Source organism: Mesorhizobium sp. B1-1-7, from assembly GCF_006442705.1.
Taxonomy (GTDB): Bacteria; Pseudomonadota; Alphaproteobacteria; order Rhizobiales; family Rhizobiaceae; genus Mesorhizobium; species Mesorhizobium opportunistum.
In genome coordinates this window covers 224,584-280,489 of sequence record NZ_VFWQ01000009.1, presented here as the reverse complement: position 1 = coordinate 280,489, position 55,906 = coordinate 224,584, and the positions used below count along the sequence as shown (strand labels likewise).

The following is a 55,906-nucleotide window of genomic DNA, read 5'->3' as shown; positions in this document are numbered from 1 at the left end:
GCCATCGCTCTTCGGCAACAGACGGGCTCAGGCCCGACGGCGCTCCGCCTCCGGGTTCTTGCGCGCCGCCAGGAATTCCTTCACCCGCCGGCCGGGTGCGGGACCGCGCACCGGCTTGAAACCGTCATCGAGTTCGCCGGAAAGATCGAGCGTCGCCCGTTTGCCGACGGCGTCGTAATTCTCCTCAAGCCAGTCGCTGGCGGCGGTGCGTCCGAGATCGCGCAGATAGGTCAGGAATGCCCATTCGGCATTAACCTTCGATGACGCCGACAGATCCTTGAACGCCTCGTCGGCATCGATGCGATGCATGCGGATGTCGCGGTATTCGCCATGCGGCAGCCGGCCTGCGGCGATCAGTTCCTTGACGAAGGCGATCGAGCGGAATTCGCGCAGCAGCCCGGCGTTGAAGGTGATCTCGTCGATGCGGTTCTGGATCTCGTTGGCGCTCCTGGGCGTTCCCTCCCGCACCACTGGATTGATCTGAACCAGAAGCACATCCTCGGTCGCCGCCGTCTTGAAGAACGGATAGAGCGCCGGGTTGCCGCCATAGCCGCCATCCCAGTAGGGCACGCCCTTGATCTCGACGGCGCGGAACAGTTGCGGCAGGCAGGCCGAGGCCATCACCGTGTCGAGGTCGATCTCGCCATCGGAGAACACCCGCAGCTGCCCGGTCTCGACATTGGTGGCGGAGATGAACAGTTCCATCGACTTGCAGGCATGGACATTCTTGAAATCGATCTCCTGCTGAACCACGTCGCGCAGCGGATTGAGGCCAAGCGGGTTGGCGACATAGGGCGAGAACACCCGCGACATGGTGTCGAAGAAGACATAGCCCGGCGTGTTCTCGATCGACCAGTTGCCCCAGGCGACATCCCATGGCATGCGCTGCACCGGACTGAACCGGCCCTTCGCCGCTACCGCGTGCCAGAAATCATCGAGCTTTTGTCGCGCGCCGTCGACCCCGCCGCGCACAAATCCGTCGGCCAGTGCCACCGCGTTCATGGCCCCGGCGCTGGTGCCGGACACGGCCGAAATCTCCAGCCGTCCGTCCTCCAGCAGCCGGTCGAGCACGCCCCAGGAAAAGGCGCCATGCGAGCCGCCTCCCTGAAGGGCGATGTTGATCTTCTTCTTTTCCTCCGCCTTGCCGTTCTTCGTCATGGCGTTCCTGTTACCTCGGTGCCGACCCATCTGCCCGGGAATCGGAGCGATAGGGTCGCGACTATGTTGCAGTGCAGCATATAAGGGCAGACCAAGGCAAGAACACGAACACGGTCGCGTGATCACATGAAATTTCGGTCATGCGCAAAGCCTCTCCGCCTCGAGGCGGAGAAGCTTTGTTCCGTCGAGGCCGGCTTGCAGTCTCAGGCGACGAGGTTCGGCACCGGGCCGACATAGCGCGACTGCGGACGGATCAGCCGGCCGGTCGTTTGCTGCTCACGCGCATGCGCGATCCAGCCGGAAACGCGCCCGGCCGCGAAGACATTGCTGAAGGCTTGGGCGGGGAAACCCGCAGCTTCCAGCACGAGCGCGGTGTAGAACTCGACATTGGTCTGCAGCGAGCGCTGCGGCTTGGCGATCCGAAGCACATCGAGCGCCGTTTGCTCGACTTTTTCGGCGAAGGCCAGCCGGCGGCCGGTCTCGCCTTCGCCGCCAATCCGCCGCACGACAGCCTTCAGCACGTCGGCGCGCGGATCGCGCACGCGGTAGATGCGATGGCCGAACCCCATGATCCGCCTATCATGCGCGATCTCGTCGCGCAGCCAGCCAGCCGCGTCGCCATGCGCCTGGATGGCATCGAGCATCTCGATCACCGGGCCGGGCGCGCCGCCATGCAGCGGTCCCTTGAGCGCGCCGAGGCCGGCGAGCACCGATGAGGTCAGCCCAGCCAGTGTCGAGGCGACGACGCGGGTGGCGAAGGTGGAGGCATTGAGGCCGTGGTCGCAGACCGTCACCAGATAGGTATCCAGTGCCTTTGCCAATGCCGGCGGCGGGGCGGAACCTCTGAGCATCCTCAACATGTCGGCGGCATGGTCGGCCTTGCCGTCCGGCGCAACCGGCTGCTCGCCGCGCTGCAGGCGCAGCAAGACCGGCGTCAGCACCGCAGGCGCCGCGATCAGCCGCAGGGCATCCGCCAGCGTTTCGCCGTCCGGTAATAAGGCCATCCCGGCGCGCATGGCACTGTAGACGTCGAGCGGCGCCAGCAGCACCAGCGAAGGCTGGAGCCGATCGAACACCTCGACGCGTGCCTCGCCCAGGCTCGCCGCCAGTTCGGCATCGCCGGGCAGGTCGTCGAAGAAACCGTCCAGCAGCAGGCGGACGACCTGCGGATAGGTCCATCGTCCCGCCAATTCCGGCAAGGAATGGCCGCGGATCGTCAGGCGGCCGCCCAGGCCATCCACGTCCGACAGGATTGTTTCGGCCGCCACCACGTCATCGAGCCCATTCGCCATAGCTGTCTCCTTGAAGCTTTTGCGCATGGGAGATAAGGGTGGGCGACACAGGCATCAATCTTGATCAATAGAATCAATATCAAGGCTCGACATGTCCGAATGGTTGTCACGTGAAGAGGCGCTGGAACGGCTCAAGGTGCGGCCGCAGACGCTCTACGCCTATGTCAGCCGCGGGCGCATCGGCATGCGGCCCGACCGTGCCGATCCGCGCCGCAGCCAGTACCGCGCCGACGATGTGGCGGCGCTGGCGACGCGAAGGGCGCGCGGACGCAGCCCCTCGGCCATCGCCGAAAGCGCCATCGCCTGGGGCGAGCCGTCGATCGCAACGGCGATCTCGACCGTTTGGCATGGCAGGCTCGTCTATCGGGGTCGGGACGCCGTTGCGCTCTGCGAACATGCCACGCTGGAGGAAACCGCCGCCCTGCTTTGGGCCCGGCCAGAACCGGTGAGTTTCGAAGCGCAGGCGTCGGATGCCTCCGGCCAGCTTGGCCGGGCTCCAGCCTTCGCGCAACTTGCCACGCTTGCCGGCCAGGGGCGGCCCTCGCTTGGACGCAGTGCCGCCTCGCTCTGCGCCGATGCCGCGCGCGCTATCGGCGTGCTGGCCAGCGCCATCGGTGCCTCGCCGGGATCCGACCCGGTGCATCGGCGATTGGCCCGGGGCTGGTCGGTGGATGATGGCGGTGCGGAAGCAATCCGGCGCGCCCTTGTGCTGCTCGCCGACCACGAACTCAACGCATCGACCTTCGCCGCCCGCGTCGCGGCCTCGACCGGAGCCTCGCCTGCTGCTTGCCTGCTGGCGGGCCTGGCGACGCTTTCCGGCCCCCGGCACGGTGGCGCCAGCGAAGCGGTGATGCAACTCGCCGACGATGCGGCACGGCACGGCGCCGATGCCACGATCCGGCGCTGGCTCGGCCACGACCGGCCGCTGCCGGGCTTCGGCCATCAGCTTTATCCCGAGGGCGATCCTCGCGCCACAGCGCTCTTGGCGGCCATCGACGACACCGACGAGACATTGCGATCGCTGGAAACCGCCGCCATGGCCGCGACGGGCGCTCCAGCGAATATCGATTTTGCCCTGGCCGTGCTGACGCGCAGCCTTGGCTTGCCCCGCGACGCACCGTTCCATTTGTTCGCGCTCGGACGCAGCGTCGGCTGGGCCGCGCATGTGGTCGAACAGATCGTGAGCGGCAGCATCATCAGGCCGCGCGGCCGCTATGAGGGATTGCTGCCGTAGATTGCGTGAATGATAGCGCTCACGACATCGTGTCGAGCTTGCGCTGCATGGCCGCGATCTGGTCCTTCAGCTGCTGAAGATCGTCGGGCTTCTCCGGCGCTTCCTTCCTGGCCGGCTCGGCGGGAGCCGCGGCAGGCGCCGAGCCCGCGGGCGGGAACGGCGTGAACAGCCGCATCGCGTTCTGGAACATTTCCATGTTGCGGCGCGTCTGTTCTTCAAGCGCCTTGATCGGCGTCGCCATCTTCATCACGTCGAGCGGCGATTTGCCGATGGCGCCTTTCATCTGCTCGCGGAAGCGCTCCTGCTCCTTGGAAAAGGCGATCATCGACTGTTCGAGAAAGCTCGGCACGATCATCTGCATCTGGTCGCCATAGAAGGCGATGAGCTGGCGCAGGAACGGGATCGGCAGCATGTTCTGCCCGTCCTTGTTCTCCAGTTCGAAGATGATCTGGGTCAGCACCGGATGCGTGATGTCGTCGCCGGTCTTGGCGTCCTGGACGGTGAACTCCTCGCCCTTCTTGACCATCTCGGCCAGATCCTCGAGCGTCACATAGGTGCTCGTCCCCGTATTGTAGAGGCGGCGATTGGCGTATTTCTTGATAATAATCGGATCGTCTTTTGCGGCCATCTGCATCCTCCCCGGACACCGGCGCGCCTGAGTAAGCGGCCGGTAACGATTGCGCCTTTTTAAAGGATATGCGCAAAAGCCTTACAATTCCAAGCAGTTTGTGCAGTGCGGGATCATATAATGCTGCATAGCAGGCAAAATATGTTGCGCAGCAGCGCCCGCCCTGCCGGCACAGCGATGCGCGGCCTGCTTGCGGCGCATGGGCGCCATACCCATTTCCGGTTTGACTTGGGGTTGGGAAAGGGCAAGAAAAGTCCTCAACGGCAGAACAACACCCATGAAGTCTGGAGAAGAAAATGTCCGCTTCCATCGTCATTGCCAGCGCCGCGCGGACCGCGGTCGGCTCCTTCAACGGCGCCTTTGCCGCCACCCCGGCGCATGAGCTCGGCGCCGTCGTCGTCAAGGAATTGCTGGCCCGCGCCGGTGTCGAAGCGGCCGAGGTCGACGAGGTCATCCTCGGTCAGGTGCTGACCGCGGCTCAAGGCCAGAATCCCGCCCGCCAGGCCTCGATCATGGCCGGCCTGCCCAAGGAGACCACCGCCTGGGGCCTCAACCAGGTTTGCGGCTCGGGCCTGCGCGCCATCGCGCTCGGCATGCAGCAGATCGCCACCGGCGACGCCAAGGTGATCGTCGCCGGCGGCCAGGAATCGATGTCGATGTCGCCGCACGCCCAGCACCTGCGCGCCGGCGTCAAGATGGGCGACTACAAGATGATCGACACCATGATCAAGGACGGGCTGTGGGATGCCTTCAACGGCTATCACATGGGCAACACCGCCGAAAACGTCGCCCGCCAGTTCCAGATCACGCGTGAAGACCAGGACCATTTCGCGCTCGCCTCGCAGAACAAGGCCGAAGCCGCGCAGAAGGCCGGCAAGTTCAAGGACGAGATCGTCGCCTTCACCATCAAGGGCAAGAAGGGCGACACCATTGTCGACCAGGATGAGTATATCCGCCACGGCGCGACGCTCGATGCCATGACCAAGCTGAGGCCGGCCTTCGACAAGGACGGCACGGTGACCGCCGCCAACGCGTCCGGCATCAATGACGGAGCCGCCGGAGCGCTGCTGATGAGCGAGGCGGAAGCCGTCAGGCGCGGCATCACCCCGCTGGCGCGCATCGCGTCCTGGGCAACGGCCGGCGTCGATCCGGCGATCATGGGCACCGGCCCCATTCCCGCCTCGCGCAAGGCCTTGGAAAAGGCCGGCTGGTCGGTCGGCGATCTCGACCTCGTCGAGGCCAACGAGGCATTTGCCGCGCAGGCCTGCGCCGTCAACAAGGACATGGGCTGGGATCCCTCGATCGTCAACGTCAATGGCGGCGCCATAGCCATCGGCCACCCGATCGGTGCGTCCGGCGCCCGCGTCTTCAACACGCTGGTCTTCGAGATGCGCCGCCGTGGCGCCAAGAAGGGCCTGGCCACCCTGTGCATCGGCGGCGGCATGGGCGTCGCCATGTGCGTGGAAGCGCTCTAAGAAAGAGAAGTGAATAGCGAATAGGGAGCAGCCAATAGGGAAGAATGGCGTCGGCGCGACGGGACATTTGATCCCTACTCTCGCTATTCGCTACTCCCTATTCGCTCTCCCGACCAAAGGGAGGGAGCGCATGACCAAGGTTGCAATCGTCACGGGCGGATCGCGCGGCATCGGCGCCGCGATTTCGATCGCTCTGAAGGCCGCAGGCTATTCCGTTGCCGCGAACTACGCCGGCAACGACGAAGCGGCGGCGAAGTTCAAGGTCGAGACCGGCATTCCGGTCTACAAATGGTCGGTCGCCGACTATGATGCCTGTGCCGTCGGCATCAGGCAGGTCGAGGCCGATCTCGGCCCGGTCTCGGTGCTGGTCAACAATGCCGGCATCACTCGCGACGCCATGTTCCACAAACTGACGCGCGAGCAGTGGAAAGAGGTCATCGACACCAATCTGTCCGGTGTTTTCAACATGACGCACCCGCTGTGGAGCGGCATGCGCGACCGCAAATTCGGCCGCGTCATCACCATCTCCTCGATCAATGGCCAGAAGGGCCAGGCCGGTCAGGTCAATTATTCGGCAGCCAAGGCCGGCGACATCGGTTTCAGCAAGGCCCTCGCTCAGGAGGGGGCTCGCGCGGGCATCACCGTCAACGTTATCTGCCCCGGCTACATCGCCACCGAGATGGTCAAAGCGATCGACGAGAAGGTGCTCAACGAGCGCATCATCCCGCAGATCCCCGTCGGCCGCCTCGGCGAACCGGAAGAGATCGCGCGCTGCGTCGTCTTCCTCGCTTCGCAGGATGCCGGCTTCATCACCGGCTCGACGCTCACTGCGAACGGCGGTCAGTATTTCGCCTGAGGCGGTGGTTTCGGCGGGACAAGCTGCGACAGCGAGAAATCGGGCGGGCCGGGAAACCGGTCCGTTTTTCATTGATATGCTGTCGCAGCAAAATGCCTCGTTCCAATGCGATGCTCCAATCCGGCACGCAAAGGTTAATGGCGGCAGCGGCATCTGTGCAAAACCCGTCGCCAAGCCTGTGGATTCTCGGTGGATAAGCTGTTCACAACACAAGATATTGGGAGAACAAAAGGGGAAAGTATCGTCGGCGCCGTTTTGTCGCCGATTCGTTCCGGCTTTGAGCGGAAGTTAACATTAACGGACCGAAATCATCGGCGATGCTTTAACGATCAATTCAGAAAGATTAACAATCTCATAACCTTGAGTAGGGCGGATCGAGCCACCCTTCTCATTTGCCGGCAAAGATTAACGACGGAGGCCACTTAGCATAAAACGGGCCAGTTCAATGATTCAGCATGTGGTGAGAGTCATGGGCACAAAATCCATATGTAGCCGTGAACAAAAGCTGAATCTAACCGAGTCAGCGATTCGTCGCCGATTCGTTCCAGACTCGTTCCAACTCTTAATCCGCAACCGATCGGGAGCTTGACAAAGACGCCTTCGAGCCGACAGCGGAACATTCCGCTTTCGCTTCGCGCCCGAAATCCCTATGTGTCGCCTGTCATACGCGCCGTCCAGGGCACGCTCCCGACAATGAGAGGCCAGAAAGCCCTATTTCCGAGCCGATGAACATCCAGCCGAAACACACCGAGCCGCTGATCCTGTCGGGCCGCGACGTGACCGCCGTGCTTGGCCCGACCAACACCGGCAAGACCCATCTCGCCATCGAGCGCATGGTGGCGCATGAGACCGGCATCATCGGCCTGCCGCTTCGGCTGCTGGCGCGTGAGGTGTACACCCGCGTCTGCGAAAAGGTCGGAGCTCACAAGGTGGCGCTGATCACCGGCGAGGAGAAGATCCAGCCGAAAGGCGCTAAATATTCGGTCTGCACCGTCGAGGCCATGCCGCGCGAGACCGATGCCGCCTTCGTCGCCATAGACGAGGTGCAACTGGCCGGCGATCTCGAGCGTGGCCACATCTTCACCGATCGTATCCTGCATCTGCGCGGCCGCCAGGAGACGTTGCTGCTTGGCGCGGCCACCATGCATGGCATCCTGCAGCGGCTGCTGAAGGGCGTCTCGGTGGTGACGCGGCCGCGGCTATCGCATCTCGCCTATGCCGGCTCCAAGAAGCTGACCCGGCTGCCGCGTCGCACCGCGATCGTCGCCTTCTCCGCCGATGAGGTCTATGCCATCGCCGAGTTGATCCGCCGCCAGCAAGGTGGCGCCGCCGTCGTGCTCGGCGCGCTTTCGCCGCGCACCCGCAACGCACAGGTGGCGCTGTTCCAGTCCGGCGATGTCGACTATCTCGTCGCCACCGATGCCATCGGCATGGGTCTCAATCTCGATCTCGACCATGTCGCCTTTGCCCAGAACCGAAAGTTCGACGGCTACCAGTACCGCAATTTGACGGCGGCCGAGCTTGGCCAGATCGCCGGCCGCGCCGGCCGGCATCTGCGCGACGGCACCTTTGGCGTCACCGGCCAGGTCGATCCGCTCGACGAAGAGCTGGTCAAGAAGATCGAGGGCCACGACTTCGATCCGGTGAAGGTGCTGCAGTGGCGCACCGCGCGTTTCGACTTCGCCAGCCTCGACGCGCTGAAGCGCTCGATCGAGACCAACGCTCCGGTCGAGGGTTTGACGCGCGCGCTGCCGGCGGTCGACGCACAGGCGCTCGAATATCTGTCGCGCGACGGGGACATCCGCGCGCTGGCCACCGATGCCAGGCGCGTGGCGCTGCTGTGGGAAGCCTGCGCACTCCCCGACTACCGCAAGATCGCCCCGGCCCAGCATGCCGACCTCATCGCCTCGATCTACATGGACCTTGCCCGGCACGGCCATGTCGACGAGAATTACATGGCCGAGCAGGTGCGCCGCGCCGACACCACCGAGGGCGACATCGACACGCTGTCGCACCGCATTGCCCAGATCCGCACCTGGACATTCGTGTCGAACCGGCCCGGCTGGCTGGCCGATCAGGCACACTGGCAGGAAAAGACGCGCGAAATCGAAGACAGATTGTCGGATGCGCTGCATGAGCGGTTGACGAAACGCTTCGTAGACCGCAGGACTTCCGTCCTCATGCGGCGCCTTAGAGAAAATACCATGCCTGAAGCCGAAATCAGTCCTACCGGAACCGTCCTTGTCGAAGGCCATCATGTCGGCGAGCTGCAAGGGTTCCGCTTCACAGCCGACCAGACGGCCGGCGGCGAAGACGCCAAGGCCGTGCGCACGGCCGCGCAAAAGGCGCTGGCCGCCGAATTCGAGGCACGCGCCGAACGCTTCGGCGCCTGCGCCAATGGCGACCTTGCGCTTGGTTCGGACGGCACGCTACGCTGGATCGGCGCACCGATCGGCACGCTGGTTTCAGGCGAGGACGCACTGAAGCCGCGCCTGGTGCTGCTGGCCGACGAACAGTTGACCGGCCAGGCGCGCGACAAGGTCGCCGCGCGTGCCGAACGGTTCGTCAATTTCCAGATCGAAACGCTGCTGAAGCCACTGGTCGACCTGAAGAATGCCGACCAGATTTCCGGCATCGGCCGTGGCATCGCCTTCCAACTCGTCGAGAATTTCGGCCTCATCAACCGCCGCGACATCGCCGAGGAGATGAAGTCGCTAGACCAGGAAGGCCGTGCGGCGCTGCGCCGGCTTGGCGTGCGCTTCGGCGCCTACCATGTCTTCGTGCCGGCGCTGATCAAGCCGGCACCGGCTGGACTGGTGACCTTGCTGTGGGCGCTGAAGAACGACGGCAAGGACAAGCCCGGCTTTGGCGACGTGGTCCACGCGCTGGCATCGGGCCGCACCTCGGTGGTCATCGATCCGGCCTTCGACAAGGCCTTCTACAAGCTTGCCGGCTACCGCAATCTTGGCCGCCGTGCCGTGCGCATCGATATTCTAGAGCGGCTGGCCGACCTGATCCGCCCGGCGACCAACTGGAAGCCCGGCCTTGGCCAGCGGCCGGACGGCGCCTATGACGGCCAGTCCTTCATGGTGACGCCGCCGATGATGTCGATCCTCGGCGCCACCGCCGACGACATGGAAGAGATCCTGAAGGGCCTCGGCTACCGCGCCGAGCCGAAGCCGGCGGCCGAGGTCAAGGCACGGCTGGAGGCGCAGGACAATGCCGCGCGCGAAGCGGCAGCCGCCAAGCTCGCGGCGGAAGAGGCCGCACGCGCCGAACAGGCCAAGGCAGCCGAAGCCGCGGTCGAAGATTCTGAGCCGGCGGCGGTCGAAGCTCCGGCCGAAGCCATTGCGGAAACAGCCGCAGAACCTGTCGCGGAAACGGCTGTTGAAACTACAATCGAAACCTCAGCCATTGCGGAAACAGCGTCAGAGCTTGTCACGGAAGAGCAAGTCGCAACTCCCGCAGAAATCGTGGAAGAAGCTCCGGCTGTTGCAGAAGTTGTCGCCAACGTCACTGCCACAGAAGGTGCCGACGCCCCCACCTCCCCCTCGATGGGGGAGGTCGCGGCGCGAAGCGACGCGGGTGATGGCGCCGACGATGCACGTCGTGCTGATGAAGCCAGTGAGGCAGGCGGTGCTGACGGTGCGGGCGCCCCACCCACCCCGGCGCTGCGCGCCGACCCTCCCCACGAGGGGGAGGGTGAGGCCAGCGAGCCCGCCGCCGAAGCCGAGGCGCCCAAGCCGATCCTGCTGTGGCGCCAGGGCCGTTTCGACCAGCGCCCCCGTCACCAGGAGGGCCGCAACAATCGCCAGCGCAACGGCCAGGCGCGCGGCCGAGGCAATGCACCGACCGATGCCGTCGGCGTCCAGGCAACGGGCACGCCAGGCGAGCGCCCGGCCCATGAAGGCCGCCGCGACGGCGCCGGCAAGCCGCGCTTCGACCGTTCGAAATTCAAGCCCAAGCCGCAGGGCGAAGGCGAACAGCGCCGCGACGGCCGCCCGCAAGGCGAGCGTTCCGAACGCCGCGAAGGCCGGCCCGACTGGAAGGGCGGCAGGCCGGAAGGCAAGGGCGGTCGCCCCGATCAAGGGGGCGCAAAGCCCGTTTTCCAGCCGAAGCCGCGCGAGGAACGCCCGGTCCGCTTCGATCCGGACTCGCCCTTCGCCAAGCTCGCCGCCTTGCGCGACCAGCTGAAGAAGTAGGCCCCTAGACCAAGAGATAGCGCTTCGATGGTTGCTGAAGGCCGCCAGCGCATTGACAAATGGCTGTTCTTCTCGCGCGCCGTGAAATCGCGCTCGCTGGCGGCGAAGCTGGTGGTCGCCGGCCGCGTGCGCATCAATCGCGACAAAGCAGCGCAGGCCTCGGATCTGGTCAAGCCGGGCGACGTGCTGACCATCACGCTCGACCGGCGCATTTTCGTCTGGAAGGTGCTCGGCGCCGGTGTGCGGCGCGGCCCGGCCGAGGAGGCTCGCACCCTCTACGAGGACATGTCGCCGCTGCCTACGCCGAAGGCCGACAGCGTGCCCGATGCCATCCCGGCGCTGCGCGAGGCTGGCAGCGGCCGCCCGACCAAACGGGAGCGCCGCCAGACCGACCGCTTGCTCGGCGAAGATTGAGGCTTGTCGCCCAAGAGGATCGGCCAAGAGGTTTGTGGCCAAAGACGCGGTGGCGATTTGGGACAGCGACAGACGCCAGACGGAAACCGACCCCAGCAAACAGGACACCAAATGCCCCTGTCGCACCCGCGTGCTGGAATTTCATTCCGGAAACGCCGATGCCGCTGGGCATGGCTGCCCTTGCAAGCGACGGACAAAGGCGTTACCTCACGGAAAAAGCCCAACAAAACTGGCCCAATAGAGCTGGGACGTCCCGGAGCCGACCGATGACCTATGTCGTGACCGACAACTGTATCAAATGCAAATATATGGATTGCATCGAGGTCTGTCCGGTCGACTGTTTCTACGAAGGCGAGAACATGCTCGTCATTCATCCCGACGAGTGCATCGACTGCGGCGTCTGCGAGCCGGAATGCCCCGCCGACGCGATCAAGCCCGACACCGAGTCGGGCCTCGACAAATGGCTGCAGATCAATACCGAATACGCCGAGAAATGGCCTAACATCACCGCCAAGAAGGAACCACCGGCCGACGCCAAAACCTTCGACGGCGAGGCTGGCAAATTCGAGAAATACTTCTCCGCCGAGCCTGGCGAAGGCGATTGACAAGCCGGCCGCGAAGGCCGGTATTACGCTAGGTAAGAGCCATGCTGCATTGACCGCCTTGACAGGCGGCACGGACCTGTGGCCTTCGCTGACGCAGCAAAACCTTGATTCTTTCGACTTTTTGTGTTACATCAGCGAAACATGCCGGTGACACAACGTCGATTTATGGCGCAGACGCCCCAAATCACTGAAAGGTGAAAATCCCATTCCGGACCAGAGCGATCTGGGCCAGGCGGTCGCAATCTGTGCGGTTTGCCGGTCCGGCTTTTCCGATGGGTTCATCTGTTGTGCGGCTAACGATCGGTTCCCCCGATCGCACGAGTTCGGACCGGCAGGACGCCGGTACCACAACAAGGAGTTCAGGGCGTAATGGCTACGATCACCCCGCAGAAGAAGTCCACCGGTGCGCGTCATGGTTTCAAGACCGGTGAGTACATCGTCTATCCGGCGCACGGCGTCGGCCAGATCGTGTCGATCGACGAGCAGGAAGTGGCCGGTCACAAGCTTGAGCTGTTCGTCATCGATTTCCAGAAGGACAAGATGCGCCTGAAGGTGCCGGTCGCCAAGGCGACCTCCATCGGCATGCGCAAGCTTTCGGAAGAGGATTATGTCGAGCGCGCGCTGAAGGTCGTCCAGGGCCGCGCCCGCGTCAAGCGCACCATGTGGTCGCGCCGCGCCCAGGAATATGATGCCAAGATCAATTCAGGCGACCTGATCTCGATCTCCGAGGTCGTGCGCGACCTCTACCGTGCCGACAACCAGCCGGAGCAGTCCTATTCCGAACGCCAGCTCTATGAGGCGGCGCTCGACCGCATGGCCCGCGAGATCGCGGCCGTCAACCGCATGTCGGAAACCGAAGCCGTCCGTCTGATCGAGGTCAACCTCAACAAGGGCCCTAAGCGTGGCGCCAAGGCCGACAACGAGGAAGCCGAGCAGGAAGAAGCTGCCTGAGCCTTTGAACCTTCGAGTTCTGAAAAACCCGGCCTCGCGCCGGGTTTTTTGTTTACCCTCCCCCTTGTGGGGAGGGTCGCTGCAAAGCAGCGGGGTGGGGGGCAGCGCCTACCCTCCGGACCTTCGGTCCGACCTCCCACAAGGGGGGAAGTAGAAGACTCACCCCTTGCCCTCCTTCTCCGCCTCCTGCTTCAGCGTCGCGATGAACCGCTTGGTCCGTTCGCGCTCCGGATTGCCGAACAGCACGGCGGATGGCCCCTTTTCGACGACGACGCCGGCATCGAGGAAGACCACTTCCTGGGCGATCTTGGAGGCGAGGCGCAGGTCGTGCGTCGCCATCACCATGGTCGTGCCTTCGCTGGCGAGCTTGCCGAGCACGTCGACCACCTCCTGTGCCAATTCCGGATCGAGCGCCGAGGTCGGCTCGTCGCAGAGCAGCACTTTCGGCGACGGCGCCAATGCCCGGGCAATGGCGACGCGCTGCTGCTGGCCGCCCGACAGCGTCGCCGGCCATGCATCGGCCTTGTGCACCATGCCGACCTTCTCCAGCAGCGCCAGCGCCCGCTCGCGCGCCCTCTGCGGCGACCATTTGAGCACCGTCACCAGGCCTTCCATGACATTCTCGATCGCGGTGCGGTGCGGGAACAGCTGGAAATTCTGGAACACCATGCCGGTCTGGAGGCGCAGGCGCCTGATGTCGGCGGTCGCCACCTTGACGCCCGGGCGGAATTCCAGCGTTTCGTCGCCGATGCGCACCGTGCCCGATGTCGGGATCTCCAGAAGGTTGATACAGCGCAGCAGCGTGCTTTTTCCCCCGCCCGAAGGGCCGACAAGCGCGGTGACGCTGCCTTCGTCGATGGCGACGGTCACACCCTTCAGCACCAGATTGTCGCCGAAGCGCTTTTCGATGTCGGTAAGGCCGATCATGAGCGTGCCTCCAGGAAGCCGCCATAGCGGTTGAGCCGTTCCTCCAGCCGCGTCTGCAGGGCCGATAGCACCGAGCTCATCGCCAGATAGAGGATCGCCGCCTCGACATAGAGGATCAGCGGCTCATAGGTGGTGGCGACGATGCGCTGCGCCGCCTGGAACATCTCCGGCACGGTGATGGCGGCTGCCAGCGAGGTGTCCTTGACCAGCGAGATGAACGTGTTGGACAGCGGCGGCACCGCGACCCGGCCGGCCTGTGGCAGGATGGTGCGCCGCATCGCCTGGCTCCAGGTCATGCCGATCGAATAGGCGGCCTCCCACTGGCCTTTCGGCACCGAGCCGATGGCGGCGCGGATGATCTCCGACGTGTAGGCGCCGATGTTGAGCGTGAAGCCGATCAGCGCCGCGGTGAAGGCGTCGAGCAATATGCCGACCGACGGCAGGCCATAGAAGATCAGGAACAACTGCACCAAGAGCGGCGTGCCGCGAAATATCCAGACATAGAAGCGCACGAGCGCGACCAGCGGCTTGGGTCCGAACAGCCGGCCGAGCGCCGCGCCCAGGCCGACCGTCAGGCCCAGCACGAAGGACAGCAGCGTCAACGGCACGGTGAAGATCAGCGCGGCCCAGAGCAGCGAAGGCAGCGACTCCAGCATCAGTTGCAGCCAGTGCGGCACGAAAGACCCTCCAGAGTGCTAGACGTCAGCCATATCACGACAAAAGCGGCAAACCGTCAAAGACGGCTCGCCGCTGGATGCATCGCACGGGCCGGCAACCGGCCCATCCCACAAAAACTTACTTCGAAACGTCCTGGCCGAAATAGGTGTCGGCGATCTTCTGATAGGTGCCATCCGCCTTGATGTCGGCCAGCGCCTTGTTGATCGCGGCGACCAGCTCGGGATCGCCCTTGCGCACGATCACGCCTGAATAGTCGGCGTTTTCCTCTTGCGCGGCGATCTTCACATTGGCGTCGGGCTTGTGCTTCTTGAAGTCGAGGAACGACAGGCTGTCGTTGATGGTGGCGTCGGCACGGCCGGTCAAAAGCAGCTGGATCGACTGGTCGAAACCATCGGTGCCGACCAGTTCGGCGCCGTTCGTCTCGGCCAGCTTGCCGAAATTCGAGGTCAGCGACTGCGCCGACTTCTTGCCCTTGAGATCGGCGAAGGTCTTGATGTCGGTGTTGTCGCCGCGCACGATCAGCACCGCCTTGGAGGCGATGTAGGGATCGGAGAAATCATACTTGGCCTTGCGGGCGTCGGTGATGCCGACTTCGTTGATGACGGCGTCGTAGCGGTTGACGTCGAGGCCGGCGATCAGCCCGTCCCACTTGCCCTCGAGGAACTCGACCTTCACCCCGAGCTTGTCGCCGATCGCCTTGGCGATTTCGACGTCGAAGCCGACCAGCGCGCCGGAAGCGTCATGATAGGTGAAGGGTGCGTAGGTGCCTTCCGTGCCGACCTTGATGACCCCGGCCTGCTTGATCTGGTCGAGATTGGCGCCGGCATGGCCCGATGCGACAGCCAGGGCTTGCAGCGTTCCGGCAATGATGAGCGACTTGAGCCATTTCATTTTTCTGTGATCCCGTCCTTGGCCGGCAACCCGGCATGTTGTGAGGGTTGGAAAATGACAGATGCAGGTCGAAAAAATAAGGAACGAGATTTCAAAAACAATGGATTTCTGAAACCGCATTCTCCGCAGGGGCCTTATTCGCAGCATCCTGATGGTCCAGGCAACCGCTGCGAAATCGCCCGGATGATACCGCTCGCCTGCCCGCGCGGGCGGAACTTTTCTCGCGCATGGCAGTTTTGGCTGTTCTAGGGCACGACGCGGCGATTTCAACCCGACGCCCTGCCAGTTCGTTATTCGCATCGCCTGAGCCAGGGAGTGCCTCATGATGGAAGACACGGCAGGACGGACCATGGTCCGCGCGGCCATGAAGGCCCCCTACCTGGAGCGTGACGAGGAGCATCGGCTGGCCCTGCTCTGGAAAGAAGACAACGACCAGAACGCTTTGCACAGCATCACCGTCGCTCATATGCGGCTGGTCATCTCCATGGCTTCCAAATTCCGCCATTACGGCCTGCCGCTTGGCGATCTGATCCAGGAAGGCCATGTCGGCCTGCTCGAGGCCGCCGCGCGCTTCGAGCCCGAACGCGACGTGCGGTTCTCGACCTATGCGACATGGTGGATCCGAGCCTCGATGCAGGACTACATCCTGCGCAATTGGTCGATCGTGCGCGGCGGCACGAGTTCCGCGCAAAAGGCGCTGTTCTTCAATCTCAGGCGCTTGCGTGCCCGCCTGGCAAATGGCGCCGAGCCGCTCTCCAACGAAACCCTGTATCGCGAAGTGTCGGTTGCGCTTGGTGTTTCCGAAGCTGATGTGGCGATGATGGATTCGCGGCTGTCGGCTCCGGATTCCTCGCTCAACGTGCCGCTGGCCGACGATGCGGGCGCCACCGAGCGGATGGATTTCCTGGTCTCGGACGATCCCCTGCCCGATGAGGTCGTCAGCGACCGCATCGATGTCGCGCGCCGCTCCGTCTGGCTGAAAGCGGCTCTCGCCGCCCTCAACGCCCGTGAACTGCGCATCATCGAGGAACGCCGGCTCAGCGACGAGGGTGCGACGCTTGAGGCACTCGGCGAAACGCTCGGCATTTCCAAGGAGCGCGTACGCCAGATCGAGGCCCGCGCCATGGAAAAGCTCAAGGTCGCGCTGGTGAAGCAGAATCCGGAGTTCCTGGCGACAGCCGCCTGACCGCGAAGCCGGCTCTTACTTGTCGGTGACGATCTTGACCTTGTCGCCGGCCGAAACAGCAGCACCCGGCGACAGCGCATTGAGCACGCGGAACAGGTCGAGCTTGCGGTCGACGCCCACCATCTGCGCGGCGAGCGAGCCCATGGTCTGTCCCGGCTGCACGGTGAGCACGCGGATGTGCAGCGGCTTCAGGGCCGCTTTTTCAGCAGGGCTCAGGATACGGAACGACCCGCTGACCGAGCGTGCCACCGTGTCGAGCGAGGTGCTGGCCGAGGGTGCAGCGGTCAGCAGCCGGTAGACCTGGCCGCCGGCGCGGATCACCGCGATGTCGAACTGCCAGCCTTCGGCGCCGGCATGCGCGGTCGCCGCCTCGTTGCCGTTGATCGTTTCCTGCTTGACGGTGCTGTCGTCGAGACCGGCGACCCAGCCGCTCCGGATGTAGTCGGTCAAGGCGCGGTTCTTGTCGATCGAAACCCCGTCGAAGCGGATGGCTATGTCGCCCGGCCCGGTCGCCGTCACCGCTGCCGCGGAATTGTCGATGATGAAGCCGTCCGGCACCGTGAATGACACACCGAGGCCCGGATGCAGGAAGGTCTCACCGCGCACATAGCCTTCCTCCGGCGTATCTCCGTAGAGCAGGCCGTCTATGCCGGCGAGGAAGGAATCGCGGTCGCGCGTGCCGACGCCGGGGGCGCCGAACTGGCGGGCATGGCGCTGCGCCAGATCGATGCGCTGCGGCGTGTTGGGATGCGTCGCCAGGAAGTCGAGGCTGGCGTCGGTGGCACCGCTGATCGAGCGGAAATCGGTATAGGCCGACATCGACTGCAGGAACCGGCCGGCGGCGTATGGATCATAGCCGGCTTCGCCGATCGACTTGATGCCGATGGCGTCCGCCTCCAGCTCCTGGTTGCGCGAGAACTGCGCCAGCCTGAGCTTGCCGCGGATCAGTGCGGCCTTGGCGGTCGGGCTGTCGCCGAGCACGTCCGAGACCACCTTGGTCGCCAGGCCTTCCTCGGCCTCCAGCTGCTGGCGTTGCAGGCCGTGGTTGGCGGTGACGTGGCCCATCTCGTGCGCGATGACCGCGGCGAGTTCGGACGAATCGTTTGCCAGCGCCAGCAGGCCGCGCGTGATGTAGAGATAGCCGCCCGGCAACGCGAAGGCGTTGACGTTGGGCGAATTCAAAATGGTGATGCGGTAGGTCTGGGTCGGATTGGCGGACACCACGGTCAGGCTGCCGACCACCTTGGCGACCATGCGCTCGAGCTTGGGATCGGAATATTCCCCGCCATAAGTCGCCAGGATGCGCGGGTGCTGCGCCTTGGCCAGTTCGGCGAGTTTGTTGTTGGCGCCGACATTGTCGACCGTGATCGGCTTGTCGGACGGCTGGAACCCGGATTCCTGGACTGCCGGAGGTGTGAACATCTGGCAGCTTGCGAGCGCCACGGCAAAACCGGCCAGCGCAAGAAAGCGCGCCAGCGGGTTCCATCTTGGTCTGTCAACGCCGATCGCCAGAACGGCTTCCTTTCGGGTCCCGGCGCATGACCACGAAAATCGGGGGCGATCTTCGGAATTGTCATGCGCAAACAAACTACTACAGCATCCCTCACACGTCCCTCGGGGCGTGCGGCGGATGCTGTAGGCAAATCACGGCCTGTGCCGGACCAATAGGGCGGACCTAGCCACACTACGTCTGCCATGGCAAGCAAGCGCCACATCGCCCAAAGCCGGTTTGACCGTAAATTATGTCCGCTTCCGGGCAATATCTCGTGATACGGCATCCCCAGCACCGGCACCGATATAGCGCCGGAACGCCTCGGGACCAGCCCCGGCAAAGAAATCGTCGGCGGAGCCGGTGGCCGCGACGGCGCCATTGTCCAGAAACACTACATTCTGGCCGATGCGGCGCGCATCCTGCGGCTGGTGCGTGACGAACAGCACCGTCATGCCATGGTCGGCATGGACGCCGGCAACCAGGTCGAGCATGTCGTCGCGCAAAGCGGGCCCGAGCGAGGCGAAGGGTTCGTCGAGCAGCAGCACCGGGCGATCGCGCACCAGCACGCGGGCAAGGGCGACGCGCTGGCGCTCACCGCCCGAGAGTTCGCGCGGCAAGCGTTTTTCCTTGCCGGCAAGGCCGGTGCGCGCAAGCGCGTCGGCAATCGCCGCGCGGTCGGCCTCGGTCAGCCGCAACGACGGCGAGCGGCCGAGCCCGACATTCTGCTCGACGCTGAGATGGGCAAAAAGGTTGTTTTCCTGGAACACCATCGATACCGGCCGCGCCGCCGGAGGCGCACCGCTGACATCGGCCCCGCCGATCAGCACACGGCCGGACCGTGGCGTCTCGAACCCGGCGACCAGGTTGAGCAGCGTCGACTTGCCCGAGCCGCTCGGCCCCATGATGGCGGTGATTTCCGCCGCGGCGAACGCGACATCGAAGGTGAGCGGCGCCTCGCCATAGCTGAACGAAACCTTGTCCAGCCGCACCGGAACACCTTTCCTGCCAATCGCCCCATCAGACATCGCGGGCCATTCCTTTTCCCAGCCGGTCCGCTGCCAGGACCAGCGCCAGGCAAACCAGGCCGAGCAACAGTGCCAGGCCGGCGGCGTCCGCGGTGCGGTAGCTGCCCATGCGCGCCAGCAGAAGGTAGGGCAATGTCTGCACGGAATCACTGCCGAACAGCGCGATGACACCGAGATCGCCAAGCGACAGCGCCATGGCGAAGGCGAAGGCGGTGGCGAGCGGCCGCCGCAGCGACGGCCAGTCGACCAGCCGTAGCCTGGCCCAGCCCGCTATGCCGAGCTGCGCGCAGAGCCGTTCGTGACGCTCGCTGCCCGCATCATAGGCGGGACGGACGGCGCGCAACGCGAAAGGCATCGCCATCACCGCATTGACGGTGACGACCATGACCGGGGCGATGGCGAAGACATCGCCGGCATGACGCAGCAGCAGGAACCAGCCGGCGCCGATGACGATGGGCGGCACGACCAGGACGAACCCCGCGCCGGTATCGGTGGCGTGTTCGAGCAGCGTCCTTGGCCCGGAGCGGCGGTTCAGCGCCAGCGCCCTGCGCGCCATGGTCAAGGCCAGCGACAGCATCACCGAAAGCAGCGCCGACAGGAAGGCCAGCACCGCACTCGTCAACGTCGCCTGCCGGACTGCGGCCTCGCCGGCGAGCCGGCCGAGATCGGCGCCAAACCCGGCGATCACCGTGGCCGCCATCGGTCCGGCAACGAACAGCAGCGCCAGCACGATGAGCGCCGCGTTCAGCCAGGTCTCGGTCCGGTTTACGGAGAGATAACGGCGCGGTGCGACCGGCAGGTTGGTGTCGCCGACGACATTGGCGCCAAGCCGCGTCAGCGCCAGCACCACGATGAAGGTCAAGGCGATCTGCAGCAGCGTCAGCGCGACCGCCCGCGCCGGATCGAAATCGAAGCGCAGCGCCTGATAGATGCCGACTTCCAGCGTCGTCGCGCCTGGTCCGCCGCCGAGCGTCAGCACGATGGTGAAGGAGGTGATGCAGAGCATGAAGACGAGCCCGGCGACGCCGGGCAAGGCGGCGCGCAGCGTCGGCCATTCGATCAGCCGGAACGCCGGCCGCGCGCCCATGCCAAGCTGGCTCGCCAGCCGCCACTGGTCGGCAGGAATGGTCTGCAGCGTCTCGAGGAACAGCCGCGTGCTGAGCGGCAGGTTGAAGAAGACATGGGCGACGAGGATGCCGGACAGGCCGTAAATGCCTGGCCAGCCCTGGCCGCCGACCGCGCCGAACAGGCCGGCGAAATAACCGGCGCGGCCGTAGAGCGCCAGGATCCCGAGCGCCGCGACGATGGCCGGCAGCGCCAGCGGCACGGCAAAGAGCTGCAGCATGAAGGCGCGGCCCGGGAAGCGCGGGTGCCGCGACAGCGCACGCGCCACGAACAGCGCCGGGGTGACGGACAACAGGGTCGAGAGCGCGGCCTGCCAGAGCGTGAAGCGCACGACGCGCAGCAGATAGGGATCGAAAGCCGCCCAAGCGCCCGTGAGATCGTGGGCGCCCTCGACAAGCAGCCCGGCAAACGCGCCACCGATCAGCAGCGCGATCGCGGAAAGCGCGATGATGCCGGCGCTGACGCGGGGGTCAGACGCGCGTTGCACGCTGGACCGCCTGTCTGCGCGTCGCGGCACTTACAAAGGATTGTGCTCTACGGCGCCCCCCTCTGTCCTGCCGGACATCTCCCCCACGAGGGGGGAGATTGGCAGTTTCCGCGCTTAGCTTATATCTGCAGCGTCGGCGATTTGCGAAATCACTGATGACGTTCGATCTCCCCCCTTGTGGGGGAGATGTCCGGCAGGACAGAGGGGGGCGCCGTAGAGCAATCATCTTCGGTCGGTTTGCCTCAAAACTACTTGCTCATCACAGAAAGCCATTCATCGACCCAAGCCTTGCGGTTGGAGGCGACCTCCTGCGGGCTGAACAGCAAGGTCTTGGTCGGCTTGACCAGTTTGCCGAAGGCCGGGTTGAGCGGCTTGTCGGTCTTGCCGGCAGGGAACATCCAGTTGGTCTCGGGGATGGCGTCCTGGAATTTCGGGCTGGTCATGAAGGCCATGAACTTTGCAGCCAGCGGGTTCTTGGCGCCCGTGGTGGTGATGCCGGCGACCTCGATCTGCAGGTATTCGCCCTCCTCGAAGGAAGCCGCCTGGTAGCGCTCGGTGTTCTCGGCGATCATGTGATAGGCCGGCGACGTGGTGTAGGACAGCACCATCGGCGCCTCGCCCTTGGTGAACAGGCCGTAGGCCTCGCTCCAGCCCGGCGTCACCGTCAGCACCTTCGCCTTGAGCTTGGCCCAGGCCTCCGGCGCCTTGTCGCCATAGACCGATTTGACCCACAAAAGCAGGCCGAGACCCGGCGTGGAAGTGCGCGGATCCTGGATGACGATCTTGTCGTCGGCACTGCCCTCGACCAGTTCCTTCAGGCTCTTGGGCGGTGTCTTGAGCTTCTGCGTGTCATAGACGATGGCGAAATAGCCATAGTCGAAGGGGACGAAAGTATCGTCGCTCCAGCCGCCCGGCACATCGACGTCGGACACCGCGCCATGCGGCGCGAACAGGCCTGTCGCCTTGGCATCGGCGGTGAGATTGGTGTCGAGGCCGAGCACGATATCGGCTTTGGTCGAGGTCCCTTCGAGCTTGACGCGGTTGAGCAGCGCCACGCCGTCGGCGACCGAGACGAACTCGACATCGCAGCCGCATTCGGCCTCGAATTCCTTCTTCACCACGGGGCCTGGACCCCAGTCGGCGGTGAAGCTTTCATAGGTGTAGACGGTGAGCTTGTCCTTGGCCAAGGCCGGCCCGGACAGCGCCAGAACCGCTGTCGAGACAAGAGAGTATAAAAGCGTGCGCATCGGCGCCTCCTTCGTTCGAGTTGAAAGGAATTGAGGCGTCGGACTGTCCGAAACGTCTAATCCCTCCGCCGGTACAAACCGGATCAGGTTCAGCGGGTTGGCGAGACTGCCTCTCAGCCGGTCCGCGAAGATCGCGTCCGGCACCCCGTTAGAGCGTTTCGACACATAGGCCGGGCCAATGAACCGCGCAAGTGGGAGTTTGCCGCCTTCCGTTTCGCGTGTCGGGCTGGTAAGGGCCACACGATATGAGCACATTCACCATCCTGCTTGGCGGCGATCTCATCCGCACGCCGCGGCTCGACCGCCAGATCGAAGGCTGCCGCGTGATCGCCGCCGACGCCGGCATCGGCCATGCGCGGCTGCTCGGCCTTGTCCCGGAACTCTGGGTGGGTGATTTCGATTCGGTGCCGGCCAATCTGCCTGACGATCTGGCCGCCGTGCCCCGCCAGACCTTTCCCCCGGAGAAGGACAAGACCGATGGCGAACTGGCGATCGCCGCCGCACTCGAACGAGGCGCGACCCGCCTGGTGCTGGCAGGCGCTTTCGGCGGCAAACGGGCCGACCACGCTTTCCTGCATCTGTCGCTCGCCCTGCGGCTGGCCGAGACCGGCACCGGAGTGGTACTGACCAGCGGCGCCCAGGAAGGTGTGCCCTTGCTGTTGGGAAAGACGGGTTTCGACTATACCGACGGCACGCTGTTTTCGATCCTCGGCTTTTCAGACCTTGCCGGCCTGACCGTCACCGGCGCCAAATGGCCGCTGAACCATGTCGAGGTGGCCTTCGGTTCGTCGCTGACCATCTCCAACGAGGTCCGGGGGGGCCTCGAAATCGCGCTCGGCCATGGCCGCGCGCTGCTGCTCGCTCATCCCTATCCCTTGCCCGAAAGCTGACATGGCCCCGCCTCTTCTCAATCTCGACGGGATAAAACTGACCTTCGGCGGCACGCCGCTGCTCGATGGCGCCGCCTTGACCGCTTCGGCCGGCGATAAGATCGCGCTGGTCGGCCGCAACGGCTCGGGCAAGTCGACGCTGCTCAAGATCGCCGCCGGCCTCATCGAACCCCAGGACGGCGAGGTGTTCCGCCAGCCTTCGGCGACCGTGCGCTATCTGCCGCAGATGCCCGACATGGAAGGCTTCGCGACGGTCCGCGCCTATGTCGAGGCAGGCCTCGGCCCCGCCGATGATCCCTACCGCGCCAGCTATCTGATGGAGCATCTCGGCCTGTCGGGCGAGGAGCGGCCGAACGATCTGTCCGGCGGCGAGGCCAGGCGCGCTGCCCTTGCCCGCGTCATGGCGCCGGAACCCGACATCCTGCTGCTTGATGAGCCGACCAACCATCTCGATCTGTCTGTGATCGAGTGGCTGGAAGAAGAGCTTGTCCGCACCTCGTCGGCACTTATCGTCATCTCGCACGACCGCCGTTTCCTCGAACGCGTCTCGCGCGCCACCATCTGGCTCGACCGCGGCCAGACCCGCAGGCTCGACAAGGGTTTTGGCCATTTCGAGGAGTGGCGCGATCAGGTGCTGGAAGAGGAAGAGCGCGAGCAGCACAAGCTCGGCCGCCAGATCGTGCGCGAGGAGCACTGGCTGCGCTATGGCGTGACGGCGCGGCGCAAGCGCAACATGCGCCGCCTCGGCGAGCTGCAGACCATGCGCAAGAATTTTCGCGGCCATCGCGGCGCCGAGGGTTCGGCGACCATGGTGGCCAGCGACGCCGCCGAATCCGGCAAGCTGGTGATCGAAGCCAAGAACATCGAGAAGAGTTTTGGCGATCTCACCGTGGTCAAGGGATTCTCGACCCGCATCCAGCGCGGCGACCGCGTCGGCCTCGTCGGACCGAACGGCGCCGGCAAGACGACGCTTTTGAAGATGCTGACCGGTGAATTGGCGCCGGATGCAGGCTCGGTGCGGCTCGGCACCAATCTGGAGATCGCCACGCTCGACCAGAAGCGCGAGGCGGTCGACCCGCAGGAGACCCTGGCGCAATACCTCACCGACGGGCGCGGCGAAAACCTCGTCATCAATGGCGAGCAGCGCCATGTCGTCTCCTACATGAAGGATTTCCTGTTCAAGCCGGAACAGGCGCGCACGCCGGTGCGCGAACTGTCCGGCGGCGAACGGGCGCGGCTGATCCTGGCGCGCGTGCTGGCGCGGCCGGCGAACCTCCTGGTGCTCGACGAGCCGACCAACGATCTCGACATGGAGACCCTGGAACTCCTGCAGGAACTGGTCGCCGGTTTTGCCGGCACCGTCATCCTGGTCAGCCACGACCGCGATTTCCTCGACCGCACCGTCACCAGCATCATCGCGCCGGATGGCGGGGGCCGCTGGGTCGAATATGCCGGCGGCTATTCCGACATGCTGGCCCAACGCGGCGGCACCAGGCTCGACGACCGCAAGGCGCGCGCCAAGGCGGAGGCCGCCGACGCGCCGGCGCCGGGCAAGAGCGAGCCGGCTGCCCCAAAAGGACCGGCGAAGAAACTGTCGTTCAAGCAGAAATTCGCGCTGGAATCGCTCCCCAAGAAGATCGAGGCGGTGACCGCGTCGATCTCGCGGTTGGAAAACAACATCGCCGACCCGGCCTATTACGAGCGCGATCCAGCCTCGTTCCAAAAGACCATCGCCGCCCTCGACAAGGAACGCGCTACGCTGGCGGCGCTTGAGGAAGAGTGGCTGGAACTGGAGATGTTGCGGGAAGAGATGGAAGGGTGAACGATTGCATGCGGTCTTTTATGCGCGTATATTATGCGCATGGAAGAAGGGCATCCCCATGCTTCAATCGACGCCAAAACCTCAGAGGACGTCCGTCAACACGTCCATTGACTCTCAGTTGATCAAAGACGCCAAGGCGTTGGGCATCAACATCTCCCGCGCTGCCGAGGCAGGTATCGCGAAAGCGATAGCGGCGGAGAAAACGCGTCGATGGCAGGAAGAAAACAACGAAGCCATCGAAAGCTCCAACGAGTATGTTAGGCGCAACGGACTGCCATTGGCCAAACATCGGCCGTTCTGATGGCACGTTACGATTTTTATCGGAATGCCGACGGTAACGGTTATCTTCTCGATGTGCAGTCCGACCTTCTTGAAGGGCTGAACACGAGGGTCGTCATTCCCCTGATGCCGCCCCAAATAGCTCCGGTTCCTGGCCGCCGACTAAACCCGACCTTCGCTATAGACGGCAAAGATCATGTGATGGTCACGCAGTTTATATCAGCCTTCACCGCATCTGAACTATCGGACGCGGAGGGAAACCTCTCAAAGCATCACGACGACATCGTCGCAGCGCTCGACATGCTGTTCCAGGGTTTCTGAACGAAGGCGACGTTAGGCCGCCCTCTCAGCCCGCCGTCTTCGCCTGCCAGGCCTTGATCGCCTCGTCGAACACCTTCTCGCCGGGGATGCCTTTTTCCATGGTCAGCAGCGCCCGCCTTCCGGTCTTGTAGACGACCGGCACGTCGATCCAGTCCTGGCCGCGCAGCAAGGTCATGTTGGCGTCCTCGTCGGCCTTGGTGTCGTTGAGCGCGACGAGAAAAAAGCCGTCGGCGATCTTGGCCGGAATGCCGATCAGCGGGCTGCCGGCGTCCTGCTCCGAACTCTTCATGGCGACGCGCAGGATGTTGTCGACACCGCCGCCTTCGAAGCCGTCGGGCGTCAGGAAGATCATCTCGATAATGTGGCTCGCCGGCAGCGTCTGATCGGTGTTGCGGCGGATGGTCATGCGCAGTTGGATGTCCTTGCCGGGGATGGTCGCCTCGGCGCGGATCGCCGGCTCGGGCGGCAGGTCGCCGCCGGGCGATTCCTGGACCAGCGACCAGACGATGCTGCCGGGCTCGGCCGAACCCTGCGCTGTGCTGGTGCGCTCCTCATAGAAGATCGCCTTCTGGCCAACCGGCACCGCGGCTTGCGTCGCCGGAGCGGCGGCGGCGGGCGGTGTGGCGGCCGCGGGAGCCGGCGGCGTAGCGGCGGCATCGGCCGGTGCCGCGGGTGCGGTGCCGTTGGCGGGCGGCGTTGCCGGCGCAGCACCAGCCGCAGGCGGGGTCGCGGCGGGGGCAGGCGTGGCGGCGGGCGTAGGCGCATTGGCCGGCGCGTTCGTTGCCGTTGGCGGCGTCGTCAACGCGGCGACGGATTCGCCCTCGCCTATGCCGCTTTGCCCACCGGCCGGGCCGGGATCGGTTTCGCCGCCTTCAGGTGTCAGCCGCTGCGTGAATTTCGTCGCTTCGGCGCCTGCCGCCGGCGGCGTCGCCGCGTCGGTCGCCGGCTTGGCCGGCGCCGGTTTCACCGGTTCGGTCTTGGCAACCTTGCTGCCGTCCAGACCCAGCATCTTGCCGAAGGCATCCTTGTTCAGCCAGATTCCATAGCCGCCGCCGGCAACGACCAACAGGGCGACGACGGCGGCAATCAGCCCGCCATAGCTGCGCTTGCGCTCGGCGGGACGCAGACGCTGGAAGGTGTCGGCCGTGGCCGGCTCGTCATCATTGGGAAAGACATCCGGCTGGTCGTCTTCCTGGTCCGCGTCCATGCCCGGCAGGTTCTTGTCAGCCAGATTGAAGGATGCCGGCTGCACCGACGCGGGCTTCGGCCAGCTTGGCTCGGCCTTGGCGGCGGGTGGCGGCGCGGGCCGGTAAGGTTCCGGCTTTGCGGTGGGCGCCGCTGCGGGCGCTGGCCACGACGGCTCCACATTCGCCGGCTGGCGTGTGTGGTTCGACTGGTTCTTGTTGCGATCGATGGAGGAAAAGATGTTTTCCAGCTCGGCGAGCGGATCCGTCTCCGGCACGCTCTTGGTGTAGTCGCGCTCGACGCTGGAGATAGCATCTTCCAGACCGCGCTTCTGCTTGGCGGCATCCGACGGCGACAGCGGCGGATCGCGCAGGGCAATCTTGGCTGCGATCGTCGAGCGGGCCTTGTCATAGACCCTCGCCCGCATCTCCGGCGACTGATCGCTGAGGTTGTCTATCGTTTTCTTCAGAACAGCAACGAAATCTGCCATGCTTCAGTCGACCTGTATTTTTGCTTCCGCGCCGGCCCCCGCAAATCAGCCGCAATGCCCGGAAAGGCTTCAGAAACTAGTCTTGAAACGGATCGGTCACAAGTATCGTATCGTCCCGTTCCGGACTGGTGGAGAGGAGTGCTACCGGCGCACCGATGAGCTCCTCGATGTATCGGACATATTTGACGGCCTGGGCCGGAAGATCGTTCCAGCTGCGCGCCCCGGCGGTGGTGCCTTTCCACCCCTCCAGCGTCTCGTAGACCGGTTCGACACGGGCCTGCGCGCCCTGGCTCGCCGGCAGATAGTCGATCGCCTCGCCGTCGAGGCTGTAGCCGGTGCAGACCTTGATCTCATCCAGCCCGTCGAGCACGTCGAGCTTGGTCAGCGCGATGCCCTTGATGCCGTTGACGGCGACGGCCTGGCGCACCAGCACCGCGTCGAACCAGCCGCAGCGGCGCTTGCGCCCGGTGACGACGCCGAATTCGTGGCCGCGCGTGCCGAGGAACTCGCCGACCTCGTTCTTCTGTTCGGTCGGGAACGGTCCCTCACCGACACGCGTCGTGTAGGCCTTGGTGATGCCGAGCACATAGCCGATGGCGCCTGGACCGACGCCCGCGCCGGCGGCGGCCTGCCCGGCGACCGTGTTCGACGAGGTGACGAACGGATAGGTGCCATGGTCTATGTCGAGCAGCGTGCCTTGCGCGCCCTCGAACAGGATGCGCTCGCCGGCGCGGCGCTTGTCGTCGAGTATCTTCCAGACCCGGTCCATATAGGGCAGGATCTCGTCGGCGACCGAGGTCAATTCCGTCATGATCGCATCATGCGTGACTTCGGCATGGCCAAGCCCGCGACGCAGCGCATTGTGATGCGTCAGCAGCCTGTCGACTTTCAGGGGAAGCGTTTCCAAATCCGCCAGATCCATCACCCGAACCGCGCGCCGCCCCACCTTGTCCTCGTAGGCGGGGCCGATGCCACGGCGGGTCGTGCCAATTTTCGTTCCGGAATTGGTGGCGGCATCCTCGCGGAATCCGTCCAGCTCCCGGTGCAGTGACAGGATAAGCGCCGTGTTTTCGGCTATTTTCAGGCGGTCAGGCGTCACTTCGACGCCCTGCGCCTTGAGCTTCGCCACTTCGGCCACGAAAGCATGCGGATCGAAGACCACGCCATTGCCGATGATGGACAGCTTGCCTTGCCGCACGACGCCGGACGGCAACAGCGACAGCTTGTAGACCTTGCCGTCGACGACCAGCGTGTGGCCGGCATTGTGGCCGCCCTGGAAACGCACCACGACATCGGCGCGCTCCGACAGCCAGTCGACGATCTTGCCCTTGCCTTCGTCGCCCCACTGCGAGCCGACGACCACCACATTGGCCATGTTTCTTTTCCCTTGAGACGCCGCCGAGCGGCTTGGATTTGGTTCGAAACGACAGGCCTCTATAGCGTCAAGACCTCGCGAGTGCGACCTTTCTTTGCCGCCGAAAATGCCCTGAGGCACAACAATTTTCGGCTTTGACATCATTTACTTGGGCTGACGGGGGCAATAGGCCGGCAAACACCGTGGTCATCCCCACGGCCGGAATCCCGCGATGCATCGAAGCGCTTACATATTCCTGCTGCTCACCACGCTGCTGTGGGGTGGCAATTCGGTGGCCGGCAAGCTGGCGGTCGATCACGTCTCGCCGATGACGCTGGTCTTCCTGCGCTGGGTGCTGGCGGTGGCGATCCTGCTGCCGATCGGCTGGCGCACGATCCAGGAAGACTGGCCTGTCGTGCGCCGGCACTGGTTCGTGCTGGCCGCACTTGGGGCCAGCGGCTTCACCCTGTTCAACACCATCTTCTACACCGCGCTCAACTACACGACGGCGATCAATGTCTCGATCGAACAGGCGGCGATGCCGGTCTTGATCATCGTCGCTAATTTCATCTTCTTCCACTTGCGTGTGAGCTGGGCGCAGATTGCCGGCGTGGTGCTGACCATCTTCGGCGTAGTCCTGACTGCCTGCCATGGCGATCCGCGCCGGCTGCTCGCATTGGAACTCAATTTCGGCGACGCCATCATGCTGGTGGCGGTCGTCCTCTACAGCGGCTATTCGGTCGGGCTGCGGATGAAGCCGGTGATGCGTTGGCAGAGCCTGATGCTGTCCCTTGCGCTCGCCGCGCTCATCACCTCGCTGCCCTTCTTCCTGTGGGAGGTCGCCGCCGGCAAGGTCATCGTGCCCGACGCGCGCGGCTGGACGGTGATCGTCTACACCGCGATCGGCGCCTCGGTCATCTCGCAGATAACCTACATCAGGGGCAACGAACTGATCGGCGCCAACCGCGCCGGCCTGTTCATCAATCTGGTGCCGATCTTCGGCACGCTGCTCTCGGTGCTGATCGTCGGCGAGACGTTCCAACTCTATCAGGCGCTGGCACTCGTGCTCGTGCTTGGCGGCATCGCGCTCGCCGAATACAGCGGGCGAAAGACGGCAAATTTGCCGCCAGTCTGAACGAAAGGCACGACCACGCCGCGCCTTTCGAGGCTGAGTGCAAGGTCGCGGTGTCTACACCCCGCTCACGTCGAACTGCAGCCGCTTGGCCGAATCGATCGACTTGTGCGCCCGCACCTGTTCCAGCACCTTTTCCGGGAACGGCGCGTCGAGGTAGAGCAGCGCGATGGCGTCGCCGCCCGGCCGGTTACGGCCAAGCTGGAAATTGGCGATGTTGACGCCGTTCTCGCCGCACACCGTGCCAAGCAGGCCGATGATGCCGGGCGCGTCGGCATTGGTCGTGTAGAGCATGTGCTGGCCGACTTCGGCGTCGAGGTTGATGCCCTTGATCTGGATGAAGCGCGGCTTGCCGTCGGAGAAGCAGGTGCCGGCGATCGAGCGCGTCCTGTGCTCGGTCGTGACGGTCAGCTTGATATAGCCGTCGAACACGCCCGATTTGTCGCGCTTGACTTCCGCGACGATGATGCCGCGCTCCTTCACCATGATCGGCGCCGACACCATGTTGACGTCGGAGACCTGCGGCCGGATCAGGCCGGCAAGTGCGGCACTGATCAGCGCGCGCGTGTTCATCGTCGCGGTCGAGCCGTCGAACAGGATCTCGACCTCCTTGATCGGATCCTCGGTGACCTGGCCGACAAAGGCGCCGAGCACTTCCGCCAGCTTGACGAAAGGCTTCAGCCGCGGCGCTTCCTCCGCCGTGATCGACGGCATGTTGATGGCGTTGGAGACGGCGCCCTTGATCAGATAGTCCGACATCTGTTCGGCGACCTGCAGCGCGACATTCTCCTGCGCTTCCGCCGTCGAGGCGCCGAGATGCGGCGTCGCCACCACGTTCTCCAGGCCGAACAGGGCGTTCTGCTCGGCCGGTTCGACCTCGAACACGTCGATGCCCGCACCCGCGACCTTGCCGCTTTTCAGCGCCGCGATCAGGTCGGCCTCGACGACCAGCCCGCCGCGGGCGCAGTTGATGATGCGCACGCCGTTCTTCATCTTGGCTATTGCCGCGGCGTCGATGATGTTGCGCGTCTTGTCGGTCAGCGGCGTGTGCAGCGTGATGAAGTCCGCGCGGGCGAAAAGCTCGTCCAGTTCCACCTTGTCGACGCCAAGTTCCTCGGCGCGCTTGTCCGACAGGAACGGGTCGAAGGCGATGACATGCATCTTCAGGCCGACGCCGCGCGTCGCGACGATCGAACCGATATTGCCGCAGCCGATGACGCCCAGCGTCTTGCCGGTGATCTCGACGCCCATGAAGCGGTTCTTCTCCCATTTGCCGGCATGGGTCGAGGCATTGGCTTCCGGGATCTGGCGCGCCAGCGCGAAGATCATCGCGACGGCATGTTCGGCCGTCGTGATCGAATTGCCGAAGGGCGTGTTCATCACGATGATGCCCTTGCGGCTGGCCGCCGGGATATCGACATTGTCGACGCCGATGCCGGCGCGGCCGACGACCTTGAGTTTGGTGGCGGCGTTGATCAGCTTTTCGGTGACCTTGGTCGCCGAACGGATGGCGAGGCCATCATACTGGCTGATCACCTCGAGCAGCTTTTCCTTGTCCTTGCCGAGGTCCGGCAGATAGTCGACCTCGATGCCGCGATCCTTGAAGATCTGGACTGCGGTGGTGGAGAGTTTATCCGAAACGAGAACGCGGGGCGCCATGGCGGCCTCCTTGAAATGGATTGTCGGGAAATGGCGGCCCGCGGGCCGCCACGAAATCTCAGGCCGCCGCTTTCAGCGACGCCTTCTGCGCGGCGAAGGCCCAATCGAGCCAAGGCAGCAGCGCTTCGAGGTCCGAAGCCTCGACCGTTGCGCCACACCAGATGCGCAGGCCGGGGGGCGCGTCGCGATAGGAGCCGATGTCGTAGGCGACGCCCTCCTTGTCGAGCGCCGAGACCAGTCCCTTGGCGAAAGCCGCCTGCGCGTCGGCATCGAGTGCCGCGACTTGCGGATCGGTGAAGGACAGGCAGACGGAGGTGTTCGACCGCGTCGCCGGCAGGGCGGCAAGATGGCCAAGCCATGCGGACTTGTCGACGAAGCGATCGAGCACCGCGGCATTGGCGTCGGCCCTGGCGACCAGGGCATCGAGGCCGCCGATCGACTTCGCCCAGTTGAGCGCGTCGAGGTAATCCTCGACGCACAGCATCGACGGCGTGTTGATGGTCTCGCCCTTGAAGATACCTTCGATCAGTTTGCCGCCCGAGGTCAGGCGGAAGATTTTCGGCAGCGGCCATGAAGGCTTGTAGCTCTCCAGCCGCGCGACGGCGCGCGGCGACAGGATCAGCATGCCGTGCGCGCCCTCGCCGCCCAGCACTTTCTGCCAGGAGAAGGTGACGACATCGAGTTTCTCGAAATCGAGCTTTTGCGCGAAAGCGGCTGAAGTCGCGTCGCAGATGGTCAGGCCTTGGCGGTTGGCCGGAATGAAATCGCCGTTCGGCACGCGCACGCCCGACGTGGTGCCGTTCCAGGTGAAGACCACGTCGCGGTCGAAATCGATCTTGGTGAGATCAGGCAGTTCGCCATAGCCGGCCTCGATCTTGCGCACGTCGGCGAGCTTCAGCTGCTTGACCACGTCGGTGACCCAGCCGGAGCCAAAGCTCTCCCAGGCGACCATGTCGACGCCGCGCTCGCCGAGCAGCGACCAAAGCGCCATCTCGACGGCGCCGGTGTCCGACGCCGGCACGATGCCGATGCGGTAGTCAGCCGGGACGTTGAGGATTTCGCGCGTCAGCTCGATTGCTTGTTCGAGCTTGGTCTTGCCGATCTTGGCGCGATGGGAACGGCCGAGCGCGGCATGCTTCAGCGCCTCGACCGACCAGCCGGGGCGTTTTGCGCAGGGACCTGAGGAGAAATTGGGATTTGCCGGACGGAGTCCGGGCTTCGTAGGCGTGGTCATCGTGGTCTATCCTTCCAGATAGTGGCCCCTCGTTGGGGAGGGGTGGCCCACGGACGGCGATATGCGTTCAGGTCCCAGGCGTCAAGGGAAAAGTTTTTGTCGCTGGCAGGATACTGGCGATCCTTGATCAGGATCTCGTGATTTCAAACGCAAACGGCGGACCCCAGGGATCCGCCGCCGAAATCCTCGTCTGCCCAAGGCCTACCAGAGATCGTATCTCAGGCCGAGCTTGACCTGGTGATTGCTGATCCCCTTTTTGACTGGAAAGGAGGTCAGGCTTTCGGCTGTCACATATTCGGCGTCCGGGGCGGAGAAGTACTGATAGCCCAGATCGACGGAAACATTCTTCGTCACCTGGTAAGCCAGACCGGCATTCAGTGTGTAGGCCAGCGAGTACTGGTTCTTGTTGTCCTGCTGGGTGAGATTGTTTGCCGGGTCATTGTTATCGATGTAGGTCGCCGAAAGCTTGCGCGTACTGCGGACGACACCGACGCCAGCGCCGACATAAGGCGTGATCCCGACGTAGGTGCCAAGATCGACATAGCCGTTGAGCATGCCCGAGAAGGCATAGTTCTTCAGCGATGCCGATCCCACGGTCGGCAATGTCGGCGACGTTACGACCGCTGAATCATTGTAGCTGGCGTTGGCGCTGTTGCCGGGCAGATAGCCGAAGTTGAGATCGGCGCGGAGGTAATCGTTGAAATGATATCCGAAGCCTACGCTCCCGAAAAATGCGTCTTCGCTCTGACTGAAGCTTTCGTTGTTGATCGTTGACGGGAAGGTGAAATCCCCATTCTTGAAGTTCTTCTCCGCCAGGTAGGAGACATCGCCGCGCAGATACCAGCCGGAGCCAACCTCGACAGGCACGTAATCGGGCGCCTGGTCGACATAGATCGGAGGATCGTAGTCGGCGGCCAGGGCTGGTGTCAGCGGCAACAGGCTGAGCGCGGCAAGCGCCTGCGCCATACGCGATGTGAGTGTCATGTCCCCGGCTCCCGCATTCGGCCCCGTCCGCGATCGTGACGGCTGCCATCGTTTCAAGGAGCATTGTTAACCATAGTGGTTAAGTCGGGGTTAAGGCTAACAGAGCGTTAGCGGATTGATTTCGCACGCGAACTCATCCGGGCCGCCCGGCGCGAGACCGCCAAACGAAAACCGCCCGGCTCAGCCGGGCGGTTCGCGATTGTTCCGATGTCGGAGGTGTTACTTGGTGTAGATCGGCTCGGGTTCGGGCTGGTAGGCCACCACCGGTGCGGCGCATCCATTGTTGCCGCCGAACTGGTAGCGCAGGCCGCCGCGCACTTCGTGGGTGTTGATGCCACGGTCGAAGCCAGGACCGGCGCTGCTCACATCCCATTCGAACATGCGGCCGCCCTGGATATGGGAGAAGCGGTAGCCTGCATCGAGGATAATCTTGTCGGTCAGGCAGTAGGAGGCACCGGCCATCAGGGCATAGGCAAAGCGCCAGTTGGACGAGCCGGGATTGGTCTCGGTGGTGTTCGGGTCGTAGACGGTGTCCCATTTGACATGCGCGCCACCGATACCGGCGCCGACATAGGGCGTGATGCCGTGGTAGGTGCCGATATCGACATAGGCGTTGGCGAGCAGCAGCAAGGCGCTCATCTTCGACACTTCGACGGAGGTCGTGGGGTTGCCACCCGAGTCAAAGCCGGAGGTGCTGCCATTGAAGTTCGACTTGAACCAGTAGTCGGCGGTCAGATCGGTGCGGAAGTGATCGTTGATCTTGTAACCGACGCCGCCGCCGAGCGAGAAACCGCCCTTGAGCTTGCCGGAATCGAAACTGTTGCTGCCCGGCGTGACCACGTTACAGGGACAGATGGTGTAGGTCGTGTAGTCGATGCCGCGCACGTCGGACTTGTGATAGTCGATGTCGCCACGGATATACCAGCCGCCGACATCGGCAACCGGCTGTTCGTAAACCGGCGGCGGTGCCTCTTCGACCTGCGGCTCCGGCAGGTCGGCCGCGAACACTGGCCAGGCCAGACCCGCGAACAGCAACGCGAACAGGGCCTTTCTTGCTGTATTGAACATGCTTGTCACCCCTAGAACCCTCGGAACGGCGATCGTGTCCGAATAAGATTTGGCTTTCAGGCGTGGATAATGAATTGCAAAAGTTAAAAGGCATTTAACCCTGTCGATTAACCACGAATCTCTAGAATCCGAAGCATTCGAGGGTAATTATCGAGAGCGGGATCGGTCCTGCCGCCAACGAAAAAAGCCCGCCGGAGGGGCGGGCCTTCGATGTAACCAGGGCGAAGCCGCGGCGCGCGCCGGAGATCAGGCGGCGCTGCGGTTTTCGGAGATGACCTCGACGATGTCGTTGACGACGGCCTCGACCAGTTGCGGATCGTCGCCCTCGGCCATGACACGGATCAGCGGTTCGGTGCCCGATGGCCGGATGACCAGCCGCCCGGCCTTGCCGAGGCGATGACGGGCATCCTCGATGGCGGCCTGGACCGGGGCTTCCTCGAGCGGCTTGCCGCCGGCGATGCGGACATTCTTCAGGAGTTGCGGCACCGGCTCGAACTTCTTCGACAGTTCGCTGACCGGCCTGCCCTGCCGCTTGATGCAGGCCAGCACCTGCAGGGCCGAGACGAGACCGTCGCCGGTGGTCGAGAAATCCGACAGCACGATGTGGCCCGACTGTTCGCCGCCGACATTGAGCCCGTGCGCGCGCATATGCTCCACGACGTAGCGGTCGCCGACCTTGGTGCGGTGCAATTGCAGCTTCATGTCGCCGAGGAACCGTTCCAGCCCGAGATTGGACATGACCGTCGAAACGACGCCGCCGCCGGCAAGCCGCCCGCTCTGGTGCCAGGACTCGGCGATCAGTGCCATGATCTGGTCGCCGTCGACGATGGCGCCATTTTCATCGACGATGACGACGCGGTCGGCGTCGCCGTCGAGCGCGATGCCGATGTCGGCGCGCACTTCGTGCACTTTCTTCTGCAGCCCCGCCGGATGGGTCGAGCCGCATTCCTTGTTGATGTTGAAGCCGTTGGGTTCGACATTGATGGCCACGACTTCGGCGCCGAGTTCCCACAGCGCCTCGGGCGCCACCTTGTAGGCCGCGCCATTGGCGCAATCGACGACGATCCTGAGGCCCGAAAGCGACATCGAGCGCGGTAAGGTGCGCTTGGCGAATTCGATGTAGCGGTCATGCACGCCGTCGACGCGCTTGGCCCGGCCAAGCCCGTCGGAATCGGCGAGCGCCAGTTCGATATCCTTGTCGAGCATGCTCTCGATGCGCTCTTCGATCTCGTCGGAGAGCTTGTAGCCATCTGGCCCGAACAGCTTGATGCCGTTGTCGTAATAGGGGTTGTGCGAAGCCGAGATCATGACGCCGATGTCGGCCCGCAGCGAACGCACCAGCATGGCCACCGCCGGCGTCGGGATGGGGCCGAGCAGGAACACATCCATGCCGGCGGCGCAAAGACCGGCCACCATGGCGTTCTCGATCATGTAGCCGGAAAGCCTGGTATCCTTGCCCAGAACGACACGATGGCGATGGTTGCCGCGCTGGAACGAAAGGCCGGCGGCCATGCCGACCCGCATGGCGATTTCCGCGGTCATTGGAAACTTGTTGGCGCGCCCGCGAATGCCGTCCGTGCCGAAGTAATTTCCCGCCATGCTAACCAGCATCCCTGATTGTTATTAGCCGGCACGTCATGCCACAATTGGCCCGCGCCCTTTGATCACATTGTGTGATTATATGTTACCATTCCTTAGAAAATCATTGTTGTGCACTGCACACAACCTGACCTGCTGAGACTGCCACGTCGCAATATACCAGTCACGTTAGCCTTTCAGCGTAGATGCACCTGGAAAAAATTGTCCTCAAGTCCAACAGTCCGAACAATTTCATCACCTTGCCGCGAGGCTCCGGCTTTCGGCGACATATACGCTACTTAGCATCTGGCGCAACCGACCGTTGAGCGTTATTGATTCGCAGGGACGTATCATGGGCTGCTGCAACGGAGAAACGCTATGCTCATCCACCGACTTGCCACTTTGACCGGCCTCGCCGTCGTGACGTTGTTCCTGGCCGCGCCAGCCAACGCACTGACGATGGCCGAATGCAGCACGAAGTATAACGCGGCCAAGGACGCGGGGACCCTTTCCGGACAGACCTGGAACCAGTTCCGCAAGGCGCAGTGCGGCACCGACGCCGCCGCCACCACCGACACCAAGCCGGCCGCCACCACCGGCACCAAGCCGGCCGCCACCACCAAGGCCGAAACCAAGGCTGCCGAAACCAAGCCCGCCAAGGCAGCAAAGGCTGCCGCCGCCGACAGCACGGCCAAGGGCCTGACGGCCAAGGAATGCAGCGCCAAGTACCAGGCGGCGAAGTCCGCCGGCACGCTGAACGGCATGAAGTGGAACGACTTCCGCAAGGCCGAGTGCGCCGCCGGCGCATCCGCTGCCACCGACACGACCAAGCCGGCCACCACAAAGGCAGCCGCGGCTCCCGCAGACGGCGGCAAGGGCCTGAGCATGGCCGAGTGCAGCACCAAGTACCAGGCTGCCAAGACGGCGAACACGCTGAACGGCATGAAGTGGAACGACTTCCGCAAGGCCGAATGCGGTGCCGGCGCCTCCGATGACGACACCGTGCCTGCCCCCAGCGAGGCGAGCTATACCAAGGAGCCGGCAAAGCCGACGACGGTCGCGCCCAAGGGCGTTACCTTCCCGTCCGCGATCTCGCCGAAATATGCCAGCGAGACCCCCGGAAAGGGCCGCATGCATACCTGCCTTGACCAGTATTACACCCTCAAGGACGCTAACGCGCTTGGCGGCCTGAAGTGGATCCAGAAGGGCGGCGGTTTCTACAGCCTGTGCAATGCCAAGCTGAAGAGCTGATCTCCAGCAGCATTCTGAAAAAATATAGGCCCGCGAGCCGCGAGGTTCGCGGGCTTTTTGTTGCGCGTGACAGCGCCCCGGCTTGCTCGCTTGTGTACATGACCGAGTTGTCGGTCCCATCAGTTCGTGTGCTCTTGGCGAAAGATTCCTGTTGAACATAACAAGAACAAAAAGTATACAAAAAGACGTCAAACTTGTTATCAACTAGGAGGGTCTTATGTCCAGTTTGAAATTGGCGGTATTGGCCGCGACGGCATTGGTTTCTTGGAGCGTCGCCCCTGCAAGCGCACTGACGATGAAGGAATGCGGCGAAACCTATCGAATCGCCAAGGAGGGCGGCACACTGAACGGCATGGACTGGGCCGCTTTCCGTAAGGAGAAATGCGCGACGTCCCTCGCCGAGGGTGTCAGCGCAGATACGGCCAAAACCGCGCAGCAGCCGAAGGACGAAGCCAGTCCGGCGTCCGCCCCCACCGTGGCGCCGGCGGGCGTCACATTCCCGACTACCCTCGCCGCCGAGTTCAAGACCGAAAAGCCCGCCAAGGCACGGATGAAAACCTGCCTGCAGGGTTACCACGGCAACAAGGAGGCGGGTACGTTGGACGGCCTTCGCTGGATCCAGAAGGGCGGCGGCTATTACAGCCTGTGCAATGCGCGGCTGAAAGCTGAATCATGAGGAACCATCCGGCAAACCCCGAAGCGCCAAGCGCCTGAGCGAATGCAGGCGGGGTGCTTGAAAAGCGAATGATTTCAGGTCGATCGACCTGAAATCATTCCGCCTCCATCGCAAAGGTGCAGCGCATTCAGCTTGACGGCTGCGGCTCCATGCCGCCTTCGGGCTCGGGCCCCTTCTTGCGGCGACCACCGGACTTCGGCACGGCCGAGCCGCGGCTCGGAGGGGTATCATCCCCCAAATCTCGCGCGGGCTTGTTGCCCGCGATCAGTTGCTTGATCTCGTCGCCCGACAGCGTCTCGTATTCGAGCAGGCCCTGCGCCAGTGCGATCCATTCCTTCTTCTTCTTGGTCAGGATGGACTTCGCCGTCGAATAGGCCTCGTCGATCAGGCGGCGCACTTCGGCGTCGATGATCTGCGCGGTCTCTTCCGAGATGTTCTGCGTGCGCGCCACCGAATGGCCGAGGAAGACTTCCTCCTGGTTGTCGCCATAGGCGACATGGCCGAGCTTGTCGGAGAAGCCCCAGCGCGTGACCATGGCGCGTGCCAGTTTGGTCGCCTGCTCGATGTCGGAGGACGCGCCCGAGGTGATGTTCTCCTTGCCGAACTTGAACTCCTCGGCGACGCGGCCACCCATCATGATGGCGAGGCGCGAGATCATGTATTTGTAGCTCATCGAATAGCGATCGCCTTCCGGCAACTGCATGACCATTCCGAGCGCGCGGCCGCGCGGGATGATGGTGGCCTTGTGCAGCGGATCGGCCGACGGCACGTTGAGCGCCAGGATGGCGTGACCCGCCTCGTGATAAGCGGTCAGCTCCTTCTCGGCCTGGGTCATGGCCGACGAGCGGCGCTCCGCGCCCATCATGATCTTGTCCTTGGCGTCCTCGAACTCAGCCATGGTGACGAGGCGCTTGTTACGCCGCGCCGCCATCAGCGCCGATTCGTTGACGAGGTTCATCAGGTCGGCGCCGGAAAAGCCGGGCGTGCCGCGGGCCACGACCTTGAGATCGACATTGGGTGCCAGAGGCACGTTGCGCACATGCACCTTGAGGATCTTCTCGCGGCCGACGATGTCGGGATTCGGAACCACCACCTGGCGGTCGAAACGGCCCGGACGCAACAGCGCCGGATCGAGCACGTCGGGACGGTTGGTGGCGGCGATCAGAATGATGCTTTCGTTGGACTCGAAACCGTCCATCTCGACCAGCAGCTGGTTCAGCGTCTGCTCGCGCTCGTCATTGCCACCGCCGAGGCCGGCGCCGCGATGGCGGCCGACAGCGTCGATTTCGTCGATGAAGATGATGCAGGGCGCATTCTTCTTGGCCTGGTCGAACATGTCGCGCACGCGGCTGGCGCCGACGCCGACGAACATCTCGACGAAGTCCGAGCCTGAAATGGTGAAGAACGGCACGTTGGCTTCGCCGGCGACCGAGCGGGCAAGCAGCGTCTTGCCGGTGCCGGGAGGGCCGACCAGCAGCACGCCGCGCGGAATCTTGCCGCCGAGGCGCTGGAACTTCTGCGGATCGCGCAGGAATTCGACGATCTCTTCCAAGTCTTCCTTGGCTTCGTCGACGCCGGCGACGTCCTGGAAGGTGACGCGGCCATGCGCCTCGGTCAGAAGCTTGGCCTTCGACTTGCCAAAACCCATGGCGCGCCCGGATCCGGACTGCATCTGGCGCATGAAGAATATCCAGACACCGAGAATAAGGATCATCGGCAGCCAGGAGATCAGGTAACCGAACAGCGAGTTGGAGCCGTCGGTCTCTGGCCGCGCGTTGATGATGACGTTCTTGTCCTGCAGCCGCGAAACGAGCTGGGGATCGCCGGGTGAATAGGTCTGGAAGCCGCTGGAATTGTCGGTGTAGGTGCCGGTGATGCGGGCACCCGCGATGGTCACCGTCTTGACCCGGCCGGCGCCGACATCCTGGAGGAACTGCGAATAAGGCACATCGCTCGAAGCCCCGCGCGTCTGCGGCGTCTGGAACAGATTGAACAGGGCGATGAGCAGGACCGCTATGATCGCCCAGAGCGCGAGGTTGCGATAGTTCGGATTCATCAATTGTCCCGTTGGCGTCCGCTTGCGGACAGCATCATGAGAGGAAACTTGCGCCTAACATAGGGAGAGCGTCCCCCCTTGCCAAGCAGAACAGCATGTCTGGGTTAAGCTTTCGACCACCGTCAACCGGCACTGTGGCCGCCGGAAGGCAAGGCGGGAAGCGATGGCGCGTCAATCAGGCCGGCGATGGCCCGCGCCGGCGCCAGGTCGAAGGATGGCAGGAAGCGGGCAAAAGGCGCAACGACCGGCCGCGCGTCGAACCCTGGCGATGCCGGTTCGCCCTGCGGCACATCAGGGTTTTCAAAGGCTTGCCGCGATGTCGGTTCCGCAGCCAACGCAGCGCGCATCAGGCTTGCCGGGGTTTCTCCCGCGTCGATCGACAGCCGCTTCGCTGCTGCCGCACCCAGCGGCGCGATCAACAATTCGGCGGAGCTGTCGTTCAATGTGATGTGGCGGCGGCCATCCCAGATGGTGTTGTCGATGGCCGCGGCGGCGGGCGGCAAGCCACGCGCCTCGCGGCGCAGGAAGATACCGGCACGCCGGAAATCGACCACCGTCCGCGACAATGTGGCACAAAGAAATCCGGCCTTCAGCCGGCCGAACAGCACCTCGCCGCGGGTCTGGTCCGGCAGGAAGGCAAGCCCTCCGACGGTCGCCAGCAGGATACGCAACGCATAGATGGCCGCGCGCTCGTCGCCGGTCGAGAGCAGTTGCGGGTCGAGGCGCACAAGGCCCGTGGCTGGCTGGCTGGCAAAACGCCGGATCAGGTCGGCAGCATCGAGACCAAGCTGTCCGCGCTCGATGGCAGCCTGGCTGGCCAGGACCAAAGCCTCGTCCATGCGGCGGACATTGTCGCCGGCAAGTGCCGCTCTCACGCGCGGTCGCTCGAAGCTCTCGTCGCTGTTGGTCGGATCCTCTGCCCAGCCGACATGTTTGCTTTGCAGGAAATCGCGCAGTGCCGCGCGCCGCGTGCCCAGCAGCGGCCGCACGATCCATTCGCGCCAGTCGTAGAGCGTGGCCGGCGCCATGCCGGCCAGCCCCCGACCCTGTACATGGCCCAGGCTCCCGTCGCGGGCGTGGCGCATCAGCACCGTCTCGGCCTGGTCGTCGGCGGTGTGGCCGGTCACGATCAGGCCGATGCCTTCCGCGCGGGCAGCGCTTGCCAGCAACCGGTAGCGCGCCTCCCGTGCCGCCGCCGGCAGACCGGTCGAAGGCTTGCGCCCGGACCAGATCATGGTGCGGTGGGCGATGCCCCGCTCCGCGCAGAGCTTCGCCACGGCTTGCGCCTCCGCCGCCGAGTCCTGCCGCAGGCCATGGTCGATGGTCACCGCCAACAGCTTGGCGGACGGCGCGGATCGATCGAGATGATGTTTGAGAAGCAGAAGCAGGGCGGTCGAATCGCTGCCGCCGGATACGGCCGCAACAGCGCCGTTGGTGAAATCGATATGCGAAAAAAGTCTGGTCGAAAGATCAGGCCCGGAATCGAGCATCAACATCCCGGTTCTTGGGCTGGGACATGCAGACGAAAAATCAGCACGCAGCCAGTGCCTTCTCCTGCTTGACGCGTTCCTTGAGGGCGCTGGAAATGTCGGGATACCGCTTGCCGATCTCGCCGAAAGTGGCGCAGGCGACGTCATGCTGCTTGAGACCGACCAGCGACACGCCGAGCTTCAAGAGCATGTCCGGCGCCTTCTTGGCCTTGGGATAGTCCTTGCTGGCGGCGAGGAAAACCTCTGCCGCGTCGCGGAATTTCTGCTGGCCCAGCAGCGACTCGCCCAGCCAGTAATGCGCGTCGGCCGTCTTGGCATCCCTGGGGAAGCGCGAGATGTGATCGCGGAACCCCTGCTCGGCCGTGCCGTAGTCGCCCGACAGGATGAACTGATAGGAATTGCGGTAAAGCTCCTCCGGATCGTTGGTGGCGGGCAGCGCCGCGACCACCGTGCCGTCGGACTTGCCGGCCTTGGCCGGCGCACCGGTGGCCGGAGCGGCATCCTGTGCCGGCGCGGTCGCCTGGGTGTTGCCGCCGGCGTCGATCACATTGCCGTTCTTGTCGACGGTGATGGAACCAAAGGTCTTTTCCGGTGCTCCCTTTCCAGGGATCACCTTGCCCGGGTCGCCATCGGGCGATTCGACGATGACGTCCTCGACCGTCTTGCCGCCGGCGGACTGATCGCTGCCGGCCGCGGCGCCGGCATCGGCCGGCGCCTGGGTCGCGGGGGCCGAGGCCACGTCGTTGTTGGTGCCGGCATCCGACTTCTTCTGTGCCGGTGCTTGTCCGCCTTGCGCCCCGCCTTCGAGCTGCTGGAAGCGGAACTCGTTGTCTTCCTGCTGCTTGCGGATCTGTTCCTGCATCTGCAGGATCTGGAAATTGAGTTCCTCGATCTTGCCGTTCATCTGCCGCAGCTGATCCTCGAGCGCGGTTGCGCCGGCGCCGTTCGACTGCTGTGCAAGCTGGACCTGGTCCGGTTTCTTCTTGTCGCCGAACAGGCTGGGCAACTCGATCGACGGCAGATGGAAGGAAAAGCCGCTGTCGGTTGATTGCCCCCCGCCGCCAGTCCCCAAGCCGCTAGCCGAGGCTGTGACGCCTGATAGGAGCAGCAGCGCAAGCGTGCCGCTCAGAACCGATCTCAAATGCATGTGCCTCTCGCGTGTGTCGTTAGTTGTCCGCGCCTTCCAATCACCATGAGACCAGCCAAGCGCCCTCGGCTCATAGCAGGGCGCGAGACTTCGGCCAAATTTTGTTTCGGGCAGCCGGATATGAAAAAGGCGGCCGCAGGGGCCGCCTTTCGCAAAGCTGTGTTGCATTTCTGCCGCTACCGCCGCGCCTTCTCCTGGCGCAGCCTGGACGGCCCTGCGCCGATCAGGAACCGGCGCCGCTGAGCGTGGTGACCGCACGGCGGTTCTGCGACCAGCACGAGATGTCGTCGCACACCGCGACCGGGCGTTCCTTGCCGTAGGAAATGGTCTTCAAGCGGCTGGAAGCGACACCCTTGGAAACGAGGAAGTCGCGGGCGGCGGCGGCGCGGCGGGCACCGAGTGCCAGATTGTATTCGCGCGTGCCGCGTTCGTCGGCATGGCCTTCGACGACGATGGCATACTGCTTGTACTGGTTCAGCCACTGCGCCTGCCGGGCGAGCGTCGTCTGCGCATCGGCGCGGATCGAGGACGAGTCCGTGTCGAAGAAGATGCGGTCGCCGATGTTGACGGTGAAGTCCTGCGCCGAGCCGGGCGTTGCGGCACCCGCGCCGTTGAGGCCGAGATCAGCGGCGCTGTTCGGCGTCTTCTTCGAGGCGCAACCGGCGATGGCGAGCATCGCCACCAGCGCGATCATGACCGGGTTTCTGGTAAGTGCTGCGATACGGCCCATGCCGCCTCTCCTTCGTATTTCGAGTGATCGTATTCGAGTGATTTCGTTGATCACCCAGTAACCACGTTTGGGTTAACCGGCATTCAAGAAACACGGTTAATATTAGGTTTAGCTACCCGTCCGCAGCTGTTATCCCCGGGGTCACAATTGGCGCGGACCCTAGGCGGAAATACGGCCAAAACGCGACGAAGGCGTGGAAAAGGGGCCGAAACGGCCCCTTTTCAGCATGTGTGGCAATTCAGCCGAACCTACTCAAGCAGCGGCGACCAGGCCGGATCGGACGCAAAATTCGAAGTCGGGATCGGCTGCTCGTTGCGGCCGGTGAGATCGACCGAAATGAGTTTCGGACCGCCATTGGCGTCGCGGAAGAACATCAGGACGCGGCCGTTCGGCGCCCAAGTCGGCCCTTCCTGCTGGAAGCCCGACGACAGGATGCGCTCGCCCGAACCGTCGGTCTTCATGACGCCGATCTGGAATTCGCCGCCGGTCTGCTTGGTGAAGGCGATGAGGTCACCGCGCGGCGACCACACCGGCGTCGAATAGACGCCGTCGCCGAAGGAGATGCGGGTCTGGCCGGAGCCGTCCGCGCCCATCACGTAGATCTGCGCGCGGCCGCCGCGGTCGGATGTGAACACGACCTTGCTGCCGTCCGGCGAATAGGAAGGCGAGGTGTCGATGGCGGTCGAGTTGGTCAGCCGCGTCGTCGAGCGGCTGCGCAGATCCATGGCGAAGATGTTGGAATTGCCGTCGTCGCGCAGCAGGCTCATGATCACCTTCTGGCCGTCGGGCGAGAAGCGCGGCGCGAACGTCATGCCGGGGAAGTTGCCGACGAGTTCGCGCTGCCCGGTCTCGATCTGCAGGAGATAGACCCGCGGCTGGCCGCTTTCATAGGACATGTAGGTGATCTCTTGCCGGTTCGGCGAGAAGCGCGGCGTCAGCACGATCGACCGGCCGTCCGAGAGGTAACGGACGTTGGCGCCGTCCTGGTCCATGATGGCAAGGCGCTTCTTGCGCGCGTTCTTGGCGCCGGACTCGTCGATGAAGACGACGCGCGTGTCGAAATAGCCCTTCTCGCCGGTCAGCCGCTCGTAGATGGCGTCGGCAATGATGTGGGCGACACGACGCTGGTTGGCGTCGTTGGCGAAGAACTGCTCGCCCGACATCTGCTGGCCGGCAAAAGTATCCCACAACCGGTACTGAGCGCGGATGCGCCCATCGGCCTCCTTGCTGACGCTGCCGGTGACCAGCGCCTGGGCGTTGATCACCTTCCAGTCGTCGAAGCGGGGTGCGGCATCCGGATTCGAGATCTTCTCGATGAAGGCACTCTTGTCGATCGGCGCGAACAGGCCGGAGCGCTTGAGATCGGCGGTGATGATTTGCGAGATCTGGGCACCAAGCGCATCGCCGCCCTGGAAATCCGTGATGGCGATCGGCAACGGCTCGACATTGCCCTTGTTGACGTTGAGCTCGACCAGCGCCAGTGCCGGCAGCGTGCCGGCGGCGGTCATGCCCATCGCCATCGCTGCGATCATCAGGAGCGGCTTGAGGATTGATTTCATGTCTTCTCGCTTCTCATACTGATTTTCGGATGTCAGGGCCTAGAGGCCGAGCATTTCCCTTGGATCGAAGGTGACCCGGATGTCGTTCCAGATGTCTTGCTTGCCGGCGGGAACCTGCAGCCCGGCCACGTCGCATTTCTGCACCGCACGGACCGCGCTCTCATCGAACTGCCGGTTGCCGCTCGATTTTTCTACGGACGGACGACCATCGAGCTTGCCGGAGTTGTCCAGGTTGAAGCGCACCACCACGACGAAACTCTCCGAGCCTTCCAGCCCGGCCGGCAGCGTCCAGCAGCCGCCCAGCTGGCTTTCCAGAGCCCCCTGTTCGGACTTCGAGAGCTTCTGGCCCTGATCCTTGTCACCGCCGAGCGAGGCTTGCTGGGTCGAACGCTTGGCGCCGCCGCCGGACGGCTTCTGCTTGTCGAGGAGAGCAGAGATTTCGTCGGCGTTGAACTGCTTGTCGTCGGACTTAGGCTTGGACGACGCTTCCTTGACCGGCTTGTCGGCATCCTTGCGGTCCGGCGCCTTGGCGCTTTCCGCTTGTGCCGGCTGCGGCTTCGGCCGCGCTTCCGGCGCCGGCGCCGAACTCGGCAATTGGGTCTCTTCGGTCGGCGGGTCCTTCGCTATGGCCTCGGCGACCGCATCAGGCTTGACCTCGGGCGTCGGATCGATAGCGGCGGTCTTGTCCTGCGGCGGCGGGGTCGGCGCCGGCTTGGCCGGCGTCGGCTTGGCCGGCGTCGGCTTGGGCTCCACCTGCTTGACCGGCTCGGGCTTGACCTCTTCCTTGGGCTGCGGCGCCGGCGCCACTTCCGTCGCCGGAATGGGCTTGGGCTTTTCCTGTGGCTTCGGCACGTCCTCGGTCTTCGGCGCTTCCTTGGGAGTCGGCGCAGGCGGCGGAGCCGAGGTCGTATCGACCGGCTTGGGCTTGGCTTCCGGCGTTATCGGCTTGTCGGTGTCGACGCTGTTCTCGCCGACCTTCTGCGCATCCGGCACGATATCGGGACGCTGCGTCGGCAACGGCGCCGGCTTTTCATGCATCACGGCCTTCTTGTCGCCCTGCAATGTCTGCGCGATGGCTTCCATCGGCACGATATCGACCGCGACCGACTCGACATCGGCCGACGGCAGCGCGGCCGGAGCCGACAGGGTGAACAGGCCGAAGGCCAGCACCGCCGTGTGCAGGATCACCGATGTGGTGAGGCCGGTCTTCATCGTCTTGTCTACTGATCCTGTTCCTGCAGTGAAACCAGGCCGATGTTCTTGTAGCCGGCGGCCGAAATGCGGGCCATCACCTTCATCGCCGTGCCGTAGTCGGTGGATTTGTCGCCACGAATAAAGATGCGCTCCTCATAGCCGGTCTTCGAGATCGCCTGCAGCTTGGCTACCAACTCCTCGATCGGAATCTCGGTCTCCTGCAGATAGATCTTACCCGCGGCATCGATCGAGACGGTGATCGGCTGCGTGTCGGCGTTCATCGCCTTGGCCTGCGTATCCGGCAGGTCGATCGGCACGCCAACCGTCAGCATCGGTGCGGCGACCATGAAGATGATCAACAGCACCAGCATGACGTCGACCATCGGCGTGACGTTGATTTCCGACATCAGCCCATGGTGACGGCCGCGCCGCCGGTGGCCGCGCCCGCCGCGCCCTGCCATGCCTACGGACATACCCATCTTTTGTGCTCCTCAGGCCTTCGGCGCGACTTTTTCATCGATTTGGCGCGAGAGTATGGCGGAGAACTCGTCGGAGAACCCTTCCATGCGCACCGCTATCTTGCTCGCGTCGGACGACAGTTTGTTGTAGGCGATGACGGCGGGAATGGCGGCGAGCAGGCCGATGGCCGTCGCCAGCAGTGCCTCGGCGATGCCGGGCGCGACCACCGCAAGGCTGGTGTTCTTGGAACCGGCGATGGCCTGGAACGAGGTCATGATGCCGATGACGGTGCCGAACAGGCCGATAAAGGGGGCGGCCGAGCCGGTGGTGGCGAGGAAGCCGAGGCGCCCCTCCAACTTCTCCATCTCGCGGGTCAGGGCCAGGTCCATGGCCTTGTCGATGCGGGTTTGCAGCCCGAGCGGCGTTTTCGCGCCTTTCTCGAAGCTCTTCTTCCACTCGCGCATGGCGGCGACGAAAATGGCGCCCATGCCTGACGTCTTGCGGTCGGCGAGCGTGCGGTAGAGTTCCTCCAGCGACTGCCCGGACCAGAAGACCTGCTCGAAGCGGTTGAGAGCCAGCCGCATGCGGCCATAGGCAACCAGCTTGTCGATGATGATCGCCCAGGTCCAGACCGAGGCACAAAGCAGCCCGATCATGACCAGCTTGACCACCCAGCTGGCCTGCATGAACAGCGCCCAAATCGACAATTGCGCGCCCGGTTCGGCGAGTGCGATATTTTCCATCGTTACGTCCTTAAGATTTCCGGGCGAAGCTGGCGGCTGGCCCCTGGCATCCCTTGTGTTCGGTTCGCACGAAGCTACCGGGCACCCCAAGTCGAGCCTTTCGCGGCCTTTTCGGGGCAAATATTGGTGAAAGGAAGGCGCTGGATAGCGCCAATCTTCACCAATCTCTTCATGAACCGTTATGGTTAAGGATGGGTTAGTCCGTAAGGCGCGGCGCATTGCCGCGCCCGATGGCGTGGCCGGGGCGCAGACATAAGGGCAGACATAAGGTTTGTGCGATGCGGCTAGAAGTCCGTTTCGTCCACATAATAGGTGGGGTAGTCCTGCCCGCCATAGAGGATACGCAGGATCAGCACCTGCTCTGCGTCGACCCGAAACAGGATCGACGCACGACGTTCGAAGCCGACGACGCGGACGCCGGATCCGACGGCGTCGCGAACGATGCCACGTTCCGGGAACGTGGATAGCGCCATGCATGCTGCCTCAATGCGGTCGATATAGCCACCGGCACGCGCGGCACTGCTTTCCTTTTCGATGTAATTGTAAATGGCAAAGAGATCGGATTGCGCCGAGGGTCTGAAAATGGCCCTATTCGTCACGCGTGGCGACCTTCATCCGGTCTGCATGGTGCTCGCGCAATGCCTTGAACACGTCCTCGGCAGGGATGTCCGCGCGCGGATCGTCGAGAGCCTCCTGCACCTTGGCTCGCATGATGGCGGCGATGACCTGTTCCTCGCGGTCAAGGGCGCGAAGCGCGGCACGCATGACTTCGCTCGCGGAATCATACGCTCCCGACGCCAGGCGGGCGTCGAGGCTGCTCTGCTGGCGTCCGAGCGTTACGCTTATGGGCTTGCTGGTTCTCATGGCGAATGTTTCCTTGCCCTTCTTCATAGCACAGTGTATGACACTGTCATACTATTTTCTGGCGCGCCACCCCCGCTGAAAACCAGATTGATGAGCTTTAGCGCCGCCATGGGCAATCCGTTCAATCAGCCTACGCACCAGACCTGGGCATGAACGCCGCGATCCATTCCTTGGGGAAGCGTCTCGGCCGGCCATTCTCGCCTATGATCGCCGCCTCGACCTTGGCTTCGACCAGCACCTCGTCGCCGCGTTTGAGCTGCTGCGCCATGAAGATGCGAGCTCCGGAAATGGCCTCGGTGCGGGTGTCGACGGTCAGGATGTCGTCGATGCGGGCTGGGATACGAAAGTCGATCTCCATGCGCCGCACCACCCAGACTATTCTTTCGCCATGCTTGCCATCGGCAAGTTCGGTGTGATGCACGCCGGTGAGCCTGAGATAGTCGGAGCGGCCGCGCTCGAGGAATTCGAGATAACGCGCGTGGTAGACGACGCCCGAAAAATCGGTGTCGGCATAGTAGACCCGCGCCATCAGCCGGTGTCCGGACGCGGTCAGTACGCCGGAGAGCCCGGCCAGCAGCGTCGCCGATTCACCATGATCGTCCATTGCGCTTCCTTTTTCAGCCCCGACGAGGCACCAGTCCTCCACGCGACAAAGCATCGGATGGCACTGTTGACGGCGATGATCAAGAGTTTGATGGCGGCGCTGCTGGTGCTCGTGGCCCTGGCGTGGCCCGGCCAGGCGGCGACTTTTACGATGAAGCGTGGCCTCAACCTCGATCAGTGGGTCACCTGGCCTGGCGAGGATCAGTGGGGCGACGCCAAGGCCATCCTGCCCTTTCCTGAGTGGCGCAAGTTCCTTGGGGAGGACGATCTCGAGGCACTGAAGCAGGCCGGCTTCGATTTCCTGCGCATGCCGGTCGACCCTTCGCCCTTGCTGTCCGATCAGACAACGGCTCTGCGCGATGACCTCTACGCCAGCGTGCTGGACTCGGTGCGCATGATCAATCGCGCCGGCCTGAAGGTGATCGTCGACATGCATCTGATCCCGGCTGGCGGCAGCCGCAAGATCGGCATGGCTGAGGTGATGGAGGACCCGCAGACCTTCGAGCTTTATGTCGACATGGTGCGCAAGATGGCCCGCACCCTGGCCGGTGAGGATCCCAAGAAGGTCGCCTTCGAATTGATGAACGAACCGATCGTCGATTGCGACAGCGACGGCACCAGCCTGTGGCCCGACCGCCAGCAGAAATTGTTCGCCGCCGCCCGATCCTCGGCGACGAAACTCACCTTGGTGCTGTCCGGGGCCTGCTATTCCGCCGCGTCGTCGCTGGAGAAGATCGATCCGAAGGCCATCCCCGACGACAACGTCATCTGGACCTTCCATTCCTACGATCCGTTCCTGCTCACCCATCAGGGCGCGACCTGGGCCGGCGACTTCATCCCTTATGTGACCGGCCTTCCCTATCCGCTGACATCAGTGCCGAAGGCGCAGCTCGACATGACGCTGGACACCATCCGCGCCCGGATCAAGGCTGAGGCGCCATGGACACGGCAGAGCGGCCTGCTTGCTTATCTCGACGAACAGGTCGCTAGCATGGACAGCCCCGACAAGCTCGACGGCCTCATGGACGCGCCGTTCAAAAAGGTCGAGGCGTGGGCGAAGGCCAACAGCATCAAGCCGGAAAACATCACGCTGGGCGAGTTCGGCATGATCCGCCAGGAATACGGCAATTCCTACGTGGTGCCGGCACAGTACCGCGCCGCCTATGTCAGCGACATGATTGCCCGCGCCGAGGCGCACGGTTTCTCATGGTCGGTGTGGAGCTATGGCGGCGCGTTCGGCATCGTCGACGCCTTCAATGGCGACAAGGCCGAGCCGGACGTGATGAAGGCAATCCGCAACCTGCGCTGAACCACGCATCAGCCGAGGTCGATCGACAGGATTTCCGGACGCATTCCGAAACGGATGGGCAAATTGCTGAAGCCAAGTCCGCCTGAGACGATCAGGTTGCGGTCGCTTTCCACGACATGGCCGTAGGCGTAGCGATTGCCGTAACGCGACGGCACGATCGGCGAATAACCGAACAGCCGCACCTGCCCGCCATGGGTGTGTCCCGACAGCGTCAGCGAAACCCGCCACGGCACTTTCGGGAAGATATCCGGCTCGTGCGCCAGCAAGATGACAGGCGAGCTATCGCGGACCTTGGCCAGCGTGCCGTCGAGATCGTCCAGCCCCTTGGGCCTGTCGCCCTTTTTGGTCGGCAGCAGGGCCAGCTGATCGGCGAGCCCCGCGATCCAGACACCATGCCCATCCTTTTCCAGGCGCACGGCGTCGTTCTCGAGCACCGGAATGCCGACCTTCTCCAATGCCTTGCGCGCGATCGTCGGACCAACCCCTGCCCGCTGCGCGAAGCCGTCGTTCCACCAGTCGTGGTTGCCAAGGATCGACAGCACGCCAAGCGGCGCCTTGAGCCCTGACAGGGCGCCCGCCCATTGCGGAGGCGTCACTCTTTGCGAAACCAGGCGCATGCCGGCGATGTAGTCGCCAAGCAGCACGATCAGGTCCGGTTGCAAGGCATTCGCCTCTTCGGCAAGCGATGCGATGCGCTCCTGCGTCATCCACGGCCGGCAGGCATGGATGTCGGCCAGGGCGACGACACGCAGCTTCAACCCCGCCGGCCAGTGCGGCGGCGTCAGCGCATAGCGCTTCACATGCGTCAGGAGCATCGGCTCGATGCCGACCGCGTAGGCGCTGAAAGCGGCAACCGACAGGAACGACCCGCCCATGAAGCGCAGGAACCCGCGTCTGGTTATCATTCTATGGCTCCGGCACTTCGACCACGGCGGCGTGCCGCGAGGCAGCGCCGATAAAGTCCACGATTGCGCCGGCAAATCGGCAAAGACGAGTAGATTTTGCGCAGAACGTTCACAGATGCTTGATCACTGGGTCTGGGAACCCGCGCCTGATCGCCTGGCCGTTACTCTTCCTGGAACAGGTTGATCTGCTGCTGCGCGAGATCCTTCGGCGCGTCGAGGCCGAGGTGTCGCCAGGCATTGCCCGTCAGCATGCGCCCGCGCGGCGTGCGCTGGATGAAGCCCTGTTGGATCAGATAGGGCTCGATGATGTCTTCGATGGCGTCGCGCGGCTCGGACAGGCCCGCCGCGATCGTCTCGATGCCGACCGGCCCGCCACCGAAATTGCGGGCGATCATCGACAGATACCGGCGGTCGAGCGCGTCCAGGCCGAGCGCGTCGACCTCCAGCCGGGTCAGCGCCTCGTCGGCGATCAGGCGGTCGACATGGCCGTCGCCGGCCACCGAAGCGAAATCGCGCACCCGGCGCAGCAGCCGGCCGGCGATGCGTGGCGTGCCGCGCGCGCGCCGCGCGATCTCGAGCGCGCCATCGTCGCCGAGCGGCATTTGCAGGATGCGCGCACCGCGCCGCACGATCTGTTCCAATTCCTCGACCGTATAGAAATTAAGCCGCACCGGAATGCCGAAACGGTCGCGCAGCGGATTGGTGAGCAGGCCAAGCCGCGTCGTGGCGGCGACCAGCGTGAACCGGGCAAGGTCGATCTTGACCGAACGCGCCGCCGGCCCCTCGCCGATGATCAGGTCGAGCTGGAAATCCTCCATCGCCGGGTAGAGGATCTCCTCCACCGCCGGGTTCAGCCGGTGGATCTCGTCGATGAACAGCACGTCGCCTTCTTCGAGATTGGTGAGCAGTGCCGCGAGATCGCCGGCCTTGGCGATGACCGGGCCGGAGGTCGAGCGGAAATTGACGCCGAGCTCGCGCGCCATGATCTGCGCCAGCGTGGTCTTGCCGAGCCCCGGCGGGCCGACGAACAGCACATGGTCGAGCGCCTCGTTGCGGCCCTTGGCGGCCTCGATGAACACTTTGAGGTTGGCCCGCACCGCCGCCTGGCCGACGAAATCGTCAAGCGTCTGCGGCCGCAAGGTCTGCTCGGCATCCTCGCCGCGTTTTTCGGGAGCAATCAGGCGGGGCGCTAGGCTCATGCCGTCTTCCTCGCATATGGCCGGGAAACGGACAAGCGAGCCCTCACCGCGCCAGTTCCTTCAGCCCGAAGCGGATCAGCTTCGAGGCGTCCGCGTCCTCGCCCGCCGTCTTCAGCGCCGCCGATACCGCATTGGCGGCGGTGTCGCGCGAATAGCCGAGGTTGACCAGCGCCGAGACGGCATCGGTGATCGGCGCGGGCGCCACGCCATCGCCGAGTTCCTGTTTCAGGCCGATGGTTCCGGAGGCGGCGCCGGCATAGGCCGGCGCCTTGTTCTTCAATTCGGTGACGATGCGCTCGGCCACTTTCTTGCCGACACCCGGCGCACGGCTGACCATGGCGATGTCGCGCAGCGCGATCGCATTGGCGAGGTCGGCCGGCGTCAGCGTCGACAGGATGGCCAGCGCCACCTTGGCGCCGACGCCCGGCACATTGTTCATCAGCAGCCGAAACCACTCGCGCTCGAGCTGCGACTGGAAGCCATAAAGGCGCAGCATATCCTCGCGCACATAGGTCTCGATGAACAGCACCACCGCTTCGCCGGGAGAAGGCAATGCTGCCAACGTGCGCGCCGAGCAATAAGCGACATAGCCGACGCCATGGATGTCGACGAGGCAATGATCCTCGTCGATCTCGTCCAACGTGCCCTTGAGCTTGCCGATCATTCCGCAAAGCCTCTCATGATGCCAATGCCGCCATCCGGTAAGCAACGCTTTGCCGGTGATGCGCGTGGCAAATCGCGATCGCCAGCGCGTCCGCGGCATGTTCGGTGTCGAAGGTCGCTTTCGGCAGCAGCACCTTCACCATCATGTGGATTTGCTTCTTGTCGCCATGGCCGACGCCAATCACCGCCTTTTTGACGGCGTTGGGCGCATATTCGGCGACGACGAGGCCGGCGCGCGCCGGCACCAGCATGGCGATGCCGCGCGCCTGGCCGAGCTTCAGCGTCGCCACCGCGTCCTTGTTGACGAAGGTCTGTTCGACGGCCGCTTCGTGCGGCATGGCCGCATGCAGAACCTCGGCGAGCCCGTCATGCAACTGGCAAAGCCGCGTTGCCAGCGCCGCCTTGTCCTCGGAGCGCACGGTGCCGGAAGCGACGAAGCGCAAGGAATTACCGAGGCTCTCTACGATGCCCCAGCCGGTGCGCCTGAGCCCCGGATCAATCCCGATAATGCGAATCGCGTCCCCCATCCGGCGAGTTTACCTCCGGCGGACAGCGATGCCAGCAAAATGTGAACAAACCAGAAACGGAGCTAATTGCGGGCGAAAGCCGTGTTGAGCAGGCTGATCTGGTCCGAAACCGGATTGGCCCGGCGGGCCACGGGCTGCATGTCTACCATGGCGCTGGCGCCGTAGATCTCCTCGTCCATGCGGCGCACCAGCGCCTGCAGGCGCAGCGAGCGGGTGACGAGGTCGAGGAAATCGTCGGGCAGTTCGGCCCAGCCGGCCGCCTCGTTATGGGCGGAAGCCGTGTCGAGGCGCACCTTGGATTTTTCCGAAGCGACCTGGTCGCGGGTCATCTCGCCGGAATTGGCCGCGCGCTGCAAAAGCAGCCACGAGGCAACCTGCATCAGCCTGGTGGTCAGCCGCATCGATTCGGCCGCGTAGAGCGTGGCGGCCAGCCGCGATAGCTTCTTGGCCTCGGCCCGGCCCTTGCCGTCGAGATATTCCGCTGCCTGTTCGACCAGGCCCATGCCTTCCTGGTAGAGCGGTTTGAAGGAGTGCGAAAAAACCCGGCGCTCCGCCAGTTTGACGGTTTTCGCACTGCCCTTCGAAGCCTCGTTCATGGATACGCCCCTGCACTTGCAACCGGCCGATTCGGCTCACTGCCGATACACCCGGGACCCTATAAGACTGAAGCTTGAAAATGCGCTTCGCCAGGGGTGAAGGCAAGCACATGTTTAACAGAAGGTTAACAGCGATCCCGTGCGCGCAATGTCGCTGGAATGCGGACAAAAAAAGAGCCGCGGATAAGGCGGCTCTCAGGAGTTTAACAGGGAGGCGTCAAACAAAGTGGCTCCAACCACTCGGTAAGAATCCAGATCACTGGATGGACATAGTAAACGCCTGTAAAGCTTAATGGACCCTTAACGGCGCCGATGTTTTTTGACCGAACGCCCCGCTCCTGTGCCGTAACAGCACACGGACCAAACCTCGCTTCAGGCTAGGAGCCTGTTTCGAAATTCGCTCTGGCGAAACCGCGCACCGGGCTGTTGCCGGGAGCCGCGCCGGTCGAACCGCCGAAACACAGGCGGTTTTTCGCGACATCGTTCCGAAACAGGCGCTGCGCTAAACGCCCGCTCCTCTGACGGCTGGCGCATGTCCGCTCCGCCGCGGCAACCCGAAAATATTCCAGGAGCAACCGATGGACTGGTATTCGATCGTCAAATTTCTCCACATCGTCTCAGCCACCTTGTGGGTCGGCGGCGGCTTCGTACTGTTTCTGCTCGGTATGCTTGCCGAGCGCGCCGGCAACATCGAGGACAAGCTTCAGGCGATGCGTGCCAGTGGGCAGTTGGGCGGGCGTTTCTTCGCACCGATGTCGATGCTTACCTTGCTCTTCGGCCTTGTCATGTGCGGCTTCTGGGTCGGCTTCTCCGATCTTTGGATCATCATCGGCCTGGTCGGCTACGCCACCACCTTCTCGATCGGCATGTTCATCTTCAAGCCGACCGGCGAGCGCATGGCTGCGATGATCGCCACGGAAGGCGTCACGCCTTCCGTGCTTGCCATTGGCCAGCGCATGATGAGCGCGGCACGCTTCGACTATGCGGTGATGCTGGTGATCGTCGCCGACATGGTGCTCAAGCCGACCGCGGATGACATCGGCATTCTCGCCGGCATGGTGCTGGTCCTGGTGGCGGGCGCCATGCTGGCCTTCGGCGGAAGCCGTCGCCTTGTGCCCAGCGCCGCCTGATCCCCCAAACGCTGAGAGCGGCTGAACAGCCGCCTCGCCTGCTAAATGAGGCCGGCGACGCCGTCCCACAGCAGCTTCAGCGCCACCACCGCCACCGTGGCGTAGGTGAAGGGGTAGAAAATCTCCGGCCGCATGCGCCGCACCAGCCATGCGCCGGCGATGGTCGACAGCGGCGCCAGCGGCATCAGCGCAGCGGATGCCGTCAGGTTGGCGGTGTCGAACTGGCCGAGTGCGAAATAGGGCACGAGCTTCAACGCATTGGTGGCGGCAAAGAAGATCGCCGCCGTGCCCGAGAGCACCTTGGGGTCGAGCCGGATAGGCAAGGCGTAGACCTGGAAGGGCGGGCCGCCGACATGGGCGACGAAGCTGGTGAAGCCGGCGACGGCGCCCCACAGGGCGGCAGCCACGCGGTTGGGTTCGGCGGCATGGCTCGAGCCATGGCGAAACTGCAAATAGAGCCAGCGCAGCACGAAGATGATGGCGACGGCGCCGACGATGAGCCGCACCGCCTCCTCGGTGACCAGGGCAGCTGTCAGCCAGCCGAGGCCGATTCCGATGACGGCGCCCGGCATCATGTCGACCAGCATCTTGCGGTCGTAAACGCCCCACCAGGTCCACACCGAGACGATGTCCATCAGGCACAGGATGGGCAGCAGGATGGCAGCCGCCTGCACCGGCGGCATGGTCAATGCCATCAGCGGCACGCCGACGAAGCCGACGGCGCCGCCGAACCCGCCCTTGGACAGGCCGACCAGAATGACCGCCGGAATGGCGGCCGCGTAGAACCACGGATCGAGAAGCAGGCCTGACATGGGGAGGGACTGGTCTGGAGGGAAAGCGAGTCAACGGCCTGAATAGCCTAGAATTGCGCGTCGGGCGACAGCAAATCTGGAGCCGCCGCCGCGCGCCCGGCCGATGGCTGGCGCCGGCGCTATC

General features: G+C 64.0%; 52 protein-coding genes and 1 riboswitch (1 of these 53 cut by a window edge). Of the genes, 17 read left to right on the top strand and 35 right to left on the bottom strand.

What is annotated here, in order from left to right; translation table 11 throughout:
• Positions 1–27: 27 nt before the first annotated feature.
• Positions 28–1,158 carry a patatin-like phospholipase family protein gene (locus FJ978_RS17720; protein WP_013892572.1) on the bottom strand — a complete coding sequence of 377 codons (1,131 nt, stop codon included), beginning with the start codon at positions 1,156–1,158 and terminating at the stop codon, positions 28–30.
• A 203-nt stretch (positions 1,159–1,361) separates the two neighbouring features.
• Complete coding sequence (locus tag FJ978_RS17715) at positions 1,362–2,450, bottom strand: citrate synthase/methylcitrate synthase (protein ID WP_140573107.1); 1,089 nt, start codon at positions 2,448–2,450, stop codon at positions 1,362–1,364.
• Positions 2,451–2,541: 91 nt separating this feature from the next.
• Between FJ978_RS17715 and FJ978_RS17710 the strand changes: the two genes are divergently transcribed.
• Complete coding sequence (locus FJ978_RS17710) at positions 2,542–3,684, top strand: citrate synthase (RefSeq protein WP_140573106.1); 1,143 nt, start codon at positions 2,542–2,544, stop codon at positions 3,682–3,684.
• Between the two features lie 19 nt (positions 3,685–3,703).
• On the opposite strand, the gene phaR is transcribed toward FJ978_RS17710, so the two are convergent.
• Positions 3,704–4,312 carry a polyhydroxyalkanoate synthesis repressor PhaR gene (gene phaR, locus FJ978_RS17705; protein ID WP_140573105.1) on the bottom strand — a complete coding sequence of 203 codons (609 nt, stop codon included), beginning with the start codon at positions 4,310–4,312 and terminating at the stop codon, positions 3,704–3,706.
• 296 nt (positions 4,313–4,608) lie between these two features.
• On the opposite strand from phaR, the gene FJ978_RS17700 reads away from it, so the two are divergent.
• The 6 genes from FJ978_RS17700 to FJ978_RS17675 all read left to right on the top strand — a co-directional run bounded on the left by FJ978_RS17700 (position 4,609) and on the right by FJ978_RS17675 (position 12,815).
• Entirely contained in the window at positions 4,609–5,787 is a 1,179-nt protein-coding gene (locus tag FJ978_RS17700; protein WP_140573104.1) for an acetyl-CoA C-acetyltransferase, read from the top strand.
• A gap of 130 nt (positions 5,788–5,917) precedes the next feature.
• Entirely contained in the window at positions 5,918–6,643 is a 726-nt protein-coding gene (gene phbB, locus FJ978_RS17695) for an acetoacetyl-CoA reductase (protein WP_140573103.1), read from the top strand.
• 725 nt (positions 6,644–7,368) lie between these two features.
• The gene (locus FJ978_RS17690) at positions 7,369–10,845 is read left to right on the top strand and encodes a helicase-related protein (RefSeq protein ID WP_140573102.1); all 3,477 of its coding nucleotides are present in this window, start codon (positions 7,369–7,371) and stop codon (positions 10,843–10,845) included.
• A gap of 27 nt (positions 10,846–10,872) precedes the next feature.
• Positions 10,873–11,259 (top strand): RNA-binding S4 domain-containing protein, encoded by a 387-nt coding sequence (locus FJ978_RS17685; protein ID WP_023769389.1) that lies wholly within the window; start codon positions 10,873–10,875, stop codon positions 11,257–11,259.
• Between the two features lie 266 nt (positions 11,260–11,525).
• Complete coding sequence (gene fdxA / locus FJ978_RS17680) at positions 11,526–11,864, top strand: ferredoxin FdxA (protein ID WP_013892564.1); 339 nt, start codon at positions 11,526–11,528, stop codon at positions 11,862–11,864.
• Between the two features lie 369 nt (positions 11,865–12,233).
• Entirely contained in the window at positions 12,234–12,815 is a 582-nt protein-coding gene (locus tag FJ978_RS17675; RefSeq protein ID WP_010911999.1) for a CarD family transcriptional regulator, read from the top strand.
• A gap of 159 nt (positions 12,816–12,974) precedes the next feature.
• Here the strand turns inward: FJ978_RS17675 and FJ978_RS17670 are convergent, their stop codons facing one another.
• From FJ978_RS17670 to FJ978_RS17660, 3 genes are all read right to left on the bottom strand, one after another.
• A complete protein-coding gene (locus tag FJ978_RS17670) occupies positions 12,975–13,742 on the bottom strand; it encodes an amino acid ABC transporter ATP-binding protein (RefSeq protein ID WP_013892563.1) in 768 nt (255 codons plus the stop codon).
• Positions 13,739–14,419 carry an amino acid ABC transporter permease gene (locus FJ978_RS17665; protein WP_013892562.1) on the bottom strand — a complete coding sequence of 227 codons (681 nt, stop codon included), beginning with the start codon at positions 14,417–14,419 and terminating at the stop codon, positions 13,739–13,741. Before FJ978_RS17665 ends, FJ978_RS17670 begins: the two co-directional genes overlap by 4 nt.
• 118 nt (positions 14,420–14,537) lie before the next feature.
• Positions 14,538–15,311 (bottom strand): amino acid ABC transporter substrate-binding protein, encoded by a 774-nt coding sequence (locus FJ978_RS17660; protein ID WP_013892561.1) that lies wholly within the window; start codon positions 15,309–15,311, stop codon positions 14,538–14,540.
• Between the two features lie 322 nt (positions 15,312–15,633).
• On the opposite strand from FJ978_RS17660, the gene FJ978_RS17655 reads away from it, so the two are divergent.
• Positions 15,634–16,497 carry an RNA polymerase factor sigma-32 gene (locus tag FJ978_RS17655; RefSeq protein ID WP_013892560.1) on the top strand — a complete coding sequence of 288 codons (864 nt, stop codon included), beginning with the start codon at positions 15,634–15,636 and terminating at the stop codon, positions 16,495–16,497.
• 15 nt (positions 16,498–16,512) lie between these two features.
• Here FJ978_RS17655 and FJ978_RS17650 read toward each other — a convergent pair whose 3' ends face one another.
• The 4 genes from FJ978_RS17650 to thiB form a co-directional block, all read right to left on the bottom strand.
• A complete protein-coding gene (locus FJ978_RS17650; RefSeq protein ID WP_041164552.1) occupies positions 16,513–18,003 on the bottom strand; it encodes a M48 family metalloprotease in 1,491 nt (496 codons plus the stop codon).
• 234 nt (positions 18,004–18,237) lie between these two features.
• A complete protein-coding gene (thiQ, locus tag FJ978_RS17645; RefSeq protein ID WP_140573101.1) occupies positions 18,238–19,014 on the bottom strand; it encodes a thiamine ABC transporter ATP-binding protein in 777 nt (258 codons plus the stop codon).
• Entirely contained in the window at positions 19,007–20,626 is a 1,620-nt protein-coding gene (thiP, locus tag FJ978_RS17640) for a thiamine/thiamine pyrophosphate ABC transporter permease (protein ID WP_140573100.1), read from the bottom strand. The genes thiQ and thiP overlap by 8 nt, the downstream gene beginning before the upstream one ends.
• A 248-nt stretch (positions 20,627–20,874) precedes the next feature.
• Entirely contained in the window at positions 20,875–21,873 is a 999-nt protein-coding gene (gene thiB / locus FJ978_RS17630; RefSeq protein ID WP_140573099.1) for a thiamine ABC transporter substrate binding subunit, read from the bottom strand.
• 43 nt (positions 21,874–21,916) lie between these two features.
• Positions 21,917–22,031: riboswitch (TPP riboswitch) on the bottom strand.
• A gap of 87 nt (positions 22,032–22,118) precedes the next feature.
• On the opposite strand from thiB, the gene FJ978_RS17625 reads away from it, so the two are divergent.
• Genes FJ978_RS17625 through FJ978_RS17610 form a run of 4 tightly spaced genes read left to right on the top strand, consistent with a single transcriptional unit; the run spans position 22,119 to position 25,185 of the window.
• The gene (locus tag FJ978_RS17625; protein WP_140573098.1) at positions 22,119–22,763 is read left to right on the top strand and encodes a thiamine diphosphokinase; all 645 of its coding nucleotides are present in this window, start codon (positions 22,119–22,121) and stop codon (positions 22,761–22,763) included.
• Position 22,764: 1 nt separating this feature from the next.
• Entirely contained in the window at positions 22,765–24,585 is a 1,821-nt protein-coding gene (locus tag FJ978_RS17620) for an ABC-F family ATP-binding cassette domain-containing protein (protein ID WP_140573097.1), read from the top strand.
• A gap of 58 nt (positions 24,586–24,643) precedes the next feature.
• Positions 24,644–24,886: a type II toxin-antitoxin system CcdA family antitoxin gene (locus FJ978_RS17615; protein WP_140573096.1), complete on the top strand. Its 243-nt coding sequence runs from the start codon at positions 24,644–24,646 to the stop codon at positions 24,884–24,886.
• Positions 24,886–25,185, top strand: coding sequence for a CcdB family protein (locus FJ978_RS17610; protein ID WP_013892552.1), 300 nt, complete (start codon positions 24,886–24,888; stop codon positions 25,183–25,185). Before FJ978_RS17615 ends, FJ978_RS17610 begins: the two co-directional genes overlap by 1 nt.
• 25 nt (positions 25,186–25,210) lie before the next feature.
• Here FJ978_RS17610 and FJ978_RS17605 read toward each other — a convergent pair whose 3' ends face one another.
• Both FJ978_RS17605 and FJ978_RS17600 read right to left on the bottom strand, forming a co-directional pair.
• The gene (locus FJ978_RS17605) at positions 25,211–26,860 is read right to left on the bottom strand and encodes a hypothetical protein (protein WP_140573095.1); all 1,650 of its coding nucleotides are present in this window, start codon (positions 26,858–26,860) and stop codon (positions 25,211–25,213) included.
• 76 nt (positions 26,861–26,936) lie between these two features.
• Positions 26,937–28,235, bottom strand: coding sequence for an adenylosuccinate synthase (locus tag FJ978_RS17600; RefSeq protein ID WP_013892550.1), 1,299 nt, complete (start codon positions 28,233–28,235; stop codon positions 26,937–26,939).
• A gap of 211 nt (positions 28,236–28,446) precedes the next feature.
• Between FJ978_RS17600 and FJ978_RS17595 the strand changes: the two genes are divergently transcribed.
• On the top strand, positions 28,447–29,349 hold the full coding sequence (locus tag FJ978_RS17595; protein ID WP_140573094.1) for a DMT family transporter: 903 nt from the start codon (positions 28,447–28,449) through the stop codon (positions 29,347–29,349).
• Between the two features lie 54 nt (positions 29,350–29,403).
• Here FJ978_RS17595 and serA read toward each other — a convergent pair whose 3' ends face one another.
• The 5 genes from serA to glmM form a co-directional block, all read right to left on the bottom strand.
• A complete protein-coding gene (serA, locus tag FJ978_RS17590; protein WP_013892548.1) occupies positions 29,404–31,005 on the bottom strand; it encodes a phosphoglycerate dehydrogenase in 1,602 nt (533 codons plus the stop codon).
• A gap of 58 nt (positions 31,006–31,063) precedes the next feature.
• On the bottom strand, positions 31,064–32,239 hold the full coding sequence (locus FJ978_RS17585) for a phosphoserine transaminase (protein WP_140573093.1): 1,176 nt from the start codon (positions 32,237–32,239) through the stop codon (positions 31,064–31,066).
• A 201-nt stretch (positions 32,240–32,440) separates the two neighbouring features.
• Positions 32,441–33,223, bottom strand: coding sequence for an outer membrane protein (locus FJ978_RS17580; protein ID WP_013892546.1), 783 nt, complete (start codon positions 33,221–33,223; stop codon positions 32,441–32,443).
• Positions 33,224–33,442: 219 nt separating this feature from the next.
• Complete coding sequence (locus tag FJ978_RS17575; protein WP_013892545.1) at positions 33,443–34,291, bottom strand: outer membrane protein; 849 nt, start codon at positions 34,289–34,291, stop codon at positions 33,443–33,445.
• Between the two features lie 246 nt (positions 34,292–34,537).
• On the bottom strand, positions 34,538–35,890 hold the full coding sequence (glmM, locus tag FJ978_RS17570; RefSeq protein WP_140573092.1) for a phosphoglucosamine mutase: 1,353 nt from the start codon (positions 35,888–35,890) through the stop codon (positions 34,538–34,540).
• 357 nt (positions 35,891–36,247) lie between these two features.
• Here glmM and FJ978_RS17565 point away from each other — a divergent pair, with 357 nt between their 5' ends.
• Both FJ978_RS17565 and FJ978_RS17560 read left to right on the top strand, forming a co-directional pair.
• Positions 36,248–37,120, top strand: coding sequence for a hypothetical protein (locus tag FJ978_RS17565; protein WP_140573091.1), 873 nt, complete (start codon positions 36,248–36,250; stop codon positions 37,118–37,120).
• Positions 37,121–37,337: 217 nt separating this feature from the next.
• Positions 37,338–37,796 carry a hypothetical protein gene (locus FJ978_RS17560; protein ID WP_140573090.1) on the top strand — a complete coding sequence of 153 codons (459 nt, stop codon included), beginning with the start codon at positions 37,338–37,340 and terminating at the stop codon, positions 37,794–37,796.
• Positions 37,797–37,923: 127 nt separating this feature from the next.
• Here the strand turns inward: FJ978_RS17560 and ftsH are convergent, their stop codons facing one another.
• The 11 genes from ftsH to ybgC form a co-directional block, all read right to left on the bottom strand.
• Positions 37,924–39,852, bottom strand: a complete 1,929-nt coding sequence (gene ftsH, locus FJ978_RS17555; protein WP_140573089.1) for an ATP-dependent zinc metalloprotease FtsH — start codon at positions 39,850–39,852, stop codon at positions 37,924–37,926.
• Positions 39,853–39,974: 122 nt separating this feature from the next.
• The gene (tilS, locus tag FJ978_RS17550) at positions 39,975–41,342 is read right to left on the bottom strand and encodes a tRNA lysidine(34) synthetase TilS (protein ID WP_140573150.1); all 1,368 of its coding nucleotides are present in this window, start codon (positions 41,340–41,342) and stop codon (positions 39,975–39,977) included.
• A 40-nt stretch (positions 41,343–41,382) separates the two neighbouring features.
• Positions 41,383–42,489, bottom strand: a complete 1,107-nt coding sequence (ybgF, locus tag FJ978_RS17545; protein WP_140573088.1) for a tol-pal system protein YbgF — start codon at positions 42,487–42,489, stop codon at positions 41,383–41,385.
• A gap of 223 nt (positions 42,490–42,712) precedes the next feature.
• Positions 42,713–43,219: a peptidoglycan-associated lipoprotein Pal gene (gene pal / locus FJ978_RS17540; protein ID WP_013892538.1), complete on the bottom strand. Its 507-nt coding sequence runs from the start codon at positions 43,217–43,219 to the stop codon at positions 42,713–42,715.
• A gap of 248 nt (positions 43,220–43,467) precedes the next feature.
• Complete coding sequence (gene tolB / locus FJ978_RS17535) at positions 43,468–44,751, bottom strand: Tol-Pal system beta propeller repeat protein TolB (RefSeq protein WP_246678160.1); 1,284 nt, start codon at positions 44,749–44,751, stop codon at positions 43,468–43,470.
• Between the two features lie 66 nt (positions 44,752–44,817).
• Positions 44,818–45,990: a TonB family protein gene (locus FJ978_RS17530; RefSeq protein ID WP_140573086.1), complete on the bottom strand. Its 1,173-nt coding sequence runs from the start codon at positions 45,988–45,990 to the stop codon at positions 44,818–44,820.
• A gap of 8 nt (positions 45,991–45,998) precedes the next feature.
• Positions 45,999–46,451 (bottom strand): protein TolR, encoded by a 453-nt coding sequence (gene tolR / locus FJ978_RS17525; RefSeq protein ID WP_013892535.1) that lies wholly within the window; start codon positions 46,449–46,451, stop codon positions 45,999–46,001.
• A 12-nt stretch (positions 46,452–46,463) separates the two neighbouring features.
• Positions 46,464–47,174: a protein TolQ gene (gene tolQ, locus FJ978_RS17520; RefSeq protein ID WP_023766137.1), complete on the bottom strand. Its 711-nt coding sequence runs from the start codon at positions 47,172–47,174 to the stop codon at positions 46,464–46,466.
• Positions 47,175–47,458: 284 nt separating this feature from the next.
• A complete protein-coding gene (locus tag FJ978_RS17515) occupies positions 47,459–47,773 on the bottom strand; it encodes a type II toxin-antitoxin system RelE/ParE family toxin (RefSeq protein ID WP_140573085.1) in 315 nt (104 codons plus the stop codon).
• The gene (locus tag FJ978_RS17510) at positions 47,763–48,038 is read right to left on the bottom strand and encodes a type II toxin-antitoxin system ParD family antitoxin (RefSeq protein ID WP_140573084.1); all 276 of its coding nucleotides are present in this window, start codon (positions 48,036–48,038) and stop codon (positions 47,763–47,765) included. Before FJ978_RS17510 ends, FJ978_RS17515 begins: the two co-directional genes overlap by 11 nt.
• Before the next feature lie 130 nt (positions 48,039–48,168).
• Complete coding sequence (gene ybgC / locus FJ978_RS17505; RefSeq protein ID WP_140573083.1) at positions 48,169–48,642, bottom strand: tol-pal system-associated acyl-CoA thioesterase; 474 nt, start codon at positions 48,640–48,642, stop codon at positions 48,169–48,171.
• A gap of 57 nt (positions 48,643–48,699) precedes the next feature.
• On the opposite strand from ybgC, the gene FJ978_RS17500 reads away from it, so the two are divergent.
• On the top strand, positions 48,700–49,950 hold the full coding sequence (locus FJ978_RS17500) for a cellulase family glycosylhydrolase (RefSeq protein ID WP_140573082.1): 1,251 nt from the start codon (positions 48,700–48,702) through the stop codon (positions 49,948–49,950).
• Between the two features lie 8 nt (positions 49,951–49,958).
• Here the strand turns inward: FJ978_RS17500 and FJ978_RS17495 are convergent, their stop codons facing one another.
• The 5 genes from FJ978_RS17495 to FJ978_RS17475 all read right to left on the bottom strand — a co-directional run bounded on the left by FJ978_RS17495 (position 49,959) and on the right by FJ978_RS17475 (position 53,840).
• Complete coding sequence (locus FJ978_RS17495; RefSeq protein ID WP_140573081.1) at positions 49,959–50,855, bottom strand: metallophosphoesterase; 897 nt, start codon at positions 50,853–50,855, stop codon at positions 49,959–49,961.
• Between the two features lie 161 nt (positions 50,856–51,016).
• The gene (ruvB, locus tag FJ978_RS17490) at positions 51,017–52,054 is read right to left on the bottom strand and encodes a Holliday junction branch migration DNA helicase RuvB (RefSeq protein ID WP_013892530.1); all 1,038 of its coding nucleotides are present in this window, start codon (positions 52,052–52,054) and stop codon (positions 51,017–51,019) included.
• A gap of 43 nt (positions 52,055–52,097) precedes the next feature.
• A complete protein-coding gene (gene ruvA / locus FJ978_RS17485) occupies positions 52,098–52,718 on the bottom strand; it encodes a Holliday junction branch migration protein RuvA (protein WP_013892529.1) in 621 nt (206 codons plus the stop codon).
• Positions 52,719–52,731: 13 nt separating this feature from the next.
• Complete coding sequence (gene ruvC / locus FJ978_RS17480; RefSeq protein WP_013892528.1) at positions 52,732–53,244, bottom strand: crossover junction endodeoxyribonuclease RuvC; 513 nt, start codon at positions 53,242–53,244, stop codon at positions 52,732–52,734.
• A gap of 62 nt (positions 53,245–53,306) precedes the next feature.
• On the bottom strand, positions 53,307–53,840 hold the full coding sequence (locus FJ978_RS17475; RefSeq protein ID WP_140573080.1) for a DUF1465 family protein: 534 nt from the start codon (positions 53,838–53,840) through the stop codon (positions 53,307–53,309).
• A 578-nt stretch (positions 53,841–54,418) separates the two neighbouring features.
• Between FJ978_RS17475 and FJ978_RS17470 the strand changes: the two genes are divergently transcribed.
• Positions 54,419–54,970: a DUF2269 family protein gene (locus FJ978_RS17470; protein WP_140573079.1), complete on the top strand. Its 552-nt coding sequence runs from the start codon at positions 54,419–54,421 to the stop codon at positions 54,968–54,970.
• Positions 54,971–55,011: 41 nt separating this feature from the next.
• On the opposite strand, the gene FJ978_RS17465 is transcribed toward FJ978_RS17470, so the two are convergent.
• A complete protein-coding gene (locus FJ978_RS17465; protein WP_140573078.1) occupies positions 55,012–55,782 on the bottom strand; it encodes a sulfite exporter TauE/SafE family protein in 771 nt (256 codons plus the stop codon).
• Between the two features lie 119 nt (positions 55,783–55,901).
• On the bottom strand, positions 55,902–55,906 hold the 3' portion of the coding sequence (locus FJ978_RS17460; RefSeq protein WP_140573077.1) for a class I SAM-dependent methyltransferase. The gene runs 724 nt beyond the window's last position; the window shows 5 of its 729 coding nt (coding positions 725–729); the start codon falls outside the window, past its right edge; it ends in the stop codon at positions 55,902–55,904.

What these genes read in the sequence shown, in the direction of transcription:
- FJ978_RS17660 (WP_013892561.1), bottom strand. Translation starts at nt 15,311, where the DNA reads ATGAAATGGCTCAAGTCGCTCATCATTGCCGGAACGCTGCAAGCCCTG.
- FJ978_RS17625 (WP_140573098.1), top strand. Translation starts at nt 22,119, where the DNA reads ATGAGCACATTCACCATCCTGCTTGGCGGCGATCTCATCCGCACGCCG.
- phbB (WP_140573103.1), top strand. Translation starts at nt 5,918, where the DNA reads ATGACCAAGGTTGCAATCGTCACGGGCGGATCGCGCGGCATCGGCGCC.
- FJ978_RS17615 (WP_140573096.1), top strand. Translation starts at nt 24,644, where the DNA reads ATGCTTCAATCGACGCCAAAACCTCAGAGGACGTCCGTCAACACGTCC.
- FJ978_RS17560 (WP_140573090.1), top strand. Translation starts at nt 37,338, where the DNA reads ATGTCCAGTTTGAAATTGGCGGTATTGGCCGCGACGGCATTGGTTTCT.
- glmM (WP_140573092.1), bottom strand. Translation starts at nt 35,890, where the DNA reads ATGGCGGGAAATTACTTCGGCACGGACGGCATTCGCGGGCGCGCCAAC.
- phaR (WP_140573105.1), bottom strand. Translation starts at nt 4,312, where the DNA reads ATGGCCGCAAAAGACGATCCGATTATTATCAAGAAATACGCCAATCGC.
- ruvB (WP_013892530.1), bottom strand. Translation starts at nt 52,054, where the DNA reads ATGAGCCTAGCGCCCCGCCTGATTGCTCCCGAAAAACGCGGCGAGGAT.
- FJ978_RS17595 (WP_140573094.1), top strand. Translation starts at nt 28,447, where the DNA reads ATGCATCGAAGCGCTTACATATTCCTGCTGCTCACCACGCTGCTGTGG.
- FJ978_RS17675 (WP_010911999.1), top strand. Translation starts at nt 12,234, where the DNA reads ATGGCTACGATCACCCCGCAGAAGAAGTCCACCGGTGCGCGTCATGGT.
- FJ978_RS17510 (WP_140573084.1), bottom strand. Translation starts at nt 48,038, where the DNA reads ATGAGAACCAGCAAGCCCATAAGCGTAACGCTCGGACGCCAGCAGAGC.
- FJ978_RS17565 (WP_140573091.1), top strand. Translation starts at nt 36,248, where the DNA reads ATGCTCATCCACCGACTTGCCACTTTGACCGGCCTCGCCGTCGTGACG.
- tolB (WP_246678160.1), bottom strand. Translation starts at nt 44,751, where the DNA reads ATGATCGCAGCGATGGCGATGGGCATGACCGCCGCCGGCACGCTGCCG.
- FJ978_RS17720 (WP_013892572.1), bottom strand. Translation starts at nt 1,158, where the DNA reads ATGACGAAGAACGGCAAGGCGGAGGAAAAGAAGAAGATCAACATCGCC.
- ybgF (WP_140573088.1), bottom strand. Translation starts at nt 42,489, where the DNA reads ATGCATTTGAGATCGGTTCTGAGCGGCACGCTTGCGCTGCTGCTCCTA.
- FJ978_RS17710 (WP_140573106.1), top strand. Translation starts at nt 2,542, where the DNA reads ATGTCCGAATGGTTGTCACGTGAAGAGGCGCTGGAACGGCTCAAGGTG.
- FJ978_RS17500 (WP_140573082.1), top strand. Translation starts at nt 48,700, where the DNA reads ATGGCACTGTTGACGGCGATGATCAAGAGTTTGATGGCGGCGCTGCTG.
- ruvC (WP_013892528.1), bottom strand. Translation starts at nt 53,244, where the DNA reads ATGGGGGACGCGATTCGCATTATCGGGATTGATCCGGGGCTCAGGCGC.
- FJ978_RS17700 (WP_140573104.1), top strand. Translation starts at nt 4,609, where the DNA reads ATGTCCGCTTCCATCGTCATTGCCAGCGCCGCGCGGACCGCGGTCGGC.
- FJ978_RS17605 (WP_140573095.1), bottom strand. Translation starts at nt 26,860, where the DNA reads ATGGCAGATTTCGTTGCTGTTCTGAAGAAAACGATAGACAACCTCAGC.
- thiQ (WP_140573101.1), bottom strand. Translation starts at nt 19,014, where the DNA reads ATGTCTGATGGGGCGATTGGCAGGAAAGGTGTTCCGGTGCGGCTGGAC.
- FJ978_RS17465 (WP_140573078.1), bottom strand. Translation starts at nt 55,782, where the DNA reads ATGTCAGGCCTGCTTCTCGATCCGTGGTTCTACGCGGCCGCCATTCCG.
- ybgC (WP_140573083.1), bottom strand. Translation starts at nt 48,642, where the DNA reads ATGGACGATCATGGTGAATCGGCGACGCTGCTGGCCGGGCTCTCCGGC.
- FJ978_RS17530 (WP_140573086.1), bottom strand. Translation starts at nt 45,990, where the DNA reads ATGAAGACCGGCCTCACCACATCGGTGATCCTGCACACGGCGGTGCTG.
- FJ978_RS17655 (WP_013892560.1), top strand. Translation starts at nt 15,634, where the DNA reads ATGATGGAAGACACGGCAGGACGGACCATGGTCCGCGCGGCCATGAAG.
- pal (WP_013892538.1), bottom strand. Translation starts at nt 43,219, where the DNA reads ATGGGCCGTATCGCAGCACTTACCAGAAACCCGGTCATGATCGCGCTG.
- FJ978_RS17670 (WP_013892563.1), bottom strand. Translation starts at nt 13,742, where the DNA reads ATGATCGGCCTTACCGACATCGAAAAGCGCTTCGGCGACAATCTGGTG.
- ftsH (WP_140573089.1), bottom strand. Translation starts at nt 39,852, where the DNA reads ATGAATCCGAACTATCGCAACCTCGCGCTCTGGGCGATCATAGCGGTC.
- FJ978_RS17575 (WP_013892545.1), bottom strand. Translation starts at nt 34,291, where the DNA reads ATGTTCAATACAGCAAGAAAGGCCCTGTTCGCGTTGCTGTTCGCGGGT.
- thiB (WP_140573099.1), bottom strand. Translation starts at nt 21,873, where the DNA reads ATGCGCACGCTTTTATACTCTCTTGTCTCGACAGCGGTTCTGGCGCTG.
- FJ978_RS17475 (WP_140573080.1), bottom strand. Translation starts at nt 53,840, where the DNA reads ATGAACGAGGCTTCGAAGGGCAGTGCGAAAACCGTCAAACTGGCGGAG.
- tilS (WP_140573150.1), bottom strand. Translation starts at nt 41,342, where the DNA reads ATGCTCGATTCCGGGCCTGATCTTTCGACCAGACTTTTTTCGCATATC.
- FJ978_RS17685 (WP_023769389.1), top strand. Translation starts at nt 10,873, where the DNA reads ATGGTTGCTGAAGGCCGCCAGCGCATTGACAAATGGCTGTTCTTCTCG.
- FJ978_RS17690 (WP_140573102.1), top strand. Translation starts at nt 7,369, where the DNA reads ATGAACATCCAGCCGAAACACACCGAGCCGCTGATCCTGTCGGGCCGC.
- FJ978_RS17585 (WP_140573093.1), bottom strand. Translation starts at nt 32,239, where the DNA reads ATGACCACGCCTACGAAGCCCGGACTCCGTCCGGCAAATCCCAATTTC.
- FJ978_RS17610 (WP_013892552.1), top strand. Translation starts at nt 24,886, where the DNA reads ATGGCACGTTACGATTTTTATCGGAATGCCGACGGTAACGGTTATCTT.
- tolQ (WP_023766137.1), bottom strand. Translation starts at nt 47,174, where the DNA reads ATGGAAAATATCGCACTCGCCGAACCGGGCGCGCAATTGTCGATTTGG.
- tolR (WP_013892535.1), bottom strand. Translation starts at nt 46,451, where the DNA reads ATGGGTATGTCCGTAGGCATGGCAGGGCGCGGCGGGCGCGGCCACCGG.
- fdxA (WP_013892564.1), top strand. Translation starts at nt 11,526, where the DNA reads ATGACCTATGTCGTGACCGACAACTGTATCAAATGCAAATATATGGAT.
- serA (WP_013892548.1), bottom strand. Translation starts at nt 31,005, where the DNA reads ATGGCGCCCCGCGTTCTCGTTTCGGATAAACTCTCCACCACCGCAGTC.
- FJ978_RS17715 (WP_140573107.1), bottom strand. Translation starts at nt 2,450, where the DNA reads ATGGCGAATGGGCTCGATGACGTGGTGGCGGCCGAAACAATCCTGTCG.
- FJ978_RS17580 (WP_013892546.1), bottom strand. Translation starts at nt 33,223, where the DNA reads ATGACACTCACATCGCGTATGGCGCAGGCGCTTGCCGCGCTCAGCCTG.
- FJ978_RS17620 (WP_140573097.1), top strand. Translation starts at nt 22,765, where the DNA reads ATGGCCCCGCCTCTTCTCAATCTCGACGGGATAAAACTGACCTTCGGC.
- FJ978_RS17495 (WP_140573081.1), bottom strand. Translation starts at nt 50,855, where the DNA reads ATGATAACCAGACGCGGGTTCCTGCGCTTCATGGGCGGGTCGTTCCTG.
- ruvA (WP_013892529.1), bottom strand. Translation starts at nt 52,718, where the DNA reads ATGATCGGCAAGCTCAAGGGCACGTTGGACGAGATCGACGAGGATCAT.
- FJ978_RS17600 (WP_013892550.1), bottom strand. Translation starts at nt 28,235, where the DNA reads ATGGCCAATGTGGTGGTCGTCGGCTCGCAGTGGGGCGACGAAGGCAAG.
- FJ978_RS17470 (WP_140573079.1), top strand. Translation starts at nt 54,419, where the DNA reads ATGGACTGGTATTCGATCGTCAAATTTCTCCACATCGTCTCAGCCACC.